General features: G+C 63.2%; 52 protein-coding genes and 1 pseudogene (2 of these 53 running past the window's edge). 26 read left to right on the top strand and 27 right to left on the bottom strand.

The genetic code is table 11. The features are described from left to right. The 9 genes from FW789_RS12675 to pilM all read right to left on the bottom strand — a co-directional run. Nucleotides 1-932, bottom strand: the 5' portion of a protein-coding gene (locus FW789_RS12675; protein ID WP_103435698.1) for an FAD-dependent oxidoreductase. 487 nt of this gene lie to the left of the window's left edge; 932 of the gene's 1,419 nt are visible here — the first part of the coding sequence; its start codon is at nt 930-932; its stop codon lies off the left edge, out of view. A gap of 123 nt (nt 933-1,055) precedes the next feature. Then, complete coding sequence (gene gltB / locus FW789_RS12670; RefSeq protein ID WP_101315521.1) at nt 1,056-5,501, bottom strand: glutamate synthase large subunit; 4,446 nt, start codon at nt 5,499-5,501, stop codon at nt 1,056-1,058. Nucleotides 5,502-5,875: 374 nt separating this feature from the next. Next, nucleotides 5,876-7,483, bottom strand: coding sequence for an AAA family ATPase (locus FW789_RS12665; protein ID WP_446431520.1), 1,608 nt, complete (start codon nt 7,481-7,483; stop codon nt 5,876-5,878). A 15-nt stretch (nt 7,484-7,498) separates the two neighbouring features. Next, complete coding sequence (aroB, locus tag FW789_RS12660; protein ID WP_101315517.1) at nt 7,499-8,596, bottom strand: 3-dehydroquinate synthase; 1,098 nt, start codon at nt 8,594-8,596, stop codon at nt 7,499-7,501. A gap of 97 nt (nt 8,597-8,693) precedes the next feature. Next, on the bottom strand, nt 8,694-9,212 hold the full coding sequence (gene aroK / locus FW789_RS12655) for a shikimate kinase AroK (protein ID WP_101315515.1): 519 nt from the start codon (nt 9,210-9,212) through the stop codon (nt 8,694-8,696). 4 nt (nt 9,213-9,216) lie between these two features. After that, nucleotides 9,217-10,488, bottom strand: a complete 1,272-nt coding sequence (locus tag FW789_RS12650; protein ID WP_150573352.1) for a type IV pilus secretin PilQ — start codon at nt 10,486-10,488, stop codon at nt 9,217-9,219. Next, complete coding sequence (locus FW789_RS12645) at nt 10,409-11,383, bottom strand: pilus assembly protein PilP (RefSeq protein ID WP_411562318.1); 975 nt, start codon at nt 11,381-11,383, stop codon at nt 10,409-10,411. The genes FW789_RS12650 and FW789_RS12645 overlap by 80 nt, the downstream gene beginning before the upstream one ends. A gap of 32 nt (nt 11,384-11,415) precedes the next feature. After that, nucleotides 11,416-11,952, bottom strand: coding sequence for a PilN domain-containing protein (locus tag FW789_RS12640; RefSeq protein WP_446431519.1), 537 nt, complete (start codon nt 11,950-11,952; stop codon nt 11,416-11,418). Then, complete coding sequence (gene pilM / locus FW789_RS12635; RefSeq protein WP_207072910.1) at nt 11,952-12,848, bottom strand: pilus assembly protein PilM; 897 nt, start codon at nt 12,846-12,848, stop codon at nt 11,952-11,954. The genes FW789_RS12640 and pilM overlap by 1 nt, the downstream gene beginning before the upstream one ends. Before the next feature lie 163 nt (nt 12,849-13,011). On the opposite strand from pilM, the gene FW789_RS12630 reads away from it, so the two are divergent. After that, nucleotides 13,012-15,456 carry a penicillin-binding protein 1A gene (locus tag FW789_RS12630; protein WP_446431544.1) on the top strand — a complete coding sequence of 815 codons (2,445 nt, stop codon included), beginning with the start codon at nt 13,012-13,014 and terminating at the stop codon, nt 15,454-15,456. Nucleotides 15,457-15,903: 447 nt separating this feature from the next. On the opposite strand, the gene FW789_RS12625 is transcribed toward FW789_RS12630, so the two are convergent. From FW789_RS12625 to rpmE, 3 genes are all read right to left on the bottom strand, one after another. Continuing rightward, entirely contained in the window at nt 15,904-17,172 is a 1,269-nt protein-coding gene (locus tag FW789_RS12625) for a malic enzyme-like NAD(P)-binding protein (RefSeq protein WP_101315503.1), read from the bottom strand. Between the two features lie 180 nt (nt 17,173-17,352). Further along, nucleotides 17,353-18,174 carry a thermonuclease family protein gene (locus FW789_RS12620; protein WP_446431518.1) on the bottom strand — a complete coding sequence of 274 codons (822 nt, stop codon included), beginning with the start codon at nt 18,172-18,174 and terminating at the stop codon, nt 17,353-17,355. A 2-nt stretch (nt 18,175-18,176) separates the two neighbouring features. Continuing rightward, nucleotides 18,177-18,392 carry a 50S ribosomal protein L31 gene (gene rpmE, locus FW789_RS12615; protein WP_101315499.1) on the bottom strand — a complete coding sequence of 72 codons (216 nt, stop codon included), beginning with the start codon at nt 18,390-18,392 and terminating at the stop codon, nt 18,177-18,179. Between the two features lie 179 nt (nt 18,393-18,571). Between rpmE and FW789_RS12610 the strand changes: the two genes are divergently transcribed. From FW789_RS12610 to FW789_RS12600, 3 genes are all read left to right on the top strand, one after another. Beyond that, a complete protein-coding gene (locus FW789_RS12610; RefSeq protein WP_446431517.1) occupies nt 18,572-20,791 on the top strand; it encodes a primosomal protein N' in 2,220 nt (739 codons plus the stop codon). Nucleotides 20,792-20,914: 123 nt separating this feature from the next. Continuing rightward, on the top strand, nt 20,915-22,651 hold the full coding sequence (gene argS / locus FW789_RS12605; protein WP_446431516.1) for an arginine--tRNA ligase: 1,737 nt from the start codon (nt 20,915-20,917) through the stop codon (nt 22,649-22,651). 1 nt (nt 22,652) lies between these two features. Then, on the top strand, nt 22,653-23,342 hold the full coding sequence (locus tag FW789_RS12600) for an SPOR domain-containing protein (protein WP_101315493.1): 690 nt from the start codon (nt 22,653-22,655) through the stop codon (nt 23,340-23,342). Between the two features lie 70 nt (nt 23,343-23,412). Here the strand turns inward: FW789_RS12600 and FW789_RS12595 are convergent, their stop codons facing one another. Next, nucleotides 23,413-23,832 (bottom strand): NINE protein, encoded by a 420-nt coding sequence (locus tag FW789_RS12595; RefSeq protein WP_101315491.1) that lies wholly within the window; start codon nt 23,830-23,832, stop codon nt 23,413-23,415. A gap of 165 nt (nt 23,833-23,997) precedes the next feature. Here FW789_RS12595 and FW789_RS12590 point away from each other — a divergent pair, with 165 nt between their 5' ends. Next, complete coding sequence (locus tag FW789_RS12590) at nt 23,998-24,630, top strand: C40 family peptidase (RefSeq protein ID WP_103435688.1); 633 nt, start codon at nt 23,998-24,000, stop codon at nt 24,628-24,630. A 41-nt stretch (nt 24,631-24,671) separates the two neighbouring features. On the opposite strand, the gene FW789_RS12585 is transcribed toward FW789_RS12590, so the two are convergent. Further along, a complete protein-coding gene (locus FW789_RS12585; protein ID WP_446431515.1) occupies nt 24,672-25,670 on the bottom strand; it encodes a type IV pilus twitching motility protein PilT in 999 nt (332 codons plus the stop codon). Between the two features lie 65 nt (nt 25,671-25,735). On the opposite strand from FW789_RS12585, the gene FW789_RS12580 reads away from it, so the two are divergent. The 9 genes from FW789_RS12580 to FW789_RS12540 all read left to right on the top strand — a co-directional run bounded on the left by FW789_RS12580 (nt 25,736) and on the right by FW789_RS12540 (nt 32,319). Further along, complete coding sequence (locus FW789_RS12580) at nt 25,736-26,422, top strand: YggS family pyridoxal phosphate-dependent enzyme (protein WP_101315485.1); 687 nt, start codon at nt 25,736-25,738, stop codon at nt 26,420-26,422. Nucleotides 26,423-26,458: 36 nt separating this feature from the next. After that, nucleotides 26,459-27,277 (top strand): pyrroline-5-carboxylate reductase, encoded by an 819-nt coding sequence (gene proC / locus FW789_RS12575; RefSeq protein WP_101315483.1) that lies wholly within the window; start codon nt 26,459-26,461, stop codon nt 27,275-27,277. 10 nt (nt 27,278-27,287) lie between these two features. Next, nucleotides 27,288-27,878, top strand: a complete 591-nt coding sequence (locus tag FW789_RS12570) for a YggT family protein (RefSeq protein WP_446431514.1) — start codon at nt 27,288-27,290, stop codon at nt 27,876-27,878. 86 nt (nt 27,879-27,964) lie between these two features. Continuing rightward, nucleotides 27,965-29,104, top strand: a complete 1,140-nt coding sequence (gene metX, locus FW789_RS12565; protein WP_101315479.1) for a homoserine O-succinyltransferase MetX — start codon at nt 27,965-27,967, stop codon at nt 29,102-29,104. Nucleotides 29,105-29,111: 7 nt separating this feature from the next. Beyond that, complete coding sequence (gene metW / locus FW789_RS12560; RefSeq protein ID WP_101315477.1) at nt 29,112-29,732, top strand: methionine biosynthesis protein MetW; 621 nt, start codon at nt 29,112-29,114, stop codon at nt 29,730-29,732. A gap of 27 nt (nt 29,733-29,759) precedes the next feature. After that, nucleotides 29,760-30,194 carry a DUF4426 domain-containing protein gene (locus FW789_RS12555; RefSeq protein WP_103435682.1) on the top strand — a complete coding sequence of 145 codons (435 nt, stop codon included), beginning with the start codon at nt 29,760-29,762 and terminating at the stop codon, nt 30,192-30,194. Next, nucleotides 30,191-30,787 carry an RdgB/HAM1 family non-canonical purine NTP pyrophosphatase gene (gene rdgB / locus FW789_RS12550; RefSeq protein WP_101315473.1) on the top strand — a complete coding sequence of 199 codons (597 nt, stop codon included), beginning with the start codon at nt 30,191-30,193 and terminating at the stop codon, nt 30,785-30,787. The genes FW789_RS12555 and rdgB overlap by 4 nt, the downstream gene beginning before the upstream one ends. Then, nucleotides 30,784-31,983: a radical SAM family heme chaperone HemW gene (gene hemW, locus FW789_RS12545; protein ID WP_101315471.1), complete on the top strand. Its 1,200-nt coding sequence runs from the start codon at nt 30,784-30,786 to the stop codon at nt 31,981-31,983. Before rdgB ends, hemW begins: the two co-directional genes overlap by 4 nt. A 9-nt stretch (nt 31,984-31,992) precedes the next feature. After that, nucleotides 31,993-32,319: a DUF3392 family protein gene (locus tag FW789_RS12540; protein ID WP_101315469.1), complete on the top strand. Its 327-nt coding sequence runs from the start codon at nt 31,993-31,995 to the stop codon at nt 32,317-32,319. A 131-nt stretch (nt 32,320-32,450) separates the two neighbouring features. Here the strand turns inward: FW789_RS12540 and trmB are convergent, their stop codons facing one another. The 4 genes from trmB to FW789_RS12520 all read right to left on the bottom strand — a co-directional run bounded on the left by trmB (nt 32,451) and on the right by FW789_RS12520 (nt 34,701). After that, nucleotides 32,451-33,173 (bottom strand): tRNA (guanosine(46)-N7)-methyltransferase TrmB, encoded by a 723-nt coding sequence (trmB, locus tag FW789_RS12535; RefSeq protein WP_103435679.1) that lies wholly within the window; start codon nt 33,171-33,173, stop codon nt 32,451-32,453. Nucleotides 33,174-33,182: 9 nt separating this feature from the next. After that, a complete protein-coding gene (locus FW789_RS12530) occupies nt 33,183-33,977 on the bottom strand; it encodes a thiazole synthase (RefSeq protein WP_101315465.1) in 795 nt (264 codons plus the stop codon). Nucleotides 33,978-34,026: 49 nt separating this feature from the next. Next, nucleotides 34,027-34,227 carry a sulfur carrier protein ThiS gene (thiS, locus tag FW789_RS12525; RefSeq protein WP_101315463.1) on the bottom strand — a complete coding sequence of 67 codons (201 nt, stop codon included), beginning with the start codon at nt 34,225-34,227 and terminating at the stop codon, nt 34,027-34,029. Between the two features lie 102 nt (nt 34,228-34,329). Further along, complete coding sequence (locus FW789_RS12520; RefSeq protein ID WP_101315461.1) at nt 34,330-34,701, bottom strand: DUF423 domain-containing protein; 372 nt, start codon at nt 34,699-34,701, stop codon at nt 34,330-34,332. Nucleotides 34,702-34,731: 30 nt separating this feature from the next. Here FW789_RS12520 and mtgA point away from each other — a divergent pair. Continuing rightward, nucleotides 34,732-35,477, top strand: a pseudogene (mtgA, locus tag FW789_RS12515) (monofunctional biosynthetic peptidoglycan transglycosylase). Nucleotides 35,478-35,555: 78 nt separating this feature from the next. Here the strand turns inward: mtgA and rpoH are convergent. From rpoH to ftsY, 4 genes are all read right to left on the bottom strand, one after another. Continuing rightward, nucleotides 35,556-36,410: an RNA polymerase sigma factor RpoH gene (rpoH, locus tag FW789_RS12510; protein WP_103435676.1), complete on the bottom strand. Its 855-nt coding sequence runs from the start codon at nt 36,408-36,410 to the stop codon at nt 35,556-35,558. 104 nt (nt 36,411-36,514) lie between these two features. Further along, a complete protein-coding gene (ftsX, locus tag FW789_RS12505) occupies nt 36,515-37,540 on the bottom strand; it encodes a permease-like cell division protein FtsX (protein ID WP_446431513.1) in 1,026 nt (341 codons plus the stop codon). Then, a complete protein-coding gene (ftsE, locus tag FW789_RS12500; RefSeq protein WP_101315453.1) occupies nt 37,537-38,208 on the bottom strand; it encodes a cell division ATP-binding protein FtsE in 672 nt (223 codons plus the stop codon). Before ftsE ends, ftsX begins: the two co-directional genes overlap by 4 nt. Continuing rightward, a complete protein-coding gene (ftsY, locus tag FW789_RS12495) occupies nt 38,205-39,722 on the bottom strand; it encodes a signal recognition particle-docking protein FtsY (protein ID WP_446431512.1) in 1,518 nt (505 codons plus the stop codon). Before ftsY ends, ftsE begins: the two co-directional genes overlap by 4 nt. Before the next feature lie 232 nt (nt 39,723-39,954). Here ftsY and FW789_RS12490 point away from each other — a divergent pair, with 232 nt between their 5' ends. From FW789_RS12490 to FW789_RS12465, 6 genes are all read left to right on the top strand, one after another. Further along, nucleotides 39,955-41,310 (top strand): M16 family metallopeptidase, encoded by a 1,356-nt coding sequence (locus FW789_RS12490; protein ID WP_101315449.1) that lies wholly within the window; start codon nt 39,955-39,957, stop codon nt 41,308-41,310. After that, nucleotides 41,303-42,817 carry a M16 family metallopeptidase gene (locus FW789_RS12485; RefSeq protein ID WP_207072901.1) on the top strand — a complete coding sequence of 505 codons (1,515 nt, stop codon included), beginning with the start codon at nt 41,303-41,305 and terminating at the stop codon, nt 42,815-42,817. The genes FW789_RS12490 and FW789_RS12485 overlap by 8 nt, the downstream gene beginning before the upstream one ends. Continuing rightward, nucleotides 42,817-43,419, top strand: a complete 603-nt coding sequence (gene rsmD, locus FW789_RS12480) for a 16S rRNA (guanine(966)-N(2))-methyltransferase RsmD (RefSeq protein ID WP_103435671.1) — start codon at nt 42,817-42,819, stop codon at nt 43,417-43,419. Before FW789_RS12485 ends, rsmD begins: the two co-directional genes overlap by 1 nt. A gap of 95 nt (nt 43,420-43,514) precedes the next feature. Further along, nucleotides 43,515-44,837, top strand: a complete 1,323-nt coding sequence (locus FW789_RS12475) for a M16 family metallopeptidase (RefSeq protein WP_446431511.1) — start codon at nt 43,515-43,517, stop codon at nt 44,835-44,837. Beyond that, nucleotides 44,830-46,197, top strand: a complete 1,368-nt coding sequence (locus FW789_RS12470; RefSeq protein WP_446431510.1) for a M16 family metallopeptidase — start codon at nt 44,830-44,832, stop codon at nt 46,195-46,197. The genes FW789_RS12475 and FW789_RS12470 overlap by 8 nt, the downstream gene beginning before the upstream one ends. A gap of 61 nt (nt 46,198-46,258) precedes the next feature. Further along, the gene (locus FW789_RS12465) at nt 46,259-47,251 is read left to right on the top strand and encodes a hydrolase (protein WP_103435668.1); all 993 of its coding nucleotides are present in this window, start codon (nt 46,259-46,261) and stop codon (nt 47,249-47,251) included. 12 nt (nt 47,252-47,263) lie between these two features. On the opposite strand, the gene FW789_RS12460 is transcribed toward FW789_RS12465, so the two are convergent. Together FW789_RS12460 and FW789_RS12455 are read right to left on the bottom strand one after the other, a co-directional pair. Then, a complete protein-coding gene (locus FW789_RS12460) occupies nt 47,264-48,118 on the bottom strand; it encodes a sulfurtransferase (protein ID WP_181105828.1) in 855 nt (284 codons plus the stop codon). Nucleotides 48,119-48,149: 31 nt separating this feature from the next. After that, complete coding sequence (locus tag FW789_RS12455) at nt 48,150-48,815, bottom strand: TetR/AcrR family transcriptional regulator (RefSeq protein WP_181105829.1); 666 nt, start codon at nt 48,813-48,815, stop codon at nt 48,150-48,152. A 146-nt stretch (nt 48,816-48,961) separates the two neighbouring features. Between FW789_RS12455 and FW789_RS12450 the strand changes: the two genes are divergently transcribed. The 4 genes from FW789_RS12450 (at nt 48,962) to ggt (ending at nt 53,042) form a co-directional block, all read left to right on the top strand. Then, nucleotides 48,962-50,392 carry a coniferyl aldehyde dehydrogenase gene (locus FW789_RS12450; protein ID WP_446431509.1) on the top strand — a complete coding sequence of 477 codons (1,431 nt, stop codon included), beginning with the start codon at nt 48,962-48,964 and terminating at the stop codon, nt 50,390-50,392. Nucleotides 50,393-50,518: 126 nt separating this feature from the next. Further along, the gene (coaD, locus tag FW789_RS12445; RefSeq protein WP_101315431.1) at nt 50,519-50,998 is read left to right on the top strand and encodes a pantetheine-phosphate adenylyltransferase; all 480 of its coding nucleotides are present in this window, start codon (nt 50,519-50,521) and stop codon (nt 50,996-50,998) included. Nucleotides 50,999-51,108: 110 nt separating this feature from the next. After that, nucleotides 51,109-51,360, top strand: coding sequence for a YfhL family 4Fe-4S dicluster ferredoxin (locus FW789_RS12440; protein ID WP_101315429.1), 252 nt, complete (start codon nt 51,109-51,111; stop codon nt 51,358-51,360). Next, entirely contained in the window at nt 51,360-53,042 is a 1,683-nt protein-coding gene (gene ggt, locus FW789_RS12435) for a gamma-glutamyltransferase (protein WP_431606901.1), read from the top strand. Before FW789_RS12440 ends, ggt begins: the two co-directional genes overlap by 1 nt. A gap of 6 nt (nt 53,043-53,048) precedes the next feature. Here the strand turns inward: ggt and mutM are convergent, their stop codons facing one another. Together mutM and FW789_RS12425 are read right to left on the bottom strand one after the other, a co-directional pair. Next, nucleotides 53,049-53,861, bottom strand: a complete 813-nt coding sequence (gene mutM, locus FW789_RS12430) for a bifunctional DNA-formamidopyrimidine glycosylase/DNA-(apurinic or apyrimidinic site) lyase (RefSeq protein ID WP_101315427.1) — start codon at nt 53,859-53,861, stop codon at nt 53,049-53,051. A gap of 3 nt (nt 53,862-53,864) precedes the next feature. Further along, the gene (locus FW789_RS12425) at nt 53,865-54,683 is read right to left on the bottom strand and encodes an HDOD domain-containing protein (protein WP_181003832.1); all 819 of its coding nucleotides are present in this window, start codon (nt 54,681-54,683) and stop codon (nt 53,865-53,867) included. A 252-nt stretch (nt 54,684-54,935) separates the two neighbouring features. Between FW789_RS12425 and FW789_RS12420 the strand changes: the two genes are divergently transcribed. Continuing rightward, a complete protein-coding gene (locus tag FW789_RS12420; protein ID WP_103435664.1) occupies nt 54,936-56,132 on the top strand; it encodes a class I SAM-dependent rRNA methyltransferase in 1,197 nt (398 codons plus the stop codon). Nucleotides 56,133-56,187: 55 nt separating this feature from the next. Here FW789_RS12420 and mgtE read toward each other — a convergent pair whose 3' ends face one another. Then, nucleotides 56,188-56,709, bottom strand: the final stretch of a protein-coding gene (mgtE, locus tag FW789_RS12415; protein ID WP_186701173.1) for a magnesium transporter. 534 nt of this gene lie beyond the right edge of the window; 522 of the gene's 1,056 nt are visible here — the last part of the coding sequence; its start codon lies off the right edge, out of view; it ends in the stop codon at nt 56,188-56,190.

Below are 56,709 nucleotides of genomic sequence, written 5' to 3'. Positions count from 1 at the left end.
TGGCGGATCGAAGTCCGGTTGCAGTCCATCGCGGTGTCACCACCGCCGAGCACTACGACCTTCTTGCCAGCCATGTCGACGAAGTCTTCCGGCGACTTTTCAAAGCCCAGGTTGCGGTTGACGTTGGCGATCAGGAAGTCCAGCGCATCGTGCACGCCTGGCAAGTCTTCACCCGGGAAGCCGCCCTTCATGTAGGTGTAGGTGCCCATGCCCATGAACACGGCATCGTACTCGGCCAGCAACTGCTCGAGGGTGATGTCCTTGCCCACTTCGGTGTTCAGGCGGAACTCGATACCCATGCCGGTGAAGACTTCGCGGCGATTGCTCAGCACGGTCTTTTCCAGCTTGAACTCAGGGATGCCGAAGGTCAGCAGACCGCCGATTTCCGGGTTGCGGTCGAACACTACCGGGGTTACCCCAGCGCGCACCAGCACGTCGGCGCAGCCTAGCCCAGCCGGGCCAGCACCAATGATGGCAACCCGCTTGCCGGTCGGTTTGACCTTGGACATGTCCGGGCGCCAGCCCATAGCGAAGGCGGTGTCGGTGATGTACTTCTCGACCGAGCCGATGGTCACTGCGCCAAAACCGTCGTTGAGGGTGCAGGCACCTTCACACAGACGATCCTGCGGGCAGACCCGGCCGCACACTTCCGGCAGGGTGTTGGTCTGGTGCGACAGCTCGGCGGCCGCGAGGATGTTGCCTTCGGATACCAGCTTCAACCAGTTGGGGATGAAGTTGTGTACCGGGCACTTCCACTCGCAATACGGGTTGCCGCAACCCAGGCAGCGGTGCGCCTGGTCGACAGACTGCTGCGGCTTGAACGGTTCGTAGATCTCGACGAACTCCTTCTTGCGCTGGCGCAGCAGTTTTTTCTTCGGGTCTTTACGCCCAACTTCGATGAACTGGAAGTCGTTGTTCAGACGTTCAGCCATTTTCAATACCTCTTCACAGCAGCTGCGAGCTGTTAGCTGCACGCCGCAAGACAATCACATAAGCCGGGCAATACCCCATGCTGCTTTTGGCCGCAGCTTGGGGCTTGCCACTTGCAGCTGCTTTTACTGCGGGTTGGCACGGGTGCTGGACAACAACTGCTTGAGCGTCGCAGCCTTTGGCTTGACCAGCCAGAAGCGGCGCACATAGTCGTCCAGGTTTTCCGAGAGCTCACGTCCCCACTCGCTGCCAGTCTCCTCGACGTACTCGGCAAGGACCCGCGCCAGATGGCTGCGGTAGGCTTCCATGGCTTCACCACTGATGCGCTGGATTTCCACCAGTTCGTGGTTGAGCTTGTCGAAGAAACTGTTGTCCATGTCGAGCACGTAGGCGAAGCCGCCAGTCATGCCAGAGCCGAAGTTGTAACCGGTCTTGCCCAATACGCAGACAAAGCCGCCGGTCATGTATTCACAGCAGTGATCGCCGGTACCCTCGACCACCGCATGGGCGCCCGAGTTACGTACCGCGAAGCGCTCACCGGCAGTACCGGCAGCGAACAGCTTGCCGCCGGTGGCGCCATACAGGCAGGTGTTGCCGACGATAGCGCTTTCCTGGGTTTTGAACGGGCTGCCAGCAGGCGGCACGATGGTCACCTTGCCACCGGTCATGCCCTTGCCGACGTAGTCGTTGGCGTCGCCCTGCAGATGCAGGTTGAGGCCACCGGCGTTCCACACGCCAAAGCTCTGCCCGGCAGTGCCCTTGAAGCGGAAGGTGATCGGCTTGGCGGCCATGCCCTGGTTGCCGTACAGCTTGGCGATTTCACCAGAGATACGCGCACCAATCGAACGGTCGCAGTTGCAGATGTCGAGGTCGAACTCGCCACCGGCCTGATCGCGGATCGCTGGCAAGGCCATCTCGACCATCTTCTCGGCCAGCTCGCCCTTGTCGAACGGCGGGTTCTTGTCGACTTCGCAGAACTGCGGCTTGTCGGCCGGAATGTGCGAGCTGCCCAGCAGCGGGCTGAGGTCCAGATACTGCTGACGCTCGGTGTCGCCCGGCAGCACTTCGAGCAGGTCGGTGCGACCAATCAGCTCGCCGAGGCTGCTAACGCCCAGTTTGGCCAACCACTCGCGGGTTTCTTCGGCAACGAAGGTGAAGAAATTGATCACCATGTCGACGGTGCCAATGTAGTGGTCCTTGCGCAGCTTTTCGTTCTGCGTGGCTACACCGGTGGCGCAGTTGTTCAGATGGCAGATACGCAGGTATTTGCAACCCAGAGCGATCATTGGCGCGGTACCGAAGCCAAAGCTTTCGGCGCCGAGAATGGCCGCCTTGATCACGTCGAGGCCGGTTTTCAGGCCGCCGTCGGTCTGCACCCGGACCTTGCCGCGCAGGTCATTGCCGCGCAGGGTCTGGTGGGTTTCCGCCAGGCCCAGTTCCCACGGTGCACCGGCGTACTTGATCGAGGTCAGCGGCGAAGCGCCGGTGCCGCCGTCGTAGCCAGAGATGGTGATCAAGTCGGCATAGGCCTTGGCCACGCCGGCCGCGATGGTACCGACACCGGCTTCTGCCACCAGCTTGACCGAAACCAGCGCTTGCGGATTGACCTGCTTGAGGTCATAGATCAGCTGCGCGAGGTCTTCGATCGAGTAAATGTCATGGTGCGGCGGTGGCGAGATCAGGGTTACGCCAGGCACTGCATAGCGCAGCTTGGCGATCAGGCCGTTGACCTTGCCCCCAGGCAGCTGGCCGCCCTCGCCCGGTTTGGCGCCCTGAGCGACCTTGATCTGCAGCACTTCGGCATTGACCAGGTATTCCGGGGTGACGCCAAAGCGGCCGGTGGCCACCTGTTTGATTTTCGAGCTCTTGATCGTGCCGTAACGGGCCGGGTCTTCGCCGCCCTCACCGGAGTTGGAGCGCGCGCCCAGGCGGTTCATCGCCTCGGCCAGTGCTTCATGTGCCTCGGGCGACAGCGCGCCGAGCGAGATGCCGGCCGAGTCGAAGCGCTTGAGGATGGCCTCCAGCGGCTCAACCTGGTCGATCGCCAGCGGCTGCTCGGCAACCTTGACCTTGAGCAGGTCACGGATCATCGACACCGGACGCTTGTCGACCAGCGCGGTGTATTCCTTGAACTTGGCGTAGTCGCCCTGCTGCACGGCTGCCTGCAGGGTGTTGACCACATCCGGGTTGTAGGCGTGGTATTCGCCACCGTGGACGAACTTGAGCAGGCCACCTTGCTGGATCGGCTTGCGCGCGCTCCAGGCTTCGGCGGCGAGCAGCTTCTGATCGCCTTCGAGGTCGACAAAGCGCGCACCCTTGATGCGGCTCGGTACGCCCTTGAAGCTCAGGCCGACCACTTCGTCGGACAGGCCGATGGCCTCGAACAACTGCGCACCGCGGTACGAAGTGATGGTCGAGATGCCCATCTTCGACAGGATCTTCAGCAGGCCTTTGGAGATGCCTTTGCGGTAGTACTTGAACACTTCATCCAGATCGCCCAGCACTTCACCGGTGCGGATCAGGTCGGCCAGCACTTCGTAGGCCAGGTACGGGTACACCGCCGAGGCGCCGAAGCCGAGCAGCACAGCGAAGTGGTGCGGGTCACGCGCGGTTGCGGTTTCGACCAGGATGTTGCTGTCGCAACGCAGGCCCTGCTCGGTCAGGCGGTGGTGCACCGCGCCAACTGCCAGCGAGGCATGCACCGGCAGCTTGCCCGGGGCGATGAAACGGTCGCTCAGCACCAGCTGGGTCTTGCCGCTGCGCACCGCTTCTTCAGCCTGATCGGCGATGTTGCGGATGGCCGCTTCCAGGCCGAGGCTTTCTTCGTAGTTGAGGTCGATCAGCTGCCGCTCGAAACCTTCGCGCTCGAGGTTCATCAACGAACGCCACTTGGCCGGGGAGATCACTGGCGAGCTGAGGATCACGCGCGAGGCGTGCTCAGGCGATTCCTGGAAGATGTTGCGCTCGGCGCCGAGGCAGATTTCCAGCGACATCACGATCGCTTCGCGCAGCGGGTCGATCGGCGGGTTGGTCACCTGAGCGAACTGCTGGCGGAAGAAGTCGTACGGCGAACGCACGCGCTGCGACAGCACGGCCATCGGCGTGTCGTCGCCCATCGAGCCGACCGCTTCCTGGCCCTGTTCGCCGAGCGGACGCAGCACCTGGTCACGCTCTTCGAAGGTGACCTGGAACATCTTCATGAACTGCTTGAGCTGGTCAGCGTCGTAGCTGGCCGCGCCCTGGTCGTCGCTCAGGGTGGCCTGGATGCGCGTGGCATGCTGGCGCAACCAGCGCTTGTACGGATGGCGCGACTTGAGGCGGTTGTCGATGGCGTCGGTGTCGAGGATCTGCCCGGTTTCGGTGTCCACGGCAAAGATCTGCCCTGGGCCAACGCGGCCTTTGGCAACCACGTCTTCCGGCTGATAGCCCCATACGCCGATTTCCGAGGCGATGGTGATGTAGCCGTTGCGGGTGGTGACCCAACGCGCCGGGCGCAGGCCGTTGCGGTCGAGCAGGCAGACGGCATGGCGACCTTCGGTCATGACGATACCGGCCGGGCCGTCCCACGGCTCCATGTGCATGGAGTTGTATTCGTAGAAGGCGCGCAGGTCGGCGTCCATGGTCTCGACGTTCTGCCAGGCTGGCGGTACCAGCATGCGCACGCCGCGGAACAGGTCGATGCCGCCGGTAACCATCAGCTCCAGCATGTTGTCCATGCTCGATGAGTCGGAGCCGACCCTGTTGACCAGTGGGCCGAGCTCTTCGAGGTCGGGGATCAGGTCGTTGGCGAACTTGGTGCGCCGGGCCATGGCCCAGTTGCGGTTGCCGGTGATGGTGTTGATCTCGCCGTTGTGGGCGAGGAAGCGGAACGGCTGCGCCAACGGCCATTTCGGCAAGGTGTTGGTCGAGAAGCGCTGGTGGAACACGCAGATCGCGGTCTGCAGGCGCTCGTCACCCAGGTCCGGGAAGAATGCGGCGAGGTCCGCCGGCATCATCAGGCCTTTGTAGATGATGGTCTTGTGCGAGAAGCTGCAGATGTAGTGATCGCTGTCGTGGGCATTGGCCACGGACGAACGGCGACGGGCACTGAACAGCTTGATCGCGATGTCCTGATCGCTCAGGCCTTCACCACCGATGAACACCTGTTCGATCTGCGGCAGGCGCTCGAGGGCCAGACGACCCAGCACGCTGGTATCGATTGGCACCTTGCGCCAGCCGATCAGCTGCAGGCCGGCCGCGATGATTTCGCGGTCCATGTTGGCCCGCGCGGCTTCGGCTTTGATCGGGTCCTGGTTGAAGAACACCATGCCGACGGCGTACTGCTTGGGCAGTTCCGCAGCAAAGTGCTCTTTGGCCATGGCACGCAGGAACTGATCGGGCTTTTGCATGAGCAAGCCACAACCGTCACCGGTCTTGCCGTCAGCGTTGATGCCGCCGCGGTGGGTCATGCAGGTCAGCGCTTGCATGGCCGTTTGCAGGAGGTGGTGACTTGGCTCGCCCGTCATATGGGCGATCAGGCCAAAGCCACAGTTGTCCTTGAATTCTTCGGGATGGTACAGACCTGTTTTCATAGACACATTCTCACCAGGTTCGCCCCTCGACGGAGGCAAATCTCTTTTTAGTACAACCACTTACCATCCACACCGGTCGAATGCCAGCTTTTTTGCGGGGGGCAACGTGAAACCATTGTTGCACAGCGACAGGGAAGCCCACAAATTCAAACGACGAATCGTTGTAAATTTATGTCGCATTTTTGAATGTTTTTGAACGCTTGCCGTGGTACGGCATGGTTCGGAGTCTGAAGCGTTTCAGCCTGAACTGCAACTAGAGGCTTGTGGCCGGCAGTCTGGGACAGAAAAGCCTGCCGCGATCACACGCAGCAGGCTAGACGAAAGTCAGGAGTCGCTCAGCAACTGGGCGGCGGGGTGGTGCCGCCCGGAAGGTATCAGCGGGTCGTGGTCAGCTCTTGTTGGACGCTGCCGACGGTACGTGGCCAAGGTTTACCAGCCTGGACCTTCGCTGGCAAGTTCTTGATTGCAGCAACTGCAGCATCACGGTTGGCAAAGTTGCCGTAAGTGACGACGTAAAGCGGTTTGCCCTGCAGGGTTTTCTTGAAGTAGCGATAGTCACCACCCTGCGCCTTGACGAACGACTGGGCCGACGCCTCGGAGCTGGTGCCGAGAATCTGTACTACATAGTTTCCGGCTTTCTGGCTGCCGTACCAGGCGCTGTTGCCGCTGCCGCCAGCGGCAGTCGACGCAGGCTTGACGCTGGCAACCTGGGTTGGCGCCGGGGCCGGCTTGGCCGCTGCAATAGGCTTGGCTGGCTGGGTCGCCGGCTGAGCCGGAGCAGGCTTGGGCGCAGGTGCAACCGGTTGCGCTGGCGCGCTGGCGATTGGCTGCGCAGGAGCCGCGGCGGGGCCTGCCGGCACGCCTTCAGGCGGGGCAATGGTGGTCACGGTTGGTGGATTGGCAGGCTGCAATGCGGTGTTGCCGGCTGGGCTGGCTTCTTCACCGTCGCCCATGCCTGCAGCCTGGGCCAGCGGCTCGCGCATGACTGGTTGCGACTGGCCATTGAGCGGCAGTGGTGTTGGCTGCGAGCCGGAGAACTCGATAGCCGGGTTGCTGCTGTTGGCCTGGCCTTCGCCCAGCGGCAGTTGAGCCTGCGCTGCGGGTGCGTCGGTAGCAGGCTTGTCAGCGCCTTTCTTCGGCATCAGGACCGCCGCCGCTACGGCGACCACGACAACTGCAGACAGCGCGAGTACGTGTTTCTTAGGCATCTTGAACCCCATGGATGGTCGCTTCGCCGTGCTGCGCGTGGCGATCATGGCTTCGATCAAAGTGTCGCGGGCAACCTGGTTGATGTTGCCAGGCCAGCCATCCGCATGTTCGTGGATATCGGCGATCTGCTCGGCCGTGAATACCTCGATACCGCGGCCAGCGCCTTCCAGGCGTTGTTCAAGGTATTCGCGGGTTTCCTCCTCGCTGTAGGGTTCAAGCTCGATGATGTGGAAACGATCTCCCTCACCATTGAGCTGATCCAACCCAGCAATCAGCGAAGGCTCGCCAAACAGGAATACGTGCGGGCGCCCTTCGGCAACGCCTGCCGCCAATTCCAGCAACGCTTGGAGTGCCGACTCGTCGAGTTGTTCCGCATCGTCCACCAACAGATAGACTTCCTGGCCGGTCAGGGCCAGTTGCACCACCTGCGACAGGATCGCCTGCACTTCCGGCTGCGCCACGCCAAGCGCCTGAGCCACCTGGCCGAGGACGCTGGCCGCGTCGCTGGCACCGCGGGCCGAGACCACCACGCTCTGCACCGACTGCTTGTTGGTGCTGGCGACCAGCGCCTGACGCAGCAGGGTCTTGCCGCTGCCCACCGGACCTGTGACCACCAGCATCAGGTGGCTGTAACGCGCCAGGTGATGCAGTTGGCCAAGCACTGGCTTGCGCTGGGCGGGGAAGAACTTGAAACCGGGCACACGGGGCGCGAACGGATCGTGGCTCAGCTGGTAATGGTCGAGAAACGCCTCATCGGCATGCAAACTGGTCATTGCGCTGTCACAACCTCAAAGCTGGGCCACAATGGCGCGGTAATCCGCTGCCAGCGTGGCCTGAAGGATCTCTTGCGGATAGTCGTCGGTAATCACGGCTTCGCCGAGCTGGCGCAACAGCACCAGCCGCATGCGCCCGTCGAGGACCTTTTTGTCGACCGCCATATGCTCCATGAAATGCGCCGGGGTCATTTCCTGTGGTGGCACCACCGGCAATCCTGCGTCCTGCAGCAGGCGAATCGAGCGATCACGTTCGGCCTGATCAATCCAGCCCAGACGCATGGACATTTCCAGCGCCATCACGGTACCTGCAGACACCGCCTCGCCATGCAGCCAGACGCCATAGCCCATGTGGGTTTCGATGGCATGGCCAAAGGTATGGCCGAGGTTCAGCGTGGCGCGCAGGCCGGTTTCGCGCTCGTCGGCGCCCACAACCGCGGCCTTGGCCGCGCAAGAGCGACGAATCGCTTCGGTCAGCGCCGTGTTGTCGAGACCGCGCAGGGCGGTCATATTCTCTTCGAGCCAGGCGAGGAATGGCTTGTCGCAGATCAGGCCGTACTTGATCACTTCGGCCAGGCCTGCCGACAGCTCGCGCGCCGGCAGCGTCTTCAGGCTGGTGGTGTCGATCAGCACCGCATTGGGCTGATAGAACGCGCCGACCATGTTCTTGCCCAGCGGATGGTTGATGCCGGTCTTGCCGCCCACCGACGAATCGACCTGGGACAACAGTGTGGTCGGCACCTGAATGAAGTCGACACCACGCTGGTAGCAGGCTGCGGCGAAACCGGCCATGTCACCGATGACCCCGCCGCCCAGTGCGATCACGGTGGTGCGGCGGTCGTGGCGAGCCGTCAGCAGGCCATCGAAAATCAGTTGCAGGGTTTGCCAGTTCTTGTGTGCTTCACCGTCCGGCAATACCACCGGCAACACCGAATAGGCACCCAGGGTCTGGCTAAGGCGCTGCAGATACAGGGGCGCGACAGTTTCGTTGGAGACAATGGCGACCTGCCGGCCGGCAATGTGCGGGGCCAGCAGTTCAGGCTGGTCCAGCAGGCCTTCGCCAATGTAGATCGGGTAGCTGCGTTCGCCCAGATCGACCTTAAGTGTCTGCATGTATCCCCACAATGTCTGGAGCGCGGCGTCGCCTGGACGACACACGCGGTAAGGTTGAACCCCTGCCTCGGCGTTGGTGGCCGAGAATAGTCCCGGCTTAGCGGGGCGGCAACTGCTCGAGGCGCTCGAGAATATCCTGGACCACCATGCGCGGCGGCCGTTCGTCGGTTTCCACGATCACGTCGGCGATCTCGCGATACAGCGGATCTCGCGACTCGAGCAAAGCACGCAGGGTCGCTTCCGGATTGGCGGTGCGCAACAGCGGCCGATTGCGATCACGTGCCGTGCGGCCGACCTGCTGCTCAACCGAGGCGTGCAGGTAGATCACCCGGCCACCGGCATGCAGAGCACGCCGATTGGCATCACGCATGACTGCACCGCCGCCGGTAGCCACGACTACGCCGTCCAGCTCACAGAGCTCGGCAATCATCGCTTCTTCACGATCGCGAAAGCCCGGCTCGCCTTCCTTGTCGAAGATCCACGGGATATTGGCGCCCGTCCGCAGTTCGATTTCCTTGTCGGAATCCTTGAACAGCAGGCGCAGCTCTTTGGCCAACAGGCGTCCGATGGTGCTTTTGCCAGCGCCCATGGGCCCTACAAGTATCAAATTTCGCACAGAATCAACGACTCACAGCAATCGCCTGGTCACTCATGATACGCGGAGTCAGGAAGACCAGCAGCTCGGATTTTTTCTCTTGTAATGCATCGCGTCGAAACAGCCGCCCAACATACGGCAGATCACCGAAAAATGGCACCTTGTCGACCACATTGTTTTGCGTAGTCGAGTAGACGCCACCGATGACGATGGTCTGGCCGTCGGCCACGCGCACCTTGGCGTTGACCTCGTTCTTGCGAATCGGTGGAACATCGTTGAGTGCGTTGACGTAATCCGGCTCGTCCTTGGTCACGCGCACGGTCATGATTACCTGACCATCGGCGGTGATCTGCGGGGTAACTTCGAGCGATAGCGAGGCTTCGCGAAACGACACCGAGGTCGCGCCGCTCTTGCTGGTTTCCTGATAGGGCACTTCGGTGCCTTTGAGGATGCGCGCGGTCTCCTTGTCGGCGGTCACCACCTTGGGCTGCGAGATGATTTCGCCATTGCCGCTCTTTTCCATCGCGCTGAGCTCCAGATCCAGCAAGGCGTCGCCGCGCAGCAACCCCAGGCCCACCGCTGAAGTCGGCCGATCCACGCCGAGATCGACGAACAGCCCTTTGCCGCTGCGGCCTTCGGCGCCGCTGAACGGCTTGCCCCAGCGCACCCCGAGGCTTTTTTCATAATCGACGTTGGCTTCGACAATGCGTGCTTCGATCAGCACCTGCCGCACCGGCACATCCAGCTCGGTGACCAGTCGGCGCAGCTCGGCAAGTCGCTCTGCCGGTTGATGTGCCACCAGCGTGTTGGTCCGCGCATCGACACCCAGGCTGCCGCGCCCGGTCAGGATGCCGTCGTCGGCCAAGGTCGCCAGCAGCAACTCGGCCAGCTCCGCTGCCTTGGCGTGATGCACTGGCAACAACGCGCGTTCGAGCGGCTGCAACTGGGCGTCCAGCTCCCGACCCAGCCGTTCTTCGCGGGATTGCCCAGCCAGCTCGGCCGCCGGCGCTACCAGCAGCACATTGCCTTCCTGCCGGCTCGCCAGCCCTTTGCTGCGCAGGACCAGATCCAGCGCCTGATCCCAGGGCACCTGTATCAACCTCAGAGTAACGTTGCCGTTTGCCGTATCACTGACCACCAGGTTGATCCCGGCATAGTCGGCCAGCACCTGCAGCACTGCGCGAACTTCAACATCCTGAAAATTCAGCGACAGCGGTTCACCCTGATAGGTCTTCGCTTGCGCCCCGTGCATCGCCAGAACCGTCGCCAGCAGCATTGCCAGTTGTCCGAGCTTCATCCATGCCTCCTTGCGTCACATGCTTTCGTAACCCAACCAGGGTTGATCGCTCCTGCCAGGCTCCACCAAGCAAGACCTGCTCGCGCACCTCCATCTGCCGTTCGTCGACCCGCACAACCACACCCTGGTCGCGACCCAATGGGTCACCCACGCGCACGCGATACAAACGCCCGGACCACCACACCAGAGCCTGATACTGGCCATCGCGGGCGAGGCTGCCGACCATCTGCAACTGAGCCAGCGGCACCCAGGCCAGACCATCAGCTGCGCTGCGTGCAGACCAGGCCTGGAATGGATCGACCTGCGCTGGCGGTGCCCGCTGCCTGGCGGCTTCATGCGCTAGCGAGGTCGGCGCCGGTAACTGCTGGCCCGCGTCAAAGGCCTGCACGTGCAAGCGCAGCCGCAGCATCCCGGGCTGGCCTGCTGCTGCAAGCTGCAGGGTCGAGACGTGCAGCAGGCGGATCTGACCCAGCCAGTCATCCAGCCATGCCCGCAGCGCCGGGTAATTGCCGATCACCTGCAACTGCAGCGGCGCGACTAGGTAGCCGGCTGCCTGGCTCGGCTCGCCGACATCCACCTGCTCGATCAGCAGCCCATGGGCATGACCGAACCGCGCCAACTGATCGAGCAGGTCGCTCATTTCCTGCCCAGCCGCCAAGCGCCAGCGGGCGTCCTGCAGCTGCACCTTACTGTCAGCGAGTGCCTCCTGCGCGGCGGGCAAGTCCTGCACACCTAGCGCCTTGGCCGCGAAGGTCTGCTCCAGTGCCTGCAGTGTTGCCGCCTGCATCCGGTAGGTGCGCTGCACACCCTCAAAGCGCATCAGCCAGGCCACACTTGCCATAATCAGCAGCGGTACGAGCAGCATCGCCAGCCTGGCCACCGGCGAGCTGCTCACCACCTGCTGCCAGTCGGGAGGCCATGGCCCGCTCACAGCTCAAGCGCCGACAGCCGTGCCAGCAACAGGAACTCATCGCCGTCGGCAACTGCACGGATATGCTTCAGTTCAAGCGCGTCGAATCGCCTTGATTGCTGCAGATCGCGGATGAACTGCGCCACTACCGCAGGCGACGCCGCCAACCCGAGCAGTTGCATCTGCCCCTCCTGGATGGACATCTCGGTCAGCTGCAAACTGGCACCGAGTGCCTGCTCCAGCTCAGCGAACATCCTCGGTAGCAGGTCTTGGCCATTGCGCAGCGCTTGCAGCGCTGCTGACTGCGCCATTACATCAGCGTGGTTGCCCTGCACCGCCTTCAACTGCTGCAGTTGGATATCGAGTCGGGCGACGTCAGCCTGGCGTTCGGCAATCGCCGCCAGTTGCTGCTGACCACGCTGGCGCGCCAGCTGGTCAAGCATGATCACGCCGGCGAGCGCCAGCAACAGGCTACCAATCAGCGCCAATTGAAACCGTCGCAGCGCCGCCAGCCGCTGCCGTTCGCGCCAGGGCAGCAGGTTCAGACGCAACATCAGCAGACACCGCCGAGTGCCAGAGCGCAGGCCAGCGCCATGTGCGGCGCCACCCGCGCCAGCTCGGCACGATTGCTTAGGCCAGCCGTGCCCAGACCGTGCAGCGGCGACAGCGCATCGCAGGACAATTGAGCAGCAAGAGCGGCTAGCCAGCGTGATGCCTGTTCGCTGGCCGCAACCACCTGCACACTATGCTCGCCTGGCAGCGCCGCTGCGCACAACTCAAGCATGCGCTGCAAGCGCGCATCGTCTGGCTCATGGGCGCCGAAAGTCAGCTCCTGACGCTGCGGCAGGCCACTTGCCGACCAGCTATGTAACGCTGCCCCGCCCTGCTCGATACGCAGCAACGCCTGGCCGTCGGGCACCAGCCGGCGCAGGGCGATGCTGTCGACTTCAACTGCCACCGCGCACAGACCTGCGGCCTCCAGCAGCTGCTCGAGCTGATCCAGTGAGCGCTGGCGGCAAGCGGCAACCAGCACATTGACATGCCCCACCGGCTCGACCGCCGGGCCGAGCACCTGAAAGTCCAACGCCAGGTCTTCCAGGGCAAACGGGAACATCTGCTCGGCATCGACCAGCAGGCGCTGCTCGAGTTGAGCCACCGACAAGCCTGCTGGCAGGCAACAAAGCTTGCACAACGTCGCCCCGCCCGGCAGCGCAACTGCAACCTGCGCACGCCGACTGCCGCAGCGCTCAAAGGCGCAGCGCAGCGCGTCTATCAGAGTATCTGGGGCTTGCGCCCAGTCATTGCCAATTGCCCCCGGCAGCGGCTGATACGCCCAGGCCCTGACGTGCTCAGCCCCCTGGCGCCCCTGCAGTTGAAGCATGCGCACCGAGTCGGCGGCTATTTCCACACCCAACAATGAACCGGCATCCTTGCCCAAGCGTCCAAGCATCGCTGTCTCCCTGCTCCATGATTGTCAGCCCGCGTCATTGGCCCGACCGGTAGCCCCGGCGGTCGCCCGATGGGGCGAAAACTGCTTATAATGCCCAGCGTTTTTACCTGTCTGCCGGACCTGTGCGCACTCCATTTCTCAACCTGGACACCCAAAAGCCTTGATACGCCTGCTGAAGTTCTTCTGGTGGTCTTTCGTCGCAGTCATCTGTGCCCTCGTACTCGGTCTGAGCGGGGCGTTTCTGTATCTTAGTCCCAGCCTGCCCTCGGTCGAGTCGCTCAGAAGCATCCAGTTGCAGATCCCCCTGAGGGTCTACAGCAGCGATGGCAAGCTGATTGCCGAGTTTGGCGAAATGCGCCGCTCGCCGATCCGCTTCGCGGAAATTCCCCCACAATTCATTCAGGCGCTTCTGTCAGCCGAAGACGATAATTTCCTCAACCATTACGGGGTCGACCCGAGCAGCCTGATGCGTGCCGCGACCCAACTGGTCAAGTCTGGTCATATCCAGACCGGCGGCAGCACAATCACCATGCAGGTGGCGAAGAACTTCTTCCTTACCAGCGAGCGCAGCTTCTCGCGCAAGACCAACGAAATCCTGCTGGCCCTGCAAATCGAACGCGAACTGACCAAGGACGAGATCCTTGAGCTGTACGTCAACAAGATCTACCTGGGTAACCGCGCCTACGGCATCGACGCCGCAGCGCAGGTCTACTACGGCAAGTCGATCCGCGACGTCAGCCTGGCGCAGATGGCCATGATCGCCGGCCTGCCGAAGGCCCCCTCGCGCTTCAACCCGCTGGCCAACCCGACCCGGGCCAAAGAGCGCCGCGACTGGATCCTCGGGCGCATGTACAAACTCGGCAAGATCGACCAGACCAGCTACGAGACCGCCCTGGCCGAGCCGCTGAACGCCAGTTACCACGTGCCGACGCCGGAAGTGAACGCGCCGTACATTGCCGAAATGGCCCGTGCTGAAATGGTCGGCCGCTATGGCAGTGAGGCCTACACCGAAGGCTTCCGGGTGACCACCACGGTGCCTAGCGATATGCAGAACATGGCCAACAGCGCCGTGCTCAATGGCTTGTCCGATTACGATGAACGCCATGGCTACCGCGGCCCTGAGTCACGCTTCCCGGGCAAGACCCACGCCGCCTGGCTGCAGGAGCTGGGCAAGCAGCGCACCCTCGGCGGGCTGGAGCCAGCTATCGTTACACAGGTCGACAAAACCGGTCTGAAAGTGCTCACCCGCAACGGCGAAGAGCAGGACGTGGCCTGGGACACCATGAAATGGGCGCGGCCGTATCTGAACACCAACGCTCAAGGCCGGGCGCCACAGTCGCCTGCCGATGTCGCCCAGATCGGCGACCTGATCCGCGTGCAGCGCCTGGATGAAGGCAAGCTCAAGTTCAGCCAGGTGCCGGGCGCGCAGAGTGCGTTGGTCACCCTCGACCCGTACAACGGCGCGATCCGCGCCCTGGTCGGCGGCTTCTCGTTCGAGCAGAGCAACTACAACCGGGCCATGCAGGCCAAGCGTCAGCCGGGCTCGAGCTTCAAGCCGTTCGTCTACAGCGCAGCCCTGGACAGCGGCTACACCGCCGCGAGCCTGGTCAACGACGCGCCGATCGTGTTTGTCGATGAGTACCTGGACAAGGTCTGGCGGCCGAAAAACGACACCAACACCTTCCTTGGCCCGATCCGCATGCGCGAAGCGCTGTACAAGTCGCGCAACCTGGTCTCGATCCGCCTGCTGCAGGCGATGGGCGTCGACCGCACCATCGACTACATCGCCAAGTTCGGCTTCAACAAGCAGGACCTGCCGCGCAACCTGTCGCTGGCGCTCGGCACCGCAACCCTGACCCCGATGGAAATTGCCACCGGCTGGAGCACCTTCGCCAACGGCGGCTACAAGATCAGCCCGTACCTGATCGAACGCATCGAGAGCCGCAACGGCGATACCCTGTTTACTGCCAACCCTGCGCATGTGCCGCAGGGCGGCGGCAGCGACGAGGCCGGCATCGCCGCGCCAGAGCAGCCGATCAGCAGCGGCCTGCCGGGCGAAGCGCCGATCGCCAACGCCCAGTTCAGTGCGCAGACACCAGTGCTCGCCGAACAGATCATCGACCCGCGCACCAGCTACATCCTCACCAGCATGCTGCAGGACGTGATCAAGCGCGGCACCGGCCGCCGGGCGATGGCTCTGGGCCGTACCGATCTGGCTGGCAAGACCGGTACCACCAACGAATCGAAGGACGCCTGGTTCTCCGGCTACAACGCCGACTACGTGACCACTGTCTGGGTTGGCTTCGACCAGCCAGAAACCCTCGGCCGCCGCGAATATGGCGGCACTGCGGCTCTGCCGATCTGGATGAGCTTCATGGGCGCCGCCTTGAAAGACAAACCCAACCACGCCCCAGCCGAACCTGAAGGCATCCTCAGCCTGCGGGTCGATCCGGTCAGCGGCCGCGCAGCGACCCCAAGCACGCCGAACGCCTACTTCGAACTGTTCAAGGCCGAAGACTCGCCGCCGTCGGTGGATGAACTGGGCAACGGCGCAGCGCCTGGCAGCCCGCTGCCAGCGGACGAAGCAGCGCCGATGGACCTGTTCTAAGCCCAAAAGCTGGGGGCGCTGAGCGCCCCCAGCTCTTGATCTACGCCAGCGCAGCGATGCGTGCCCTTGATCTTGATCTGCTTTTGATCTTGATCCACCGGCGACTCAGGAGGCCGAGCGCAGGTCTTGCGCAGGGAGGTGACGGCCATGGATGGCCGGCAAGTGCTGCGGGCCAGGATGGCCCGTACAGCGCGGTCCTCCCGGGAGCAAGACCGGAGCGAGGGAACCCCGCAGCGCAGCGGAGGGGCCGGATGTGGAGCCAAGCCCTTTTTTGGTTACGTTTTTGGGGCGTTTGCCAAAAAAGTAACTCGCCGTAAAGGCGAAAGGGGCCCGCACGGCCGACAACGATACCGGATAAGCCCACCCCCCCCCAAAAAAAGCCCCACCCAAACCCCAGCCATAAAAAAACCGGCCCATCAGAGCCGGTTTTTCATAACGCCATACCTATTAACCGTTGAACACATCGTCCACGCTTTTCAGCGGGTAGTGCTTCGGATAAGGCAGGGTAGCAACACCGCTTTCGATCGCAGCCTTGGCCACCGCATCAGAAACCAGAGTAATCAAACGTGGATCCATCGGCTTCGGAATGATGTACTCACGACCAAACTCCAGGGCCTGCACGCCGTACGCATCGCAGACTTCCTTAGGCACTGGCTGCTTGGCCAGGTCCTTCAGAGCGATGGCCGCAGCGATCTTCATCTCTTCGTTGATGCGCTTGGCACGAACGTCCAGAGCACCACGGAAGATGAACGGGAAGCCCAGAACGTTGTTGACCTGGTTCGGGTAGTCGGAACGACCGGTAGCCATGATCACGTCGTTACGGGTGGCGTGAGCCAGTTCCGGGCTGATCTCTGGATCCGGGTTCGAGCAAGCGAACACGATCGGGTTGGCAGCCATCGACTTGAGGCCTTCAGCGCTCAGCAGATTCGGGCCGGACAGACCTACGAATACGTCAGCACCTTGCAGGGCATCAGCCAGGCTGCGCTTGTCGGTAGCGTGGGCGAACTGCGCCTTGTACTGGTTCAGGTCTTCACGGCCGGAGTGGATAACACCGGTACGGTCGATCATGAAGATGTTCTCGACCTTGGCACCCATGCTGACCAGCAGCTTCATGCAGGAGATCGCGGCAGCGCCGGCGCCCAGGCAGACGATCTGCGCGTCTTCGAGCTTCTTGCCGGCGATTTCGAGGGCGTTGATCATGCCGGCCGCGGTGACGATGGCGGTGCCATGCTGGTCATCGTGGAATACCGGAATGTCGCACTGCTCGATCAAGGTGCGTTCGATTTCGAAGCACTCTGGCGCTTTGATGTCTTCGAGGTTGATACCGCCGAAGGTGATCGAGATACGGCGCACGGTGTCGATGAAGGCCTGTGGGCTTTCCGACTCGACTTCGATGTCGAATACGTCGATACCGGCGAAACGCTTGAACAGAACGCCCTTGCCTTCCATGACCGGCTTGGAAGCCAGTGGGCCGAGGTCACCCAGGCCAAGAATGGCGGTACCGTCGGAGATCACTGCGACCAGGTTGCCCTTGCCGGTGTACTTGTAAGCCAGCTCTGGATCACGACCGATCTCGCGCACAGGTTCGGCAACGCCCGGGCTGTAGGCCAGGGACAGGTCGCGCGCAGTGGCGGTTGGCTTGGTGAGCTCGACGCTCAGTTTCCCCGGACGAGGCTGAGCATGATATTCGAGAGCGGCGGTTTTCAGGTCTGACATGGTGGGCAATTCCGCTTATTTACTGTTCTGACGGACCGCCGAGGATACGCAAAGTGCCGGGGGGCGACAAGACTGCCCGGTCACATGTGTCAAGGCCCATGGCCTACGACTTTACGCTACAACCCACGGGGCATGCGGGATTCAGTGTGTACAATTGCATGCATTAATGTCTACAATTTTTTAGCCAGAGGCCCGTTTGAGCATGCTCGGATCGGTCAATGGCAGCAGCCAGCGACGCTGCCCAGGCTTGATCACACCCTTGCGGGAACGGTCGATCACCCAGCCGCGGACCTCGACCTGGCGCCCTTTGAGGTTATCGAAGAAGCGCGCCGGGAAGTGCCGCTGCAGACGAGCGGGCACCTGCACCACCACGCGTTCGCCAAGGTCCAGCCAGACCCCGCCCCGATTGCGTTCGATACGCCTCACGGTGCCGCTGAGCACGGCAAATCCAGACTGGCGCAGGGCGCTCTCGCGCTGCACCGGCGATTGCCGCCACAGCCCGAGGCGAGCAGAACGAGCCGCCTGCTCGGCCGCATCCTGGCAGCCCGCCAGGCGCACATTGGGCGCTATGGCCACGCGCAAGCCAAGGCCCTCACTGAGCAGCACCGCCTCAAGATTGTCGCCATTACGCCCATAGATATGCGCCAGAGTGCGGCCATATTTGTCTTTCGCCTCAGCTCCGCGCACCAGCCCGACCCGGCCATCACTGGCCTTGATCAAAGCCTGCAGGCGCTGCCTGGCGGCTTCAGCATAGGGCTCGCTCGGGCGGCCCTTACGGCCCAGTTCAGGGGCATTGATGCCGATCAGGCGTACGCTGCGGCCATCGCCGAGGCGCACGGTGTCGCCATCCAGCACCTGACGCACGGCGACTTGCTGCGGCTTGACCGGCAATGGGCAGAAGGCCTGCGCCGGCATGGCACAAATCGCGGCCATAAAAAAAGCGCCCACAAGGGACGCTTTTCGTTGCAGCAGCGCGAGAGCCAAGGGCTTCGCCATGCGCAATCTTACTTCTTGGCACCGAACATGCCGAAGCGATCTGCGAACTTCTGTACGCGACCACCGGTGTCCAGGACTTTCTGCTTGCCAGTGTAGAACGGGTGGCACAGGGAGCACACGTCGATCGCCAGCGGCTTGGCCAGGGTCGAACGGGTTTCGAATTTGGCGCCGCAGCTGCAGGTGACTGCAACTACTTCGTAGTTCGGATGAATATTCTCTTTCATGGTCACTTCCTCGAGCTGCGTGCCGCCACCCAACACCTATTGTTGAATACCGCACGTAATTAGGCGGGGAATAATACCAGAGCGCAGCGTCAGCGCAAGTTGTCGCACGCACCGACCGTCGTCTGCTAGGCTCGGCGCTGCCCTGAACTGTTCCGAAATGCCCTTCAGAGACCTTCTGCGTGTCCGACGTCATCCTGCGCCTTGCCCTGCCCTCGCCCCTGCGTCGCCTGTTCGACTACCGGGCCACGGCCGCCATGGCCCGCCAGCCGCTGACCCCGGGCATGCGTATCCGCGTGCCGTTTGGTCGGCGCGAGATGATCGGCATACTGGTCGAGGTCTGCGCCACCAGTGAGGTGCCGGCCGACAAGCTCAAGCCTGCGATTGCCCTGCTCGACCCGACCTCGCCGCTGCCGCCGGCGCTGTTGAAGCTGTGCCTGTGGACCGCTCAGTATTATCAGCACAGCCTCGGCGATACCCTGAGCTGGGCCCTGCCGGTGCTGCTGCGCCAGGGCGAAGCAGCCGAAATCCGCCAGGAGCGGTTCTGGCAGGTCACCGCTGACGCGCGCCTGGACGACCCGCGGATCGCCCGCGCGCCGCGTCAGCGCGAAGCCTTGCAGACCTTGTCGCAGCACCCGCACGGTGTTGCCCACAGCCTGTTGAGTAAACTGGGCCTGAACAAGGACAGCCTCGACCTGCTGCTGGCCAAAGAGCTGGTCCAGCTCGAGGTGCGCCGGCAACGCCCGGCCACCCGCCATGAACACTGGCTGGCGCAGCCGGAGCTGCCGCTCAACGACGAACAGCGGGCAGCCTTCGAAGCCGTGCGCTCGGGCTTTGGCAGCTTCCATGCGTTTCTGTTGGCAGGGGTTACCGGCAGCGGCAAGACCGAGGTCTACCTGCAACTTATCCGCGAAACCCTGGAGGCCGGCAAGCAGGCGCTGGTGCTGATCCCCGAGATCAACCTCGGCCCGCAGACCCTGGCGCGCTTCGAGCAGCGCTTCAATGCGCGCATCGCTCTGCTGCACTCGGCGGTGAACGATCGTGAGCGCCTGGATGCATGGCTGGCGGCGCGGGATGGCGAAGCCGATATCATTATCGGCACCCGTTCGGCGCTGTTCACGCCGATGAAAAACCCTGGCCTGATCATCATCGACGAAGAGCACGACGGCTCATATAAACAGCAGGAGGGCCTGCGCTACCACGCCCGCGATCTGGCGCTGGTACGCGCTCATCAAGAGAACGTACCCATTCTGCTCGGATCGGCCACGCCCTCGCTGGAGAGCCTGCACAACGCCCACACCGGCCGTTACGGCCTGCTGCGCATGAACCACCGCGCCGGGGGTGCGAAACAGCCGCGCTTCCTGCGCCTCGACGTGCGCAGCCGGCCGCTGGACAGCGGCATCAGTGGCCCGCTACAACAGGCCATCGGCAAGACCCTCGACGCCGGCCAGCAGGTGCTGGTATTCCTCAACCGGCGCGGTTTTGCCCCGACGCTGCTGTGCCACGACTGTGGCTGGATGTCGGGCTGCCCGCGCTGCGATGCACGCATGACGGTGCACCAGCGTTCCGGCGTGCTGCGCTGCCACCACTGCGGCTATGACGAGCGCCTGCCGCTGCGCTGCCCCAAGTGCGCGCATGTCGACCTGCGCCCAGTAGGTGCCGGCACCGAACGCGCCGAAGAGCGCCTCAAAGTACTGTTCCCGGACTTCCCGGTATTGCGCGTGGACCGCGACAGCACATCGCGCAAAGACGCCATGCACAACCTGTTCACCACCATCCAGCGCGGCCAGCCGAGCATCCTCGTCGGCACGCAGATGCTCGCCAAGGGCCACCATTTTCCGCGAGTTACCCTGGTGGCGATCCTCGATGCCGATGGCGGGCTGTTCTCTGGCGACTTCCGCGCCAGCGAGCGTATGGCCCAGTTGATCGTGCAGGTCGCCGGCCGCGCCGGGCGCGCCGAAGAGCCGGGCAAGGTCATCGTGCAGACCCACCTGGCCGAGCACCCGCTACTGGTGCAGTTGACTGAAGAAGGCTACTTCGCCTTTGCCGAACAGGCCCTGAGCGAACGCCGCGGCGCCGGCCTGCCGCCCTTCGCCCACCTCGCCCTGCTGCGCGCCGAAGCGCACAAGCCGGGCCAGGCCGAAGGGTTTCTGGATGAAGCGTGCAGCGCCGCCGAGCGCTTGCTGGCCGAACAGGGCGGCCAGGGCATCGAGTTGCTCGGCCCGGTGCCGGCACCGATGGAACGCCGCGCCGGGCGCTTTCGCGCGCAGCTATTGTTGCAGGCCAGCGCCCGCGCGCCGCTGCACCGGCTGATAAGCGCCTGGCTGCTGGAGCTGGAACAGATGCCCAGCGGGCGTCAGGTGCGCTGGTCGCTGGACGTCGACCCGGTCGACCTGTACTGAGCTGTTGACGCGCCGTTGATACCCGCAAAGGTTGGCAACCACGGCTCAGCCACGGATAATGCTCAGTTTTTCCACCTGCGCATCGAAGCGCTCCGCCGCGCTTGCGGTCGAAAAGAGATTCCGATGAAAGACACCATTCGCCAGCTGATCCAGCAAGCCCTCACCCAACTCGTCGCCGACGGTGTGCTGCCTGACGGCCTGACCCCGGCGATTCAGGTGGAAAACGCCCGCGACAAGACCCACGGTGACTTCGCCAGCAACATCGCCATGATGCTGGCCAAGCCAGCCGGGATGAAGCCGCGTGACCTCGCCGAAAAGCTCATCGCAGCACTGCCGACCAGCGCTGACATCAGCAAAGTCGAGATCGCCGGTCCGGGCTTCCTCAACTTCTTCCAGAACACCGCCGCCCTGGCCGAGCGCCTTGATGCTGCCCTGGCCGATAGCCAGCTTGGCGTGCGCAAGGCTGGCCCGGCCGAGAAGGTCGTGGTCGACCTGTCGGCGCCGAACCTGGCCAAGGAAATGCACGTCGGCCACCTGCGCTCGACCATCATCGGTGACAGCGTTGCGCGAGTGCTGGAGTTTCTCGGCGATACGGTGATCCGCCAGAACCACGTCGGCGACTGGGGCACCCAGTTCGGCATGCTGATGGCCTACCTGCAGGAAAATCCGATCACCAGCGACGAGCTGTCTGACCTGGAAAACTTCTACCGTGCCGCGAAGAAGCGCTTCGACGAATCCGAAGAATTCGCCACCCGCGCCCGTGGTCTGGTGGTCAAGCTGCAAGCCGGCGACCCCGACTGCCTGGCGTTGTGGACGCGCTTCAAGGACATCTCGCTGTCGCACTGCCAGAAGACCTACGAGCTGCTCAACGTCAAGCTGAGCATGGCCGACGTGATGGGCGAAAGCGCCTACAACGCTGATCTGGCCAACGTCATCAGCGACCTCAAGAGCAAAGGCCTGCTGGTCGAAAGCCAGGGCGCGCAGTGCGTGTTCCTCGAGGAATTCAAGACCGCTGATGGCGAGCCGCTGCCGGTGATCGTGCAGAAGGCCGATGGCGGCTACCTGTACGCCACTACCGACCTTGCCGCCGTGCGCTACCGCAGCAACGTGCTCAAGGCCGATCGCGCGCTGTACTTCGTCGACCAGCGTCAGGCACTGCACTTCAACCAGGTATTTGAAGTGGCCCGCCGCGCAGGCTTCGTCGGCCACCCGATGCAGATGGAACACATGGGCTTCGGCACCATGAACGGCGCCGATGGCCGCCCGTTCAAGACCCGTGATGGCGGCACCGTCAAGCTGATCGACCTGCTCAACGAGGCCAAGGACCGCGCCTATGCGCTGGTCAAGGAAAAGAACCCGAGCCTGGCCGAAGATGAACTGCGCCATATCGCCGAAGTGGTCGGTATTGGCGCGGTGAAATACGCCGACCTGTCCAAGCACCGCACCAGCGATTACAGCTTCAACTTCGAACTGATGCTCAACTTCGAAGGCAACACCGCGCCGTACCTGCTGTACGCCTACACCCGCGTCGCGGGCGTGTTCCGCAAGCTGGGCAAGGGTTACGACCAGCTCGACGGCCGGATCGTGCTGCAGGCCCCACACGAGCAGGACCTGGCCGCACGCCTGGCGCAGTTCGGCGAAGTGCTCAACAGCGTCGCCGACAAAGGCACCCCGCACGTGCTGTGCAGCTACCTGTACGACATCGCCGGGTTGTTCTCCAGCTTCTACGAGAACTGCCCGATCCTCGCCGCCGAAACCGCTGAACAACAACAGAGCCGCCTGCGCCTGGCCGCCCTGACCGGCCGCACGCTCAAGCAAGGCCTGGAGTTGCTCGGCCTGGAAACCCTGGAGCGCATGTAAGTTGGCTGCCAAGAAAAAACCTGCACCCAAGCGCGGCGCCAGCCGCCAACAGGCCCCTGCCAAACAGCCGATCCCGGGTTGGATCTGGCTGGCGGTCGGCCTGACGGTTGGCGCGTTCATTGTCTTCCTGATGAAGCTTGAGCCTGGCGGTGATGACATCAAGCGGGCCAAGCCGGAACAGCAAAAACCGGGCAGGACTGCCGAAGCAGCCAAGACCACCGCGGCCACGCCGCAGGTACCGGTCAAGCCAAAGTACGACTTCTACACCTTGCTGCCTGAGTCGGAAGTGATCGTGCCGCCTGAGGCCGTGCCGGAGAAAACTCCGCCGGTACCGGCGCAACCGGTGACCCCGGCCGAGGCTGCGAAAATCGACACAGCGCGCGCGCAGGCAGCCCTGCTCGGGCAGACTCCGCCGCCGCCACCGCCGGTGATCAAGCCAGCGGCAACCACGCAGTTCTTCCTCCAGGCCGGTTCGTTCCGCAAAGAGGCCGATGCTGACAAGGTGCGGGCGCAGATCATCCTGCTCGGCCAGGTGGTCAAGGTCGAGTCGGGCACGGTCAAGGAAGAGACCTGGTACCGGGTGCTGGTCGGCCCTTTCAGCAACCGTGAACAACTCACGGTTGCCCAGAAGCAGCTGGCCGGTGCGGGCTTCAGCAACCTTCTGCTGCAACAGCGACAGACCCGTCAGTAACTGAAAAGGCCTTGCCGCGAATCGCGCCAAGGCCTTTTTTCAGCTCGTCATTGAGACTGGAACGGATCAGTCAGACCCGGCCGCTGTTCACATCGGAAATCTGCCGGTTGAGCGTCCAGAAGTCGTAAAGGATGCCAAGCAGGAACAGGCCCCCGGTAAAGAAGTAGATGATCGCCGTGATCCATTTACCCATGTACAGCCGGTGCACGCCGAACAGACCGAGGAAGGTCAGCAGTACCCACGCCAGGCTGTAGTTGACCCGGCCGGACTGGAAGCGCATGTCTGCCTCGCGGTCCATCGCCGGGATCAGGAACAGGTCGATCAACCAGCCAATGCCCAGCAGGCCCAGAGTGAAAAACCAGATAGTCCCGGTAATCGGCTTGCCGTAGTAAAAACGGTGCGCGCCGAGAAAGCCGAAAATCCACAACAGGTACCCCAGCACCTTGCTGTGGGTGTCGTGATAAGGCGCCCCTTGTTGATAAGTATTCATTCCTAGCCCTCGTGGCTTAGCCAAAAATATTCTCAGAATAAATGTGACTTTTTCATGTGAAGCCGACGCATGGTTCCTTGCAGTCGACCAACGGATCATTTTTTGAGCAAAAAGCTGTTATAAAGTTGCGCGTCATCACCTAATCATCTTTCAAGAGCTTCATCTATGCCGCCTTTATTCAAGACATGGCTGACCCTCTGCCTCTTATTACCCCTGGCAGCCCACGCCACCAATCGTGAGCAACGACTTCCCAACGGCTTCACCGGCTACACCACCAACGCCACCGTGAAGCATGCACCGGTCAAACATGCAGCAGCCAAATCGGCCAATCTGCGTGCCCGCCCAAGCAATGCTGCCAACGCCTTGCCGGCTGTGGCCATGTCCGCCAAGCAGAGCAGCAACGTGCTAAGCCGCGCAGTGAATGTGCTTGGCACCCCTTATCGCTGGGGCGGCAGCACGCCAGGCAAGGGCTTTGACTGCAGCGGGCTGGTGAAATATGCGTTCAACGACGTGGCAGACGTCGATTTACCGCGTACCTCCAATGCCATGGCCCAGGGTCACGGCGTCAAGGTTGCCAAGGGCGACCTGAAGCCAGGCGACCTGATCTTCTTCAACATCAAGAGCCGCCGGGTCAATCATGTTGCCATTTACCTGGGCAACGACCGCTTCATCCATGCACCGCGTCGTGGCAAGTCGGTCAGCATCGACCAACTGAGCAAGCCGTACTGGCAGAAACACTACGTAGTCGCCAAGCGCGTCCTGCCAAAGGATCAACAGCTGAGCCTGGCCAAGCGCTGACAGGTGCACGCGCTGGCCTCGCAACGAGGCCAGTGCAGATGCTACCCCGTTTCGATCACGCCTTCAGCGCGCAACTGTTGCAAAGCTGCCTCCATGGTCTTCATCCCCGCCGCGCCTCCAGCCTGCATCAGTGAGTAGATCTGCGCCAACCGTCCCTCGCGGATCAGGTTGCGCACCGCCATGTTCGCCAGCAGAACTTCCCGCGCCGCAACCCGACCGGTACCGCGCCGTTTGACCAGCACCTGCGCCACGACCACGCACAGCGAGTCGGCCAGCAGGGTACGCACCAGCGGTTTCTCGTCGGCGGCAAACACCTCCACCATACGGTCGATGCTGCTCACCGCCGAGCGCGTGTGCACGGTCGCCAGTACCAGATGCCCGGTCTGCGCCGCGCGCAGCGCCAGGCGGATGGACTCCAGGTCACGCAGTTCACCCAGCACGATCACGTCAGGGTCCTGACGCAGGGCGCTGCGCAGGCCTTGGGCAAAGTCACTGCTGTGCTGGCCGACCTCACGCTGGGTGACCAGGCTGCGCTGGCTGCTGTGGATAACTTCGATCGGGTCTTCCAGGGTGATGATGTGTAACGAGCGCTCACGATTGAGCCAGTCGACCAGTGCGGCCAGGGTGCTCGACTTGCCGCTACCCGTTGCCCCGCCGATCAGCACGAGGCCATCGGTGCACTGGGCAACAGCTTGCAATACATCTTCCAGATCAAGCTCGGCGATGCTTGGCACATGGCTCGGGATCAAGCGCAGGCTGGCGGCCAGGCCGTTACGCTGGCGAAACAGGTTGAGGCGGCAGCGGCGGCCCTGGTTCAAGGTCACTGCCAGATCCAGTTCGGCACCGGCCAGCCATTGTTGCATCTGGTGCTCAGCCAACAGCGGCGCCAGCCCTTGCTGCAGTTGGTCGGCTGGCATCGGCGGCAGATCGAGCCGGCGCAGTTCGCCGTCCACGCGCAGCAATGGTGGTTCGGCCTCGGCCAGATGCAGGTCGGATGCCCCTGCAGCAGCGGCCTGGGCCAGCAGGTCAGTCACGTCCATGAGACTCCCCAAAGGCTATCAAGCAGGTAGAATGGCGCAGATCACTGAGCCGCTGGCATTCTTCCATGTCCACCATAGCAGACCACCTCGGCGCCCTCGCCGCCCGTATCGACAGCGCAGCGCTCGCCTGTGGCCGCGACCCAGCCAGCATCAAGTTGCTGGCCGTGAGCAAGACCAAACCCGCCGCCGCCGTGCGTGAAGCCTACGCTGCCGGCGTGCGCGACGTGGGTGAAAACTACCTGCAGGAAGCCCTGGCCAAGCAAGATGAATTAACTGACCTGGCCTTGACCTGGCACTTCATCGGCCCCATTCAATCGAACAAGACCCGCGCGATTGCCGAGCATTTCGCCTGGGTGCATTCGGTAGACCGCTTGAAGATCGCCCAACGCCTGTCCGAACAACGCCCAACCGAGTTGGCGCCACTGAACATCTGCCTCCAGGTCAACGTCAGTGGCGAGGACAGCAAGTCTGGCTGTACCCCGGCTGAGCTGCCAGCACTGGCCGCAGCGGTGGCCGCACTGCCGGGCCTACGTTTGCGTGGTTTGATGGCCATCCCCGAGCCGAGCGATGAGCGCGCGGTGCAGGAGGCTGCCTTTGCCCGACTGCGCGAGCTGCAGGCCAGCCTGAATCTTGGCCTGGATACCCTGTCGATGGGCATGAGCCACGACCTCGAGGCCGCCATCAGCCAAGGTGCGACCTGGGTGCGTATTGGCACCGCCCTGTTCGGCGCGCGCGATTACGGGCAGGCTTGAATCCATGCTTTACTCACTTTTTTCTAAGGACCTGACATGAGCAAGACACGTATTGCCTTTATCGGCGCCGGCAACATGGCCGCCAGCCTGATTGGCGGCCTGCGTGCGCAGGGTCTGGACGCTGCGCAGATTCGCGCCAGCGACCCTGGCGCCGAGACCCGCAGCCGGGTTCGCGCCGAGCACGCAATCGAGGTGTTCGAAGACAACGCTCAAGCAATCGCCGACGCCGACGTGATAGTCCTGGCGGTCAAGCCGCAGGTCATGAAAAGCGTCTGCCAGAGCCTGCAGGCCAACCTGCAGGACGGCCAACTGATCGTCTCCATCGCCGCCGGGATCACCTGCGCCAGCCTGCAAGACTGGCTCGGCCCGCGCCCTGTGGTGCGCTGCATGCCCAACACCCCGGCCCTGTTGCGCCAAGGCGTCAGCGGCCTGTACGCCACCGAGCAGGTGTCTGCCGAGCAACGTCAGCAGGCCGAAGAACTGCTGTCGGCCGTAGGCACGGCGCTGTGGCTGGAGCACGAGCAGCAGCTGGACGCCGTAACGGCAGTCTCCGGCAGCGGCCCGGCGTACTTCTTCCTGCTGATCGAAGCAATGACCGCTGCCGGCGAAAAGCTCGGCCTGCCGCGCGAGACCGCTTCCCAGCTGACCCTGCAAACTGCCCTCGGCGCTGCGCACATGGCAGTCGCCAGTGATGTCGATGCCGCTGAGCTGCGCCGCCGGGTCACCTCGCCTGCCGGGACCACCGAGGCGGCGATCAAATCGTTCCAGGGCAATGCTTTCGAGGCCATCGTCGAACAGGCGCTGCAGGCCGCGGCAACGCGCTCCGCCGAGCTCGCCGAACAATTGGGCAAATAAGGAGCTGTTGATGAATGCACTGTCTGGCGCCGCTATTTTCGTGGTGCAAACCCTGGTCAGCCTGTATCTGGCGATCGTTCTGCTGCGCTTTGTGCTGCAACTGGTCAAGGCCGACTTCTACAATCCGCTGAGCCAGTTCGCGGTGCGCGCCACGCAACCGCTGCTCAAGCCTATCCGGCGCATCGTGCCGAGCATCTTCGGCCTGGATACCTCGTCGCTGCTGCTGGCGATCCTGATTCAGGCGCTGCTGATGGCCTTTGTGCTGATGATCACCTACGGCACCGCCGGTGACATCCTGCACCTGATGATGTGGGCGATCATTGGCGTTACCTCGCTGTTCCTGAAGATCTTCTGGGTCGCGATGATCGTCATGGTCATCGTCTCCTGGGTTGCGCCCAACAGCCACAACCCGGCTGCCGAGCTCGCCTACCAGATCGCCGAGCCAGTGCTGGCGCCGTTCCGCCGCCTGATACCGAACCTGGGCGGCCTGGACATCTCGCCGATCTTTGCCTTCCTGGCGATCCAGGTGGTCCAGTCGTTCGTGATGCCACCACTGGCAGCCTACGCCGGCATGCCGCAAGAGCTGTGGCGAATGATCTGACCCGTGCACCGCCAGCGGCAGCCTGTGCTTGCCGCTGGGGGTAGCGCTCTTTAGACTTACGCCTCCGTCAAGCGTGAGCAGGGTCGATGTCCACTGTCTTTCCCGAAGATTCCGTCGGTCTGGTAACACCGCAGACTGCCCGGTTCGATGAACCGTTGGCGCTGGCCTGCGGCCGATCGCTGGCCAGCTACGAGCTGGTCTATGAAACCTATGGCACACTCAACAGCAGCGCGAGCAACGCCGTGCTGATCTGCCATGCGTTGTCTGGCCATCACCATGCCGCGGGCTTTCACCGTGCTGACGAGCGCAAGCCCGGCTGGTGGGACAGCTGCATAGGCCCTGGCAAGCCGATCGACACCAACCGCTTCTTCGTGGTCAGCCTGAACAACCTTGGCGGCTGTAACGGCAGCACCGGCCCGAGCAGCGTCAACCCGCTGACCGGCAAGCCCTACGGCGCCGACTTCCCGGTGCTCACCGTGGAAGACTGGGTACACAGCCAGGTGCGCCTGGCCGACCGTCTCGGCATCAACCAGTGGGCCGCCGTGGTGGGTGGCAGTCTCGGTGGCATGCAGGCCCTGCAATGGACCATCACCTACCCTGACCGGGTCCGCCACTGCGTCGATATCGCCTCCGCGCCCAAACTGTCGGCGCAGAACATCGCCTTCAACGAAGTTGCCCGCCAGGCCATCCTCACCGACCCTGAGTTCCACGGTGGCTCTTTCCAGGACCAGGGCGTGATCCCCAAGCGCGGCCTGATGCTGGCGCGCATGGTCGGCCACATCACTTACCTGTCGGATGACTCGATGGGCGAGAAATTCGGCCGCGAACTCAAAAGCGACAAGCTCAACTACGACTTCCACAGCGTTGAGTTTCAGGTTGAAAGCTACCTGCGCTACCAAGGCGAAGAATTCTCCGGTCGCTTTGACGCCAACACCTACCTGTTGATGACCAAGGCGCTCGACTACTTCGATCCGGCCGCCACGCATGGCGGCGATCTGGCGGCAACCTTGAGCAACGTCACGGCAGACTACTGCGTGATCTCGTTCACTACCGACTGGCGCTTCTCGCCGGCCCGCTCGCGAGAAATCGTCGATGCGTTGATGGCCGCACGCAAGAACGTCTGCTATCTGGAAATCGACTCGCCGTACGGCCACGACGCCTTCCTGATACCAACGCCTCGCTACATGCTGGGTTTCTCGAACTACATGAACCGCATCGCCATCTGAGGACCGCATGAGAGCCGACCTGGAAATCATCCAAGACTGGATCCCCGCCGGCAGCCGGGTCCTCGACCTGGGCTGCGGCAACGGCGAGTTGCTGGCGTCATTGCGCGACCTCAAGCAGGTCACCGGCTACGGCCTGGAGATCGATGCCGACAACATCGCCGCGTGCGTGGCCAAGGGCGTCAACGTCATCGAGCAGGACCTCGACAAGGGTCTGGGCAACTTTGCCAGCAACAGCTTCGACGTGGTGGTCATGACCCAGGCCCTGCAGGCGGTCGAATACCCCGACCGGATCCTCGCCGAAATGCTGCGGGTGGGCCGCGAGTGCATCATCACCTTCCCCAACTTCGGCCACTGGCGCTGCCGTTGGTACCTGGCCAGCAAGGGTCGCATGCCGGTTTCGGACTTCATGCCGTACACCTGGTACAACACGCCGAACATCCACTTCTGCACCTTTGCCGACTTCGAGCAGCTGTGCGTCGACCACCATGCCAAGGTCCTCGACCGGCTGGCCGTCGACCGCCTGCACCGCAATGGCATCGGCGGTCGGGTTTGGCCTAATCTGTTGGGAGAGATCGGCATCTATCGCCTCAGCAGCCCGAGCCTGAGCGAACACCAGATCGCCGTCTGACCCCGTACCACTTGGAGGATTCGCCCGATGCGTCGACTCGCTGTATTACTGCTCGGCCTGTGCATGGCCCTACCGGTGCTGGCTGCCGATGCGGCCAAGGCCCAGCGCAAGGAAGTGTTCGGGGATGTCACCGTGCATTACAGCGCCTTTACTTCGAGCATGCTGCAGCCGGCGATTGCCACCGCCAATGGTCTGATCCGCAGCAAGAACCAGGGCGTGCTGACCGTGTCGGTGCTCAAGGGCGGCAAGCCGGACATGGCCATGGTCAGCGGCAGCGTCAAGGACCTCACCGGGCGCAGCAGCGCGCTTACGTTCCGTCAGGTCAGCGACCCTAGTGGCGTCAGCTACCTCGCCCAGTTCCCGATCGAGCAGGCGCAGACGCTGATCTTCGAACTCACGGTTGCCAGCGGCGGCGCCAGCCATTCTTTCAGCTTCAACCAGGAAGTGTTCCCAGGCGAATGATCAATCTTCAGCAACTCGTATTGGCCAGCCATAACGCTGGCAAGCTCAAAGAACTCCAGGCCATGCTTGGCGAGTCGGTGCACCTGCGTTCGATCGGCGAATTCAGCCAGGTCGAGCCGGAAGAAACCGGCCTGTCATTCGTCGAAAACGCCATTCTCAAGGCCCGCAACGCGGCGCGCATTTCCGGCTTGCCGGCACTGGCCGATGACTCGGGCCTGGCCGTGGACTTTCTTGGCGGCGCGCCGGGCATCTACTCGGCACGCTATGCCGACGGCAAGGGCGATGCCGCCAACAACGCCAAGCTGCTCGACGCGCTGAAAGACGTGCCGGATGAGCAACGTGGTGCGCAGTTCGTCTGTGTGCTGGCGTTGGTACGGCATGCCGATGACCCACTGCCGATCCTCTGTGAAGGCCTCTGGCACGGCAGCATCCTGCGTGCTGCCAGTGGCGAGCATGGCTTTGGCTACGATCCGCTGTTCTGGGTGCCCGAGCGCAACTGCTCGAGCGCAGAGCTCGCGCCGCTGGAGAAGAACCAGCTCAGCCACCGCGCCCGCGCCATGGCCCTGCTGCGTCAGCGTCTGGGCCTGGCATGACCGACAAGCCGTCGATCCAGCTGCTCCATCCGCGGGCCTCTGGCGCGCGCCTGGCATTGCCGGAGCTGCCCCCGCTGTCGCTGTACATCCATATCCCCTGGTGCGTGCGCAAGTGCCCCTACTGCGACTTCAACTCGCACCAGGCCGGCCCTGATCTGCCTGAAGAAGCCTACGTCGACGCCTTGCTGGCAGACCTTGAACAAGAGCTGCCTGCCGTGCAGGGCCGCACCATCAGCACGATCTTCTTTGGCGGTGGCACGCCAAGCCTGTTCAGCGCCGCTGCGCTGGACCGCCTGCTGCGCGGGGTTGAACAGCGCATTGCGTTTGCCGCCGATATCGAGATAACCCTCGAGGCCAACCCGGGTACCTTCGAGCAGGACAAGTTCAAGGCTTACCGGCAGACCGGTATCAATCGCCTGTCAATCGGCGTGCAGAGCTTCCAACCGGCCAAGCTGGAGAAGCTTGGCCGCATTCATAACGGCGACGAGGCGATCCGCGCAGCCGACATGGCGCGCGCAGCAGGTTTTGACAACTTCAACATGGACCTGATGCACGGCCTGCCCGATCAGTCGCTGGAGGACGCCTTGGGCGACCTGCAGCAGGCAATCGACCTGGGCCCGACGCACCTGTCCTGGTATCAGCTCACCGTCGAGCCGAACACGGTGTTCTGGAACCAGCCGCCCGAGCTGCCTGAAGACGACATCCTCTGGGATATCCAGGAAGCCGGGCAGTTGCTGCTGGCCAACAATGGCTTCCATCAGTACGAAGTGTCGGCCTATGCCCAGGCCGATCGCGCCGCACGGCACAACCTCAATTACTGGCGCTTCGGCGACTTCATCGGCATCGGCGCCGGCGCCCACGGCAAGCTGTCGTTCGCCGACGGGCGCATCCTGCGCACCTGGAAGACGCGCCTGCCCAAGGACTACCTGAACCCGGCCAAGCCGTACAAGGCTGGGGAGAAGCTGCTGCCAGTGGACGAGCTGCCGTTCGAGTTTTTGATGAATGCGCTGCGCCTGACGGATGGGGTCGAGGCTGAGTTGTTCCACCGCCGCACCGGTCTGCCGCTGGCGCAGCTGGCCGAAGCCCGGCGCCTGGCCGAACAAAAGGGGCTTTTGCAGGTCGAACCGGATCGGCTGGCAGCAACACCGCGCGGCCAGTTGTTCCTCAATGACCTGCTGCAGTATTTCTTGACCTAAGGATGACCCATGGACCTGGTACTTGACCTGCTTGCGACCGTGTCGCGCTGGAGCCGCAGCAACCTGTCGGAGATCTCGCTGGCGTTGGTAGGCTGCCTGCTGGTGCTGTTCGGCACGGATATCAAGGGTTGGGTAGACCAGCGCCTGGGCGGCCTGGCCGGCGCGTTGCGCATACCATTCATGGCCTTGCTGGTGATGGTGGGCAGCGGTGCGGCGTTGATCTATGCCACGCCGTGGGTGATCAAGGGGCTCAGCCAGTTCAACAACTACGCACTGGCGCCGGTGTTGCTGGTGGTGTTGGTGTTGATTGGGGTGGTGGCTGATCGGCGTGGTTGACGTGTAGACCGTGTGTTGGGGGCGCTTTGCGCCCCTTTCGCGACACAAGGCCGCTCCTACAGGGGACCGCGTCGTCTGGCCTTGTGTCGCGAAAGGGCTGCGCAGCAGCCCCAATCCAGCCAACGCCGATATCAGTCGACTTTTACGAACTTCAAATCCCAGACGCCATGCCCAAGTCGTTCGCCACGGCGTTCGAACTTGGTGATCGGCCGCTCTGTGGGGCGCGGTACATAGGTGCCATCCTCGGCCTGGTTGCGATAGCCCGGCGCGGCGCTCATCACTTCCAGCATGTACTCGGCATACGGTTCCCAGTCGGTGGCCATATGGAAAACGCCACCCGGCTTGAGCTTGCTGCGCACCAGTTCGGCGAACTCCAGCTGGACGATGCGGCGCTTGTGGTGACGAGCCTTGTGCCACGGGTCCGGGAAGAACAGCATCAAGCGATCAAGGCTGTTATCCGCGACACAGCGGTTGAGCACTTCGATCGCATCGCAGTCGTACACCCGCAGGTTCTGCAGCCCCTGGGTCAGCACGCCATTGAGCAGCGCGCCAACACCCGGGCGGTGCACTTCGACGCCGATGAAGTCCTGCTCTGGTGCGGCGGCAGCCATCTCCAGCAGCGAGTGCCCCATGCCGAAGCCGATTTCCAGGGTACGCGGCGCCGAGCGGCCGAATACCTGGTCGTAATCGACCGGGCTGTCGGCCAGCGGCAGCACGAACAGGGGCGCGCCCTGATCAAGACCACGTTGCTGGCCTTCGGTCATGCGCCCGGCGCGCATCACGAAACTCTTGATGCGGCGGTGCGGGCGCTCTTCGCCGTCGGCGGGGATCGGCGTATCTTGCGATTCAGTCATCAGAAACTCTTACTTGATCAGACCATCCAGCGGCGACGAGGCGCTGGCATACAGTTTTTTTGGCATACGCCCGGCCAGATAAGCCAGACGACCCGCATTGATAGCGTATTTCATGGCTTCGGCCATCAGCACCGGTTGCTGGGCGTGGGCGATGGCCGAGTTCATCAGCACCGCCTCGCAGCCCATTTCCATGGCGATGGTGGCATCGGAAGCGGTACCGACGCCGGCATCGACCAGCACCGGCACCTTGGATTCTTCAAGGATGATCTGCAGGTTGTACGGGTTGCAGATGCCCAGGCCGGTACCGATCAGGCCCGCCAGCGGCATCACCGCGATGCAGCCGATCTCTGCCAGCTGACGCGCGATGATTGGGTCATCACTGGTGTAGACCATCACGTCGAAACCTTCCTTGACCAGCACTTCGGCGGCCTTGAGGGTTTCGATCACATTGGGAAACAGGGTTTTCTGGTCGGCGAGCACTTCCAGCTTGACCAGGTTGTGGCCATCGAGCAGCTCCCGGGCCAGGCGGCAGGTACGCACGGCTTCGATTGCGTCGTAGCAGCCAGCGGTGTTGGGCAGGATGGTGTAGCGGTCGGGTGGCAGCACGTCGAGCAGGTTCGGCTCGCCCGGGATCTGGCCCAGGTTGGTGCGGCGCACGGCGACTGTGACGATCTCGGCACCCGAGGCTTCGATGGCCAGGCGGGTTTCTTCCATGTCACGGTACTTGCCGGTACCAACCAGCAGGCGCGACTGGAACGTGCGCCCGGCCAGGATGAAGGGCTTGTCGCTACGAACATTGCTCATCGTTGTTCCTCTGGAAAGGTTGCGGGACTTGCAGGTGAACGTCAGTCGACTAGCCGCCGCCGATGGCGTGCACCACTTCGAGTTGATCACCTTCGTTTAGCAGCGTGCTGTCGTGCTGGCTGCGCGGCACGATATCGAGGTTGAGCTCGACAGCCACCCGGCGCCCAGTCAGCTCCAGCCGCGCGAGCAAGCCGGCAACGCTCTCACCGGCAGGCACTTCGTAGGGTTCACCGTTCAATTGAATGCGCATGCACACGGCCACCGTTGTTCTTTGGGGCCCGCATTCTAGCCCCGATCAACCCCTGAACCCAAGGGCGACAGCCGCCATTAGTCGCGATTGGGGACCAGCCGGTCAGCCCAGCCGCCACGCCGCCAGGCCCAGGCACAGCCAGCCGGCAAGGAAGCACAGGCCGCCGATGGGGGTGATCATGCCCAGCTTGCTCACGCCGGTCAGGGTCAGCAGGTAAAGGCTACCGGAGAACAGCACGATGCCCACGGCGAACAGACAACCGGCCCAGCCGACCAGCCGCCCTGGCAAATGTGCAGCCAGCAGGGCAACGCCAAACAGCGCCAGAGCATGTACCAGCTGATAGGTCACACCGGTATGAAAGATCGCCAGGTAGTCGGCAGTCAGGCGGTTTTTCAGGCCGTGCGCGGCAAACGCACCGAGGGCGACACCGGTGAAGGCAAAAAACGCGGCCAGCATGAGGAAGCTTCGAAGCATGGGGAGGACTCCTCGAGAGGGGTCTGTATAATGGCCGGTTCCATCGGTCCGGCCAAGCCATCGCCATGCTGTCATCCCTGATCCGTCGCTGCGTACGCGCCCTGCTCTGGTTTGCCGCCGGCAGTATTGTGCTGGTTCTGGTCCTGCGCTGGGTGCCGCCACCGGGCACCGCGCTGATGGTCGAGCGCAAGGTGCAGTCGTGGTTCAGTGGCGAGCCGATCGACCTTCAGCGTGACTGGCAGCCGTGGCAGGGCATATCCGATGACCTCAAGGTTGCAGTGATTGCCGGTGAAGACCAGAAATTTGCCAGCCACTGGGGCTTTGACATCCCGGCGATTCAGGCAGCGTTTGCCCATAACGAGCGCGGCGGCAATATTCGCGGAGCGAGCACCTTGACCCAGCAGGTAGCCAAGAACCTGTTCCTGTGGTCGGGCCGCAGCTGGTTTCGCAAAGGCCTGGAAGCCTGGTTCACGGCGCTGATCGAGCTGTTCTGGTCCAAGGAGCGGATCCTTGAGGTGTACCTGAACAGCGTCGAATGGGGCCCTGGGGTATTTGGCGCCCAGGCCGCAGCGCGTTACCACTTTGGCGTCGATGCCAGCCGCCTGACGCGCCAGCAGGCCGCGCAACTGGCTGCAGTGCTGCCCAGCCCGCTGAAGTGGAACGCCGGCCGGCCGAGCACCTATGTTGCCAACCGCGCAGGCTGGATTCGCCGGCAGATGAGCCAGCTGGGCGGCGCTGACTACCTGCAGCAGCTTGAGGCAGGCCGCAGCCAGTGAATTAGCCGCTGGCGTTCAGCAGCGACAAAAAAACCGCCTGTCCCATCAGGGCCAGGCGGTTTTTTATTGCTGCGACGATCAGGCTGCGATCAGTGCCTTGACCTTGTTCATAGCATTCTTCTCGAGCTGGCGAATACGCTCAGCCGATACGCTGTACTTCTCGGCCAGCTCATGCAATGTGGCCTTCTCTTCAGCCAACCAGCGCTGATAGAGAATGTCGCGGCTGCGATCATCCAGCCCGCTCAGGGCCTCGTGCAGATTGCTGGTGGAGTTATCGCTCCAGTCAGCGTCCTCGAGCTGCATCGCCGGATCGTAGCGGTGATCTTCAAGGTAATGCGCCGGCGATTGGAACGCGCTGTCGTCGTCCGCTTCAGCAGCAGGATCGAAGGCCATGTCATGGCCGCTCAGGCGGCTTTCCATCTCGCGCACTTCACGCGGCTCGACGCCCAGGCTTTCGGCGACACGATGCACTTCATCGTTGTTCAGCCAGGCCAGACGTTTCTTCTGGCTGCGCAGGTTGAAGAACAGCTTGCGCTGGGCCTTGGTGGTCGCGACCTTGACGATGCGCCAGTTGCGCAGGATGAACTCATGGATCTCGGCCTTGATCCAGTGCACCGCGAAGGACACCAGACGTACGCCCATTTCCGGGTTGAAGCGTTTGACAGCCTTCATCAGGCCGACGTTACCTTCCTGGATCAGGTCAGCTTGCGCCAGCCCATACCCTGCATAGCTGCGTGCGATGTGCACGACGAAGCGCAGGTGGGCCATAACCATTTGCCGAGCAGCCTCAACATCCTGCTCGTAAAAAAGACGTTCGCCCAGTTCACGCTCCTGCTCGGGCGTCAGCAGGGGAATGCTGTTCACCGTATGTACGTAGGCTTCCAGGTTTGCACCGGGGACCAACGCATAGGCAGGTTGCAACGAAGTGGTCATTCAGGAACCTCCGACTCACTGGATTCGTGCCTTGTGAGCACTGCCATAAATGACCGGAAACTGTCGTGCAAGTTCCCGTTTACGTCAATGATGGCGCAAAAACATTATCGTGGGGCCAGCTCATTCAAGTGGCGAGCCACCGCAATCCATGCACCGATATACCCTAACAACACCGCACCAATCAAGAGTGACAGACCGTCGGCAGCCGGCACACCAGCCAGCGCAAAGTCACTGCCATACAGCCCGGACAAGCCGATCACCGCGTCGTTGAGCCAGTTCAGGCCAAACGCCAGAATCGCCCAGGCCAGCAGCCCGGCGCCCAGCCCATACAGCGCGCCCATATACAGAAACGGCCGGCGTACGTAGCTGTCGGTACCACCGACCAGCTTGATCACTTCGATCTCGACGCGGCGGTTCTCGATATGTAGACGAATTGTGTTACCGATTACTAACAACAAAGCTGAAACCAGCATCACGGCCAGGCCAAAGACGAAACGGTCGCCCAGCTTGAGGATCGCCGCCAACCGCTCGACCCAGACCAGGTCCAGCTGCGCCACATCCACCCGTGGAAGCTCAGCCAGGCGCTGACGCAAGGCTTCCAGGGCCGGCTTGTCGACTTCGGTCGGGGTCACTACGACCACCCCCGGCAAGGGATTGTCCGGCAACTCGCGCAGCGCCTGGCCGAGGCCCGACTGCTGCTGGAACTCTTCCAGAGCCTCTTCGCGGCTGACGAACTGGGCATCTGCTACGCCAGGCATGCCTTTGATTTCATCTCGCAGCGCTTCGCCTTCCCTGCTGCCCGCATCGAGCTTGAGGTACAGCGAAATCTGCGCAGCGCGCTGCCAGGAGCCGCCCAGTTGCTCAACGTTCTTCAGCAACAGCGACAGGCCCATGGGCATGCTCAGGGCCACGGCCATCACCAGACAGGTGAAGAAGCCGCCGATCGGCTGCTTGGCCAACCGGCGCAGGCTGTCGAGCAGGCTGGCGCGGTGGCTTTCCAGCCAGGCGTGGAACAGGGTGCGGAAGTCCGGGCCGTCGTCGTCGCTGCCGCCGCGTTTCTTGCTTGGTTGCGGATCAGCGGGCTTGGGCGCAACGCGCTCGGAAACCTTGGGGGTGCGGGTAGTACTCATTGGCCAGCCTCGCCATCGCCGATCAGTCGGCCGCGTTGCAGGGTCAGCATGCGGTGGCGCATGCGGGCGATCAGTGCCAGGTCGTGACTGGCAATCAGAACGGTGGTGCCGAGGCGATTGATGTCCTCGAACACGCCCATGATCTCGGCCGCCAGGCGTGGGTCGAGGTTGCCAGTAGGTTCGTCAGCCAGCAGCAAAGCCGGCTGGTGAACGATGGCCCGGGCAATACCAACGCGTTGTTGCTGGCCGGTGGACAGGTCCGCCGGGAACAAATCGCCCTTGTCGCTCAGTGCCACGCGCTCCAGCGCCGAATCAACGCGCTTGGCAATTTCCGGCTTGGACAGCCCGAGAATCTGCAACGGCAAGGCGATGTTGTTGAACACGGTGCGGTCGAACAGCAGCTGGTGATTCTGGAACACCACGCCGATCTGCCGGCGCAGAAACGGGATCTGTGCGTTGCTGATCTGGCCGAGGTCTTGCCCCGCCAGCAGCAGCTTGCCGCTGGTCGGGCGCTCCATGGCCAGCAATAAACGCAGCAAGGTGCTCTTGCCGGCGCCGGAGTGGCCGGTAACGAACAGGAACTCGCCGCGACGGGCGCGGAAACTCAGCTCATGCAGGCCGACGTGGCCGTTGGGGTAGCGCTTGGCGACCTGTTCGAATCGAATCATGAAGGCTCCCGCTCATTGAACAGGGCTTTGACGAACGGCTCGGCCTCGAAGGTGCGCAGGTCATCGATGCCTTCACCCACACCGATAAAGCGAATCGGCAGTTTGAACTGCTTGGCCAGGGCGAAGATCACCCCGCCTTTGGCGGTGCCGTCGAGCTTGGTCAGGGCCAGGCCGGTCAGCTCGACGCTCTGGTGGAAGTACTTGGCCTGGCTGATGGCGTTCTGGCCAGTGCCTGCATCCAGCACCAGCAGCACTTCGTGGGGTGCGTCGGCATCCAGCTTGGCGATCACCCGACGGACCTTCTTCAGCTCTTCCATCAGGTTGTCTTTGGTGTGCAGGCGGCCAGCAGTGTCGGCGATCAGCACATCGGCGCCACGGGCCTTGGCGGCCTGTACGGCATCGAAGATCACCGAAGCCGAGTCGGCGCCGGTGTGCTGGGCGATGACCGGGATCTGGTTACGCTCACCCCAGACCTGCAACTGCTCGACCGCAGCGGCGCGGAAGGTGTCGCCGGCAGCCAGCATGACCTTCTTGCCATCGAGCTGGAGCTTCTTGGCCAGCTTGCCGATAGTGGTGGTTTTGCCAGCGCCATTCACACCAACCACGAGGATCACGTAGGGTTTGTGCTGGGTGTCGATGTGCAAGGGCTGCTCGACCGGGCGCAGCAGCGCGGTCAGCTCGTCCTGCAGCGACTTGTACAGCGCGTCGGCGTCGGCCAACTGCTTGCGCGCAACCTTCTGCGTCAGGTTCTGCACGATCACCGACGTGGCTTCGACGCCGACGTCGGCGGTCAGCAAGCGGGTTTCGATTTCTTCGAGCAGATCATCGTCGATGATTTTCTTGCCCAGGAACAGGCTGGCCATGCCTTCGCCGATGCTGGCGCTGGTCTTGGACAGGCCTTGCTTGAGGCGGGCGAAGAACCCGGCCTTGGTGGGTTCGCTGGCAACGGCAGGGGCTGCGGCCGGCTCGACGACGGCAGGCGGAGCGGCGGCGGCGGCGACAACAGCCGGCTCAGGTTCGACGACTGGCGCGACAGCAATTACCGGAGGTTGTGGCTCTGGTTCTGGCGTTGGCTCGAGTACAGGAGCCTCAGCAACCACTTCAACCGCAACCGGCTCGACCAGCGGCCGCTCAGGAATGACCGGTGGCGCAACTGGCTCAAGGTCCGGCACCAGCGCAACCGGCTCCTCTGCCACCGGCAGCACCAGATTGCTGACCGGCGGTGCAGTTTCAGCCACGGGCGCTGGCGCAAGCGGCGCAGGCGCAGCCTCGACAGCCGGCTGCGGCGCAATCTCCGGCGCCGCTTCAAGCAGCACAGGCTCAGGCTCGGCCAGCGCCGCCGGCGCAACCGGAGCAGCCTGCTCGACGGGTGCAACAGGCTCTGCAACCTTGGCTTCAGGGGTTTGCGGCTGTTCGGCGACAGCTTGCTGTGGTTTCTTGCGGAACCAGCCGAACAGGCCTTTTTTCTCACCAGCCTCGGCCGGCGCTTTCTTGTCGTCGTTGGAACCAAACATGGAGGACGGCTATCTCAAGTCGCGATGAGCCATTAGTGGCGCATCTGGAATTCTCTATCACGCAGAACAGACTATCTTGAATCCGGCTGGTTCATGCGCAACGTTTTGTCGTAGGGTCCTGTGGGCCAGAACGGCGACAGGCATGGTCGCCAGGCAACCGGATCAGTATCCTAGCACCTCCTGGCCTGCTGACGCTAAACCGAAGCGGGCCGCCGTACAGGTTAATCATCGTATGAATGCTCTAGCCCGCCGCGCTGCTGGCCTGCTGCTCAGCACGCTCTGCCTGCCCCTGGCAGCACTTGCCGCCGATCCGCAACCGACCCACGAATTCATCCTCGACAACGGCCTCAAAGTGGTCGTGCGCGAGGACCACCGCGCCCCCGTGGTGGTCTCGCAGATCTGGTACAAGGTCGGCTCCAGCTACGAGACCCCGGGCCAGACCGGGTTGTCCCATGCGCTCGAGCACATGATGTTCAAAGGCAGCGCCAAACTCGGCCCGGGCGAAGCTTCGCGGATCCTGCGCGACCTCGGCGCTGAAGAAAACGCCTTTACCAGCGACGACTACACCGCTTATTACCAAGTGCTGGCGCGCGATCGCCTGCCGGTCGCGTTCGAGCTCGAAGCCGACCGCCTGGCCAGCCTGCGCCTGCCGGCCGACGAATTCAGCCGTGAAATCGAAGTGATCAAGGAAGAACGGCGCCTGCGCACCGACGATCAGCCCAACGCCAAGGCGTTCGAGCTGTTCAGCGCCATGGCCTACCCCGCCAGCGGCTACCACACGCCAACCATCGGCTGGATGGCGGACCTGGAGCGGATGAAAGTCGAGGAGCTGCGCCACTGGTACGAGTCCTGGTACGCGCCGAACAACGCCACCCTGGTGGTGGTCGGCGACGTTACCGTCGATGAAGTCAAAGGCCTCGCGCAGAAGTATTTCGGCGCCATCCCGAAACGCGCCGTGCCGCCGTCCAAGCTGCCGCTGGAGCTGGCCGAGCCCGGCCTGCGCCAGTTGACCCTGCACGTGCGTACGCAGTTGCCGAGTCTGATCTACGGCTTCAACGTGCCAGGCCTGGCCACCGCCAAGGAGCCACGCACTGTGCATGCCCTGCGGCTGATCTCGGCGCTGCTCGACGGCGGCTACAGCGCGCGCATGCCAGCACGCCTGGAGCGCGGCCAGGAGCTGGTCGCCGGCGCGTCGTCCGGTTACGACGCGTTTACTCGCGGCGACAGCCTATTCCTGATCTCGGCCACGCCGAATGTGCAAAAGCACAAGACCCTGGCTGATGTCGAAAAAGGCATCTGGCAGCTGCTCGACGAACTCAAGACCACTCCGCCAACCGCCGAAGAGCTCGAGCGTGTACGCGCCCAGGTCATCGCCGGGCTGGTGTATGACCGTGACTCGATCAGCAGCCAGGCCACCACCATCGGCCAGCTGGAAACCGTCGGCCTGTCCTGGAAGCTGATCGACAGCGAACTGGACGAGCTCAAGCAAGTGACCCCGCAGGACATCCAGGACGCCGCCCGCACCTATTTCACCCGCGAACGCCTGAGCGTTGCCCATGTACTGCCCGAGGAGTCCGCTCATGAGTGATCGCCGCCTTCCACGCTACGCCCTGATCGGTCTCGGCGCGGTTGCCCTGGCAGTCGCCGGCACCATTATGCTGACCCGCCCGGCGCAGTCCGATGCCGCTAGCGCAACCACTACCGATGCCAAGCCTGCCAGCAGTGCCGCTAGACCAGCCAATACCCTGCAGTCGCTGGCCGAACTGGACGGCAAGGCGCCGAGCCGGCGTGAACTGAACATCCAGAGCTGGAACACCGCCGAAGGCGCCCGCGTGCTGTTCGTTGAAGCCCGCGAACTGCCGATGTTCGACCTGCGCGTGACCTTTGCCGCCGGCAGCAGCCAGGACGGTAACGTCGCTGGCCTGGCCACGCTGACCAACGCCATGCTCAACGAAGGCGTTGCCGGCAAGGACGTCACTGCAATCGCTGAGGGCTTCGAAGGCCTGGGCGCCGACTTTGGCAATGGTTCCTACCGCGACATGGCGGTAGCGACCCTGCGCAGCCTCAGCGCCAGCGACAAGCGCGAGCCTGCCTTGAAGCTATTTGCCGAAGTGATCGGCAAGCCGACCTTCCCCGCCGACGCGCTCAAACGCATCCAGAACCAGCTGCTGGCCGGTTTTGAGTACGAGAAGCAGAACCCGGCCAAGATCGGCGGCAAGGCACTGTTCGCCAACTTGTATGGCGATCACCCATATGCCCAGCCGAGTGACGGCACTGCGCAGAGCATCCCGGCGATCACTCTGGAGCAACTGCGCGCGTTCCACGCCAAGGCCTATACCTCGAAAAATGCCGTGATCGCGCTGGTTGGCGACCTCAGCCGCAGTGATGCCGAAGCGATTGCTGCGCAGGTTTCCGCCGCGCTGCCGCAAGGCCCAGCGCTGGCCAAACCGGCCGAGCCGAGCGAACCGAAAGCGGGCCTGACCCACATCGACTTCCCGTCCAAGCAGACCCACCTGATGCTCGCCGAGCTGGGTATCGACCGCCAGGACAAGGACTGGCCAGCACTGTCGCTGGGTAACCAGATCCTTGGTGGCGGCGCCTTTGGCACGCGGCTGATGAGCGAGGTGCGCGAGAAGCGCGGTCTGACCTACGGCGTGTACTCGGTGTTCAGCCCGATGCAGGTGCGCGGCCCGTTCATGATCAACCTGCAGACCCGCGCTGAACTCAGCGAAGGGACACTCAAGCTGGTTCAGGATATCCTTGCCGACTACCTCAAGAGCGGCCCGACCCAGCAAGAGCTGGACGATGCCAAGCGCGAACTGGCCGGCAGCTTCCCGCTGTCCAATGCCAGCAACGCCAGCATCGTTGGCCAGCTGGGCGCAATCGGCTTCTACAACCTGCCTCTGACCTGGCTCGAAGACTTCATGCAGCAGTCGCAGAGCCTCACCGTCGAGCAGGTCAAGGCCGCCATGAACAAGCACCTGGCAGCGGACAATCTGGTGATCGTCACGGTCGGCCCGACAGTCGCGCAGCAACCGCTGCCGCCGCCTACTGACAAACCCGCCGAGCAGCCGCTTGGCGTACCGGAGCATTAATGGCCAAGCCATCCACCCCCGCTCGCGCCAAACCCGGCGTGAGCCAAGGCCAGGGTCACCTGCGCATCATCGCTGGCGAGTGGCGCAGCCGCCGCCTGCCGGTGCCGGACGGCCCGGGCCTGCGGCCTACCCCTGATCGCGTGCGCGAAACCGTGTTCAACTGGCTCGCGCCCTACATCGAAGGCGCGCAGGTGCTCGACGCCTTCACTGGCAGCGGTGCGCTGGTGCTCGAAGCCCTGTCGCGCGGCGCCGAAAATGCCGTGGCGCTGGACAATAACGGCGCCGCGGTCAGCAACCTCAAGGACAACCTCGAGCTGCTGCGCTGCGCCCGCGGGCAGATCCTCCAGACCGACGCCCTGCGTTATCTGGATGGCGAAGCGAAAAAGCAGTTCGACGTGGTCTTTCTCGATCCGCCGTTCAATCAGGACCTGCTGGCCAACACCTGCAGCCTGCTCGAAGAACGCCAGTGGCTGCGCGAGCGGGCCTGGATCTACACCGAAAGCGAAGCAGCGCCGTCTTCGCTACACATGCCTGCCAGTTGGCGCCTGCACCGTGAGAAGAAGACCGGCCAGGTGCATTACGCACTGTGGCAACGCGGCTGATGCCCGCAGCCCACCTGAGTAATTAATTAACGCAGGTGGGTCACCCGCTTGATTGAAGCTGCTTCGTTCCAACGTCGAACAGGAGCGCTTCAATCATGACCTCGTCCGCAACCCCTTTGTCATCCAGCCAGACGGTGCTCACGCAGCCGCCGCTGCAAAGCTTCAAACTCGACAACGGCCTGCAGGTCTATCTGCGCCAAGACCACCGCGCCCCCCTGGTCAGTGCACAACTGTGGTACCACGTCGGCTCAAGCTATGAGCCGGCCGGCCAATCCGGCCTGTCGCATCTGCTCGAACACCTGATGTTCGAAGGCAGCAGCAAACTGGCATCGGGGCAGTACTCCAAACTGCTTACCCTGCTGGGCGGCGACCCCAACGCCTTCACCTCCGAAGATGCTACGTGCTTCCCGGTAACGCTGCCTGCCAGCCGCCTGGAGATCGTACTGGAGGCAATGGCCGATGCCATGGGCACTGCGCGCTTCGAGCAGTCGACCTTCGAGCGCGAGGTGCAGGTCGTGCTGGCAGAGCGACGCCTGCAGACCGACCAGAGCCCACTGGCCATCGCCCTGGAGCGGGACAGGCTGCTGGCCCACGGCAGCAGCCCGTATGCGACCCCGATTATCGGCCATCAGGCCGACGTTGAAAGCCTCACCGCTCAAGCCGCACGCCGTTGGTACCAGAACTGGTATCAGCCCGCCAACGCGACACTGGTGGTCGTGGGCGATATCGATCTGGCGGGCCTGCGCCGGTATGTCGAGCGCCACTTTGCCGCTGTCGCCAGCGCTCAGGTGCCATCCAAAACGCGCCCAACAGGGCCGATTGCTTTGCAATCGCGCAGCCAAACCGTGGCCTTGGCACAGATGCGCGAGGGTTTGATCATTAACTTCAACGTTCCCAGTCAGGCAACCGCAGTCGATGAGCAAGAGAGCTGCGCACTACGCCTGATCCCGGAACTGATGATGAATGGCGTCAGCTCGCGGCTGTATCGGCAACTTGTCAATCGCAGGCAGTTGATCCAGGCGATGCGCGCCGAGTACCGGCACCTGATGCGTGGCGACAGCCTGATGTCGTTTTTCATGTTCAGCAACCCCCAGCAAGGCACCCCGCAGCAAGCCGGCGAAGTGGTGTTGGACGAGCTGCAGGTGCTGGCCCAGACAGCGCCTAGCGAAGCGGAACTTGAGCGCGCCAAGGCACGCTTGCTGGCCAATCTGGTGTTCGGCCGAGACATGATCAGCCAGCAGGCCGACGCCATTGGGCGATATGCCGCAATCGGCGTCGACCCTGCGTTTCTCGACCGTGAGCAGCACGTCATCGAGCAGGTCAGCGCAGACGCTGTGCGCCACGCTGCCCTCAGCTACCTGACCCGAGATCGACTGAGCATTACCTACATGATGCCCGAGGAGCAAACCCATGACTGATTCGACAAGCATCGCACCCACCGCCGTTACCGCCAACCTGTCCTCAGCCGAAGGCATCGACCTGAGCCAGTTCGAACAGGTTCGCACAGAGGTACAGGCCTGGCAGACCAGCCATGGCACCCAGGTACGGTTCGTCGAGGCGCGCCAATTGCCGATGGTTGACCTGATCGTTCGGTTCAATGCCGGCACCAGCGTGGATGCCGAACACAGCGGGCTGGCAGCCTTGACGATGTATATGCTCGATGAAGGCACCGAGCGCTTGAACGCCGAGCAGTTTGCCGAACAGACAGAGCGATTGGGCGCGATCCTCAGCATGCAGATCCGCTTGGAGCATGCCTCGTTGTCGCTGCGCTGTCTGAGCAGCGAAGTGGTGTTGGCGCAGGCCGTGGCGCTGTTTACCGAGATGCTTGCACGGCCCGCCTTCGACGCACAGCAACTGGTCAAGGTCAAGCAGCAACTACGGGCATTCCAGAGCTCTCGCTATAACGCTGCGCCAACCCGCGCCCAGAGTGAACTGTTCAGCCGCTTGTATGCCGGGCACCCGTATGCCGCCCCATTGGGTAGCACCGAGCAGGGCATTCAGGCCCTGACCGCGCAGGATTTGCGTGATTTCCATCAGCGCGCTTACTCGGCCAACAATCTGCAGGTGTCGATCGTCGGCGATCTGTCGCGGGCGCAAGCCGAGGCGCTGGTCGAGCAGCTCGCCGAGGCTCTGCCGCAAGGCTGGGCCGCTGCCGAGCTGCCACCGGTTTCGCCCACCAGCGCCGCCAGCGCACATGTGCCAACGCCTGCTGCGAACAACACCCTTCTGCTTGCGGTACCCATGAGCGGGCGGCCGTCTCAAGCAGACTATCCGGCGCTGGTTCTGGCAGCCGATGTCCTCGGCTCAGGATTCGACTCACGCCTGATGCAGGAGCTGCGGCAACGTCGCGGATTGACTTATCACATCAGTTGCCGGCCATCCCCGCTCAAGGCCGGCGGCGTGCTCGCCATCGGCTGGGACTGCGCCGCACAATACCGCGAGGCGAGCCGCGAACTGGTCGCGGGCATGCTCGAAGCGCTGGTAAATGAGGGCCCCACCAACGCCGAACTGGAGCTAAGCCGTCGGCAGCTGTCTGGCCAGTTAGTACGCTCGGTGGCAACCAACAGCGGGCTGGTGGAGCTGTTGAGCAGAGGCAGTCATCAGGGCCTGCCCGCCGATCACCTGGTCACCTACCAGGCGCAGTTAAGCGCAGTCAGCGCACGCAGCGCACGCCAGGCACTGCAGGAGCACCTCGACCTGAGTCGCATGGTGACCGTCAGCCTGGGCTCGGACCAACCGCAGCAGCCCTTGCCGCCACTGCCACACAGCGACCGATAGCACAGGTACAGCAACGCCATTTCATGGCACTCTAGGCAGGCACATCACGAGCCGCCCCAGCATGCCCAGCCACACTGTCCAGTTTCGCCCGGCCACCGGCCTGACCAACCCTCACCTGCAAACCTTGTGGGGCCCGCTCTGGCGCAGATTGCCGGAGCTGGCCCGCAGTCGCGAGCGGCTTTGGCTGAACGATGGCGACTTCATCGACCTCGACTGGTATGGGCCGCATCAGCTCGACACGCCGTTAGTGATGGTCCTGCATGGCCTCACCGGCTCGTCCAGCTCGCCCTACGTCAAGGGTTTGCAGCATGCCTTGCAGGCGCTCGGCTGGGCCAGTGTTGCGGTCAACTGGCGTGGCTGTTCGGGTGAGCCGAATCTGCTTGCGCGCAGCTATCACTCCGGCGCCAGCGAGGACCTTGCCGAGATCATCCTGCATCTGCGCGCGCAACGGCCGCTGGCGCCGTTGTATGCGGTAGGTTATTCGCTGGGCGGCAATGTGCTGCTCAAGTACCTGGGTGAGAGCGGCGCCGCCAGTCAGTTGCAGGCAGCGGTCGCGGTATCGGTGCCGTTTCGCCTGGATCAATGCGCCGACCGCATAGGGTTGGGTTTTTCGAAAATCTATCAAGCGCACTTCATGCGCGAGATGCTGGCCTACGTGCAACACAAGCAGCAGTACTTTCGCGCCACCGGCCAGCAGCAGGGGCTGGACCAGATCGAGCAGTTAGGCGCGCTGGGCAAAATGCGCACGTTCTGGGATTTCGACGGCAAGGTCACCGCGCCGCTGCACGGCTTTGCCGATGCGCACGATTACTATCGGCGAGCATCCAGCCGCTATTACCTGGGCGAGAACCGCACACCGACCCTGATCATTCACGCCAGCGACGACCCGTTCGTGTTCACCCATAGCCTGCCGACGCCTGAAGAGCTGCCGGCGCAGACCGAATTCGAACTGCATGCCCGCGGCGGACATGTAGGCTTTGTCGAAGGCAGCCTGCGCAAGCCGGGGTATTACCTTGAGCGGCGCATTCCGCAGTGGCTGGCCGAGCGCGGTTAAGCGCTGACGGCCCTAGTCGCCAGTGGCCACGCCGCGCTGCGGGTCGTTGATCCACTCACTCCAGGAACCTGCATACAGGCGGCCCAACGGATAGCCGGCCAGCGCCAGGGCAAACAGGTTGTGACACGCCGTCACCCCCGAGCCGCAGTAGGCAACCAGCTGCTCTGGCGCGCGCCCGGCCAACTGCTCGGCAAAGCGCTGCTCGAGCTGTTCGATCGGCAGAAAACGGCCATCGGCGCCAAGGTTATCGGTGAAGGCCGCGCATCTGGCACCGGGAATATGCCCAGCCACTGGATCGATCGGTTCCACTTCGCCACGAAACCGCGGCAGGCCACGGGCATCGAGCAGGGTCAGCTCGGGCTTGCCCAGCTCGGCCAGCAACTGCTCAGCATCTACCAACAGCTGCATGTCGGCCTCACCGCTGAAGCTGCCCTCGCGCTTGGCCGCCGGATCCAGGCTCAGCGGCAGTTGCGCCGCATGCCAGGCCTTGAGCCCGCCATCGAGAATAGACACACCGTCGCGCTTGCCCAGCCAAGCCAGCAGCCACCAGCAGCGCGCGGCGAAGGCAGCCGGGCCGTCGTCATACAGCACCACCTCGCTGTCGTTATCCACCCCCCACTCGCGCAGCCGCTCGATCAGCCTTTGCGGGTCCGGCAACGGATGTCGGCCGGTCTGCCCCCTGACCACCTTGCCACTCAGGTCGCGCTCAAGATCGGCAAAGTGCGCGCCGGCGATGTGCCCTTCGGCATAGCTGCGCTGGCCGTAATCGACGTCCTCCAGAGCAAAACGACAGTCCAGAATCACCAGCCGAGGCGAGTCCAGACGCTCGGCCAATTGCTGTGGGGTGATCAACTGCGCGAGGGGCATGGCAATCTCCTGATCGAATGGCAGCAAGGCGTCAGTGCGCCAGGGCCTGGTTGAGAGGTATGTGAAATTCATCGCACAAGGCGTCGACGGCAGCGCGCGCATCGGCCGTAACAAAGCCCAGCTCCAGCACCAGCACTTGATAGACGCCGCGCTTGAAAGCTTCTTCACCCAGATGCGCCGAATGTTCGCGGGTGGTGCTGAGAAAGCGCACCCACGAAGTCAGCACGATCCAGGCATTGATGGTCAGCGACTCGATCTGCGCCGGCGCCATGGCGAGGATGCCTGCATCGACAAAGCCGCGGTAGATCGCCTGGCCCTGCACCAGGCAGCGCTGGGAAAAGCGCCGATAGCGGGCCGCCAGCTCCAGATCGCTCTCAAGCAGGTGCTCCAGGTCGCGATGCAGAAAGCGGTAGTTCCACATCGCCGCGAGCAGTGCCTTGAGATAGAAGCGTTTGTCTTCGACGGTCGCCGCGCGGCTCTGGGGCGGGCGCAGAAAGCTGTCGACCAGCTCTTCGTACTGACTGAACAGCACGGCAATGATCGCCTGCTTGTTGGGGAAGTGGTAGTACAGGTTGCCGGGCGACATTTCCATGTGCGCGGCGATGTGGTTGGTGCTGACGCTGCGCTCGCCCTGCTGGTTGAACAGCTCCAGGCTGTTTTGCACGATGCGCTCACGGGTATTGATGCGTGGGGCCATGCTCAGCTCCAGGTTACGGGCAGTTCGATACCGCATCTTACGGTCAATCCAGCCACGGTTGCACGATTGAAGGCTGCTGACGGGTCGAAATCCTGATCGAATTAGAGTACAAGCTCTAGCACCTGTCCGGCCTCGCGGAGCCTGTGATGTCTTCAACCCTGAGCGCGCCTCCTGTGCATTCCGACCTCGACCTGCAAGCGACGTTCGCCCTGCAGCGACAGGCGTTCGCCGCCAACCCGTCGCCACCTGCCGCGCAGCGCCGGCAATGGCTGAAAAGCCTGCGCGAAGCGCTGCTGGCAGACCAACAGCGCTTGATCGAGGCGATCGATGCCGACTTTGCCGGGCGTAGCGCTGATGAAACCCTGCTGGCCGAGCTGCTGCCCACGGTGCAAGGCCTGCGCGATGCCGAGCGCCAGCTGCAGCGCTGGATGCAGCCCTCGCGGCGCAAGGTCGGTCTGGCCTTTCAACCGGCCAGCGCGCGGGTGGAGTACCAGCCTTTGGGTGTGATCGGCATTATCGTGCCGTGGAACTACCCGCTGTTTCTGGCCATTGGCCCGTTGACCGGAGCGCTGGCGGCGGGCAACCGGGTCATGCTCAAACTCAGTGAGAGCACCCCGGCCAGCGGCCTCGCCCTGCAAGCGCTGCTGGCGCGGGTGTTTCCCCAGGACTTGGTCAGCGTGGTGCTGGGGGAGGTCGAGGTCGGCCAGGCGTTTGCTCGCCTGCCGTTCGATCACCTGTTGTTTACCGGTGCCACCAGCATCGGCCGGCGGGTGATGCTGGCGGCGGCGCACAACCTGACTCCGGTAACGCTGGAGCTGGGCGGCAAGTCGCCGGTCATCGTTTCGTCCGACGCGGCCCTGGCCGGTGCCGCCGAGCGCATCGCCTTTGGCAAACTGCTCAATGCCGGCCAGACCTGCGTCGCGCCCGACTATGTGCTGGTACCGCGTGATCGTGTCGGCGCGTTTGCCGACGCCTACCGACAGGCCGTGCGCCGCCTGTACCCGAGCATCGCCGGCAACCGCGACTACAGCGCGATCATCAACCCGCAGCAACTGCAGCGGCTCGTGCACTTGCTCGCGGATGCCAGCGACAAAGGTGCTCAGGTGCTTGACCTGTATCCGCATGAAAGCCGCGAAGGTCGCCGCCTGCCGCCGCATCTGCTGCTGGATGTGAGCGACGACATGCAGATCATGCAGGACGAAATTTTCGGCCCACTGCTGCCGCTGGTGCCGTACGACAAGCTCGACGATGCGCTCGCCTACATCAATCAGCGGCCGCGGCCTTTGGCCTTGTACTACTTCGGCCAGGATCGTGCGCAGCAGCGGTTGGTACTGCAGCACAGCCACTCGGGCGGGGTGTGCATCAACGACACCCTGCTGCATGTTGCTCAGGATGACCTGCCCTTTGGCGGCGTCGGGCCTTCGGGCATGGGCCGCTATCACGGTCACGACGGCTTCCTGACCTTCAGCAACGCCAGGGCAGTACTGAGCAAGCAGCGGCTCAACCTGGCCCGGCTGATCTATCCGCCGTACGGCAAAGCACTGCAACGGCTGGTCTACAAGCTGTTCATTCGCTGACTCGCGCGCGCATGACAAGCCCTGCCCGGACTGTCTATAGTGCCTTGGTCAGGCCGTGCGACTTGGCCGGGCGCAGTCGCTGCGCTACCATCCGACTCCCCAACGCACTCCAGCCAGGATGACGCGATGAACCGAGTGTTGTACCCGGGTACTTTCGACCCGATTACCAAGGGCCATGGCGACCTGGTCGAGCGCGCTTCGCGTCTGTTCGATCATGTGATCATCGCCGTGGCGGCCAGCCCCAAGAAAAACCCACTGTTCCCGCTGGAACAACGGGTCGCTCTGGCGCGTGAAGTCACCAGCCACTTGCCCAATGTCGAGGTCATCGGCTTCTCCAGCCTGCTGGCGCATTTCGCCAAGGAGCAGAACGCCAATGTGTTCCTGCGAGGCCTGCGTGCAGTGTCGGACTTCGAGTACGAGTTCCAGCTGGCGAACATGAACCGGCAACTGGCGCCCGACGTCGAAAGCCTGTTCCTGACGCCTTCGGAACGTTACTCGTTCATCTCCTCGACCCTGGTCAGAGAGATCGCCGCGCTGGGCGGAGACATCACCAAGTTCGTTCATCCAGCAGTGGCCGAGGCCCTCACCGAACGCTTCAAGAAGTGATCTGCAGCGCCTGAACGTCGCGCCCGCGTGCACTGCGGGCGCGATTGCGGCACAATTGCGGCCATTAGGTCTGAAACATGCCCGGGCCCAGAGCCCCGGCCGGAGTCCCCATGTCCCTGATCATCACCGACGATTGCATCAACTGCGACGTCTGCGAACCCGAGTGCCCGAACGCTGCCATCTCCCAAGGTGAAGAGATCTACGTGATCGATCCGAACCTGTGCACCCAGTGCGTTGGCCATTATGACGAGCCGCAGTGCCAGCAGGTCTGCCCGGTCGACTGCATCCCGCTGGATGAAGCGCACCCGGAAACCACCGACGAGCTGATGGCCAAGTATCAGCGGATCACCGGCAAAGCCTAGTGATCAGCCTGCGCGGTTTGCGCCGGGCGGCGCTTGGTGCGGTTGTCACACTGCTGGCGACGGCCGCCCAGGCCCAGGCGCCTGGCCGCGCTGCGATTGCCAGCCCGCACGCCGAAGCGACCGCTGCCGCCCGCTTGATTCTCGAACAGGGCGGCAATGCCTTCGATGCCGCGATTGCCGTCAGCGCTGCGCTGGCCGTGGTCGAGCCTTATGGTTCCGGGCTGGGCGGTGGTGGCTTCTTCCTGCTGCGTGAAGCCGGCGAAACGCCCCGCTACCGTTTTCTCGATGCCCGCGAGCGTGCGCCCGGCGCCGCAACCGCCGACATGTACCTGAAAGATGACAAGCTCAGCCCGAGCCTGTCGATCAACGGTCCATTGGCCGCTGCAATCCCTGGCCTGCCGCAAGCCCTGGCTGATCTGGCCAACGCCCACGGCAAACTGCCGCTCAAGGACAGCCTCGCGCCGGCCATTCGCCTCGCAAATGAGGGTTTTGCCGTTGACCGGGTCTATCGCGACCGGGCGCAGATGCGTCTTGCAGCGTTGCGTGAGGATGCGCAGAGCGCGCAGCTGTTCCTGCGTGACAATCAGGTGCCGGCACTGGGCACACTGATCCGCCAGCCCGAACTGGCAGCTACCCTGCAACAGCTTGCCGCCCACGGCCGCGATGGTTTCTATCGCGGCCAGATGGCGCAGCGGCTGGTGGCGGGTGTACGCCAGGCGGGCGGTATTTGGAGCCTCGACGACCTGGCCAGCTATCGCAGCGTCTGGCGCGAGCCTTTGCGTTTCACGCTGGCCGACCAGCGCGAGCTGATCAGCAGCCCACCGCCCTCGGCCGGCGGTGTTGCTCTGGCGCAAAGCCTGGCGATGCTCCAACGCCTGCCGTGGCAGAGCGCCGAGCCGGTCCAGCGCAGCCACTATGTACTCGAAGTATTGCGCCGTGCCTACCGCGACCGCGGCCTGCTGGGTGACCCCGATTACGTCAGCAACCCAATCAACAAGCTGCTGGCACGCAGTTACCTGACCGGTCTGACCGACGGTATCGACGTCTATCAAGCCACCCCAAGCAGTGCCCTGCCGCCCGCGCCGGCCTGGCGCGAAGGCGATCACACCACGCATTTTGCAGTGATCGATGCCGAGGGCAATGCCCTCGCCGCGACGCTGTCGGTCAACCTGCCGTTTGGTGCGGCGTTCACCGTAGCCGGTACCGGCGTCGTGCTGAACAACGAAATGGACGACTTTGCCGCCGACCCAGGTGGCAGCAACAGCTACGGCCTGGCCGGCAGCCAGGCCAACGCCGTAGCGGCGGGCAAGCGGCCGCTGTCGAGCATGAGCCCAAGCTTTATCGAGAGCCCGACCCAGTTCGCCAGCTTCGGCACGCCGGGCGGCAGCCGCATTCCGAGCATGGTGCTGTTGTCGATGATGGGCTTTCTACAGGGCCAACCGGTGCAGGATTGGCCGGCAACTGCGCGCTATCACCATCAGTACCTGCCGGATGTAGTCGAGCACGAGCCGGGTGCGTTCAGTGCTGCCGAGCAAGCCCAGCTGGAAGCGCGCGGCTATCGCCTGAAGGATCTTGGTCGCAGCTATGGCAACCAGCAGGTGCTGTACTGGAACAAGCAGGCTGGCAGCGTTGAAGCTGCCAGCGACCCGCGTGGCGTTGGCCAGGCACTGGTGCTGCCCTGAGCGGCGTCAGCGTTGGCAGCGCGGGCAATACACACTGGCGCGCTGGCCCAGCTTGAGCTCGCGCAAGTCAGTGCCACATACCTTGCAGGGCATGCCGCCGCGACCATAGACAAACAGCTCCTGCTGGAAATAGCCCGGCTGGCCATCGCCGCCAACAAAGTCGCGCAAGGTGGTGCCGCCACGCTCGATGGCCGCTGCCAACACCCGTTTGATCTCCAGCGCCAGCTTCAGATAACGCCCCCGGGAAATACCGCCCGCCTCACGGCGCGGATCGATGCCGGCGGCGAACAGCGCTTCGGTCGCGTAGATGTTGCCCACCCCGACCACGATCGCGTTGTCCATGATGAACGGCTTGACCGCCATCACCCGCCCACGTGACAGCTTGAACAGGCGGTCGCCGTCAAACAGCTCGGTCAGTGGCTCCGGCCCCAGCCGCAGCAGCAATTCATGCTTGAGCGGATCAAGCGACCAGAGCATCGCACCAAAGCGGCGCGGGTCGGTGTAGCGCAGCGCCAGCCCGGATTCGAGTTCGATATCGACGTGTTCATGGCGAGACGCCGGCAAACCCAGCTCGACCAGGCGCAGGTTGCCCGACATGCCCAGATGGCTGATCAGCGTGCCGACCTCGGCGTTGATCAACAGGTATTTGGCCCGCCGCTCGACGCTGACGATACGCTGCCCGGACAACCGTACATCGAGGTCATCCGGGATCGGCCAACGCAGACGCCGCTCGCGCACCACCACGCGACTGACGCGCTGGCCCTCAAGGTACGGCGCAATACCCCGGCGGGTGGTTTCGACTTCTGGCAATTCAGGCATCAGTCAGCGCCCGCCCAGTTCGCGAATGGTCTGCTTGAGGTTCTCGAAGTCGTAGTCGGACAGGCCGATGTAATCAAGCACAAGGGCGCTGATGGCGTTCCACTCGTGATCGACCGACTGATTGCCCAGCACCTGATACGAAGAGCAGATGTGCTCGGCCATCTTCAGCACTGCCAGCAGGTTCTTCAGCTGGCTCTGGGTATTGCGCGAGGTTTCGTCGCGGAACACCGCCAGCGCGTTGTGGTGGTTGGCGATGGCCGCGCTGATGTGCTCGGGCAGGCGCCAGGACTTGGCGGTGAAGTAACCCACCACCGAGTGATTGGTGTTGAACGCACGATTCTCGGTATCGACCACGCGGGTCTGCTCATCGGCTTTCGCGTAGCTCTCTTCGAGCACTTCCATATAGTTGGGGAAGCGCTTGAGCATCAACGGCACGCCGCAATCGTGGAACAGGCCCAGCGTGTAGGCTTCGTCCGCTGCTTGAATGCCGACCCGCTTGGCCAGGGTCAGGCAGGTCATCGCCACGTCCTGGGCGGTGTCCCAGAAGCGGTTGAGGGTAACGATGGTCTCATCGCTCATCTCGCCCTTGATCGACTGTGCGTTGATCAGGTTGATGATCGAGCGGCTGCCGAGCAGGTTGACCGCACGCTGGATCGAGCCAATCTTGTTGCTCAGGCCAAAATGCGGCGAATTGACCAGTTTGAGCAAGGCACCCGACAGCCCCGGATCCTGCGCGATCAGCTTGGCAATGGTTTCCAGATCGGGGTCGGGCATGTACTGCTCGAACTGCAGGTCGACCATGATCTGCGGCTGCGGCGGAATGGTGATGCCCTGCAAGGCGTGCTGGATCTGTTCGGCGCTGAGTTCCTGGGACATACGTACACACTCGATTAGGTCAGCCGATTCTAACCCCGGCGTGCCCCAACGCACCAACCGCTGCTTGATCGCGGCGCTGGCCAAGATTGCTACCTAAGGTGTCAGCGCCGGCTGCAGCCCGCGCAGCGCTTCGTCATCCATCGCAGCGGCGTGCCGGGCAACAGGCTATAATCCCGCTCTTTTTTCCGGAGCGACGTCATGTCCCTGCCCAGCCTACGCCTCAAAGCCAATGCCGATCGCCGCCTGCGCGCCGGCCATCTGTGGGTCTACAGCAACGAAATCGATGTTGCCGCGACGCCACTGCAAGGCCTGCAAGCCGGCCAGCAGGCTGTGCTCGAGGCGGCCAACGGCAAACCGCTGGGCATCGTCGCGCTGAGCCCGAACAACCTGATCTGCGCGCGCTTGCTGTCGCGTGACATCAAGCTGCAGCTGGACAAATCGCTGCTGGTGCACAGACTCAACGTAGCCCTGTCGCTGCGTGAGCGCCTGTTCGACAAGCCGTGCTACCGCCTGGTCTACGGTGATTCCGACCTGCTGCCAGGGCTGGTCGTCGACCGTTTCTTCGACATCCTCGTGGTGCAGCTGGCCTCGGCGACCATGGAGCAGCACAAGGACGACGTGATCGCCGCCCTGGTGCAGGTGCTCAAGCCGAGCGGCATCCTGTTCAAGAACGACTCCGCCGCGCGCGATGCCGAAGGCCTGCAGCGTTATGTCGAAACCGTTTACGGTGAAGTGCCGGACTGGGTCGCCCTGGAAGAGAACGGCGTCAAGTTCGAAGCCCCGGTGCGTGAAGGGCAGAAGACCGGCTGGTTCTACGACCACCGCATGAACCGTGCCCGCCTGGCGCCGTATGCCAAAGGTAAGCGTGTGCTCGACCTGTTCAGCTACATCGGTGGCTGGGGCGTGCAGGCCGGTGTGTTCGGCGCCAGCGAAGTGTTCTGCGTGGATGCCTCAAGCTTTGCTCTGGACGGTGTCGAGCGCAACGCGGCACTCAATGGCATCGGCGACAAGCTGACCTGCATCGAAGGTGACGTGTTCGAAGCACTGCGCGAGCTGAAGGCCGCTGAAGAGCGCTTCGACGTGATCATCGCCGACCCACCCGCCTTCATCAAACGCAAGAAAGACCTGAAAAACGGCGAAGGCGCCTACCGTCGCCTGAACGAGCAAGCCATGCGCCTGCTCAACAAGGACGGCATTCTGGTCAGCGCTTCGTGCTCGATGCACTTGCCCGAAGACGACCTCAACAACATCCTGCTGACCAGCGCCCGCCATCTCGACCGCAACCTGCAGTTGCTCGAGCGCGGCGGTCAGGGCCCTGATCACCCGGTGCACCCGGCGATCCCTGAAACCCGCTACATCAAGAGCATCACCTGCCGCTTGCTGCCCAACAGCTAAGCCGCTGGCTTGATGCGCGATGGCAGCGACGCCTGGTCGCTGTCATCGCTGCTGCTCAGATATCCAGCACCTGCGAAGCAATGCCGAAGTAGATCAACACCCCCACTGCATCAGCCACCGACGTCACCAACGGCCCGCTCGCCGTGGCTGGGTCGAGATTGATCCGGCTGAGCAGAAACGGCAGGCTCATGCCAATCAGGCTGCCGATCAAGACGATCACCAGCATGCTGCTGGCGACGATAAAGGCGATATCCGCACCGCCGCGCAACATCCCCAGCGAAGCTACCGCCACTGCCATGGTCGCACCCAGCGCCAGGGCCACGCCGCACTCGCGGCCAAGCATCCGCAACCAGTCCGCCATGACCACCTCGCCCGTCGCCAGGCCTCGTACCATCAGGGTTGCCGACTGCGCACCAGCATTGCCGCCGCTGTCGACCAGCAAAGGCAGGAAGAACACCAGGGCGATATGCGCAGCGATGGTTTCCTCGAACGCAGCGATGCCCGCGCCCGAGAACAGGTTGCCGAACACCAGCAGCACCAACCACAGCACACGTTTGCGGTAGAGCAAACCCAGAGT

It is taken from the genome of Pseudomonas sp. 1121_17, from assembly GCF_052850745.1.
Note: the sequence above shows the minus strand (reverse complement) of the source record. Positions and strands in the feature narration are given on the sequence as shown.

What these genes read in the sequence shown, in the direction of transcription:
- gltB (WP_101315521.1), bottom strand. Translation starts at nt 5,501, where the DNA reads ATGAAAACAGGTCTGTACCATCCCGAAGAATTCAAGGACAACTGTGGC.
- FW789_RS12665 (WP_446431520.1), bottom strand. Translation starts at nt 7,483, where the DNA reads ATGACCAGTTTGCATGCCGATGAGGCGTTTCTCGACCATTACCAGCTG.
- aroB (WP_101315517.1), bottom strand. Translation starts at nt 8,596, where the DNA reads ATGCAGACACTTAAGGTCGATCTGGGCGAACGCAGCTACCCGATCTAC.
- FW789_RS12650 (WP_150573352.1), bottom strand. Translation starts at nt 10,488, where the DNA reads ATGAAGCTCGGACAACTGGCAATGCTGCTGGCGACGGTTCTGGCGATG.
- FW789_RS12640 (WP_446431519.1), bottom strand. Translation starts at nt 11,952, where the DNA reads ATGTTGCGTCTGAACCTGCTGCCCTGGCGCGAACGGCAGCGGCTGGCG.
- pilM (WP_207072910.1), bottom strand. Translation starts at nt 12,848, where the DNA reads ATGCTTGGACGCTTGGGCAAGGATGCCGGTTCATTGTTGGGTGTGGAA.
- FW789_RS12625 (WP_101315503.1), bottom strand. Translation starts at nt 17,172, where the DNA reads ATGTCAGACCTGAAAACCGCCGCTCTCGAATATCATGCTCAGCCTCGT.
- rpmE (WP_101315499.1), bottom strand. Translation starts at nt 18,392, where the DNA reads ATGAAAGAGAATATTCATCCGAACTACGAAGTAGTTGCAGTCACCTGC.
- argS (WP_446431516.1), top strand. Translation starts at nt 20,915, where the DNA reads ATGAAAGACACCATTCGCCAGCTGATCCAGCAAGCCCTCACCCAACTC.
- FW789_RS12595 (WP_101315491.1), bottom strand. Translation starts at nt 23,832, where the DNA reads ATGAATACTTATCAACAAGGGGCGCCTTATCACGACACCCACAGCAAG.
- FW789_RS12590 (WP_103435688.1), top strand. Translation starts at nt 23,998, where the DNA reads ATGCCGCCTTTATTCAAGACATGGCTGACCCTCTGCCTCTTATTACCC.
- FW789_RS12585 (WP_446431515.1), bottom strand. Translation starts at nt 25,670, where the DNA reads ATGGACGTGACTGACCTGCTGGCCCAGGCCGCTGCTGCAGGGGCATCC.
- FW789_RS12580 (WP_101315485.1), top strand. Translation starts at nt 25,736, where the DNA reads ATGTCCACCATAGCAGACCACCTCGGCGCCCTCGCCGCCCGTATCGAC.
- proC (WP_101315483.1), top strand. Translation starts at nt 26,459, where the DNA reads ATGAGCAAGACACGTATTGCCTTTATCGGCGCCGGCAACATGGCCGCC.
- FW789_RS12570 (WP_446431514.1), top strand. Translation starts at nt 27,288, where the DNA reads ATGAATGCACTGTCTGGCGCCGCTATTTTCGTGGTGCAAACCCTGGTC.
- metX (WP_101315479.1), top strand. Translation starts at nt 27,965, where the DNA reads ATGTCCACTGTCTTTCCCGAAGATTCCGTCGGTCTGGTAACACCGCAG.
- metW (WP_101315477.1), top strand. Translation starts at nt 29,112, where the DNA reads ATGAGAGCCGACCTGGAAATCATCCAAGACTGGATCCCCGCCGGCAGC.
- FW789_RS12555 (WP_103435682.1), top strand. Translation starts at nt 29,760, where the DNA reads ATGCGTCGACTCGCTGTATTACTGCTCGGCCTGTGCATGGCCCTACCG.
- rdgB (WP_101315473.1), top strand. Translation starts at nt 30,191, where the DNA reads ATGATCAATCTTCAGCAACTCGTATTGGCCAGCCATAACGCTGGCAAG.
- hemW (WP_101315471.1), top strand. Translation starts at nt 30,784, where the DNA reads ATGACCGACAAGCCGTCGATCCAGCTGCTCCATCCGCGGGCCTCTGGC.
- FW789_RS12540 (WP_101315469.1), top strand. Translation starts at nt 31,993, where the DNA reads ATGGACCTGGTACTTGACCTGCTTGCGACCGTGTCGCGCTGGAGCCGC.
- trmB (WP_103435679.1), bottom strand. Translation starts at nt 33,173, where the DNA reads ATGACTGAATCGCAAGATACGCCGATCCCCGCCGACGGCGAAGAGCGC.
- FW789_RS12530 (WP_101315465.1), bottom strand. Translation starts at nt 33,977, where the DNA reads ATGAGCAATGTTCGTAGCGACAAGCCCTTCATCCTGGCCGGGCGCACG.
- thiS (WP_101315463.1), bottom strand. Translation starts at nt 34,227, where the DNA reads ATGCGCATTCAATTGAACGGTGAACCCTACGAAGTGCCTGCCGGTGAG.
- FW789_RS12520 (WP_101315461.1), bottom strand. Translation starts at nt 34,701, where the DNA reads ATGCTTCGAAGCTTCCTCATGCTGGCCGCGTTTTTTGCCTTCACCGGT.
- rpoH (WP_103435676.1), bottom strand. Translation starts at nt 36,410, where the DNA reads ATGACCACTTCGTTGCAACCTGCCTATGCGTTGGTCCCCGGTGCAAAC.
- ftsX (WP_446431513.1), bottom strand. Translation starts at nt 37,540, where the DNA reads ATGAGTACTACCCGCACCCCCAAGGTTTCCGAGCGCGTTGCGCCCAAG.
- ftsE (WP_101315453.1), bottom strand. Translation starts at nt 38,208, where the DNA reads ATGATTCGATTCGAACAGGTCGCCAAGCGCTACCCCAACGGCCACGTC.
- ftsY (WP_446431512.1), bottom strand. Translation starts at nt 39,722, where the DNA reads ATGTTTGGTTCCAACGACGACAAGAAAGCGCCGGCCGAGGCTGGTGAG.
- FW789_RS12490 (WP_101315449.1), top strand. Translation starts at nt 39,955, where the DNA reads ATGAATGCTCTAGCCCGCCGCGCTGCTGGCCTGCTGCTCAGCACGCTC.
- FW789_RS12485 (WP_207072901.1), top strand. Translation starts at nt 41,303, where the DNA reads ATGAGTGATCGCCGCCTTCCACGCTACGCCCTGATCGGTCTCGGCGCG.
- rsmD (WP_103435671.1), top strand. Translation starts at nt 42,817, where the DNA reads ATGGCCAAGCCATCCACCCCCGCTCGCGCCAAACCCGGCGTGAGCCAA.
- FW789_RS12475 (WP_446431511.1), top strand. Translation starts at nt 43,515, where the DNA reads ATGACCTCGTCCGCAACCCCTTTGTCATCCAGCCAGACGGTGCTCACG.
- FW789_RS12470 (WP_446431510.1), top strand. Translation starts at nt 44,830, where the DNA reads ATGACTGATTCGACAAGCATCGCACCCACCGCCGTTACCGCCAACCTG.
- FW789_RS12465 (WP_103435668.1), top strand. Translation starts at nt 46,259, where the DNA reads ATGCCCAGCCACACTGTCCAGTTTCGCCCGGCCACCGGCCTGACCAAC.
- FW789_RS12460 (WP_181105828.1), bottom strand. Translation starts at nt 48,118, where the DNA reads ATGCCCCTCGCGCAGTTGATCACCCCACAGCAATTGGCCGAGCGTCTG.
- FW789_RS12455 (WP_181105829.1), bottom strand. Translation starts at nt 48,815, where the DNA reads ATGGCCCCACGCATCAATACCCGTGAGCGCATCGTGCAAAACAGCCTG.
- FW789_RS12450 (WP_446431509.1), top strand. Translation starts at nt 48,962, where the DNA reads ATGTCTTCAACCCTGAGCGCGCCTCCTGTGCATTCCGACCTCGACCTG.
- coaD (WP_101315431.1), top strand. Translation starts at nt 50,519, where the DNA reads ATGAACCGAGTGTTGTACCCGGGTACTTTCGACCCGATTACCAAGGGC.
- FW789_RS12440 (WP_101315429.1), top strand. Translation starts at nt 51,109, where the DNA reads ATGTCCCTGATCATCACCGACGATTGCATCAACTGCGACGTCTGCGAA.
- mutM (WP_101315427.1), bottom strand. Translation starts at nt 53,861, where the DNA reads ATGCCTGAATTGCCAGAAGTCGAAACCACCCGCCGGGGTATTGCGCCG.
- FW789_RS12420 (WP_103435664.1), top strand. Translation starts at nt 54,936, where the DNA reads ATGTCCCTGCCCAGCCTACGCCTCAAAGCCAATGCCGATCGCCGCCTG.